Annotated in this window: 44 protein-coding genes; 22 read left to right on the forward strand and 22 right to left on the reverse strand. The window is 66.4% G+C overall.

What is annotated here, in order from left to right:
• Positions 1–92: 92 nt before the first annotated feature.
• Positions 93–587, reverse strand: a complete 495-nt coding sequence (gene greA, locus AC5RWA_RS20770) for a transcription elongation factor GreA (protein ID WP_079595698.1) — start codon at positions 585–587, stop codon at positions 93–95.
• A 151-nt stretch (positions 588–738) separates the two neighbouring features.
• Complete coding sequence (locus AC5RWA_RS20775; RefSeq protein WP_115524374.1) at positions 739–1,197, reverse strand: DUF4307 domain-containing protein; 459 nt, start codon at positions 1,195–1,197, stop codon at positions 739–741.
• 119 nt (positions 1,198–1,316) lie between these two features.
• On the opposite strand from AC5RWA_RS20775, the gene mca reads away from it, so the two are divergent.
• Both mca and AC5RWA_RS20785 read left to right on the forward strand, forming a co-directional pair.
• Complete coding sequence (gene mca, locus AC5RWA_RS20780) at positions 1,317–2,222, forward strand: mycothiol conjugate amidase Mca (protein ID WP_115524373.1); 906 nt, start codon at positions 1,317–1,319, stop codon at positions 2,220–2,222.
• A gap of 99 nt (positions 2,223–2,321) precedes the next feature.
• Entirely contained in the window at positions 2,322–2,660 is a 339-nt protein-coding gene (locus AC5RWA_RS20785; protein WP_079595695.1) for a hypothetical protein, read from the forward strand.
• Positions 2,661–2,695: 35 nt separating this feature from the next.
• On the opposite strand, the gene trhA is transcribed toward AC5RWA_RS20785, so the two are convergent.
• A complete protein-coding gene (gene trhA, locus AC5RWA_RS20790) occupies positions 2,696–3,439 on the reverse strand; it encodes a PAQR family membrane homeostasis protein TrhA (RefSeq protein WP_494058896.1) in 744 nt (247 codons plus the stop codon).
• A 151-nt stretch (positions 3,440–3,590) separates the two neighbouring features.
• Between trhA and AC5RWA_RS20795 the strand changes: the two genes are divergently transcribed.
• Positions 3,591–4,352 (forward strand): isoprenyl transferase, encoded by a 762-nt coding sequence (locus AC5RWA_RS20795; protein WP_079595694.1) that lies wholly within the window; start codon positions 3,591–3,593, stop codon positions 4,350–4,352.
• Positions 4,353–4,591: 239 nt separating this feature from the next.
• Positions 4,592–6,010 carry an RNA 5'-3' helicase PhoH2 gene (phoH2, locus tag AC5RWA_RS20800; RefSeq protein WP_275724940.1) on the forward strand — a complete coding sequence of 473 codons (1,419 nt, stop codon included), beginning with the start codon at positions 4,592–4,594 and terminating at the stop codon, positions 6,008–6,010.
• A gap of 474 nt (positions 6,011–6,484) precedes the next feature.
• Here phoH2 and AC5RWA_RS20805 read toward each other — a convergent pair whose 3' ends face one another.
• Both AC5RWA_RS20805 and AC5RWA_RS20810 read right to left on the reverse strand, forming a co-directional pair.
• On the reverse strand, positions 6,485–7,132 hold the full coding sequence (locus AC5RWA_RS20805; RefSeq protein WP_494058897.1) for a GNAT family N-acetyltransferase: 648 nt from the start codon (positions 7,130–7,132) through the stop codon (positions 6,485–6,487).
• Positions 7,133–7,163: 31 nt separating this feature from the next.
• Positions 7,164–7,958 carry a hypothetical protein gene (locus AC5RWA_RS20810; protein ID WP_494058898.1) on the reverse strand — a complete coding sequence of 265 codons (795 nt, stop codon included), beginning with the start codon at positions 7,956–7,958 and terminating at the stop codon, positions 7,164–7,166.
• A gap of 59 nt (positions 7,959–8,017) precedes the next feature.
• Between AC5RWA_RS20810 and AC5RWA_RS20815 the strand changes: the two genes are divergently transcribed.
• Positions 8,018–8,554, forward strand: a complete 537-nt coding sequence (locus AC5RWA_RS20815) for a prepilin peptidase (RefSeq protein WP_494058899.1) — start codon at positions 8,018–8,020, stop codon at positions 8,552–8,554.
• Between the two features lie 26 nt (positions 8,555–8,580).
• On the forward strand, positions 8,581–9,045 hold the full coding sequence (locus AC5RWA_RS20820; protein ID WP_494058900.1) for an NUDIX hydrolase: 465 nt from the start codon (positions 8,581–8,583) through the stop codon (positions 9,043–9,045).
• Between the two features lie 104 nt (positions 9,046–9,149).
• Here the strand turns inward: AC5RWA_RS20820 and AC5RWA_RS20825 are convergent, their stop codons facing one another.
• The 5 genes from AC5RWA_RS20825 to AC5RWA_RS20845 form a co-directional block, all read right to left on the reverse strand.
• A complete protein-coding gene (locus AC5RWA_RS20825) occupies positions 9,150–10,805 on the reverse strand; it encodes an MDR family MFS transporter (protein ID WP_494058901.1) in 1,656 nt (551 codons plus the stop codon).
• Complete coding sequence (locus tag AC5RWA_RS20830; RefSeq protein ID WP_494058902.1) at positions 10,802–11,473, reverse strand: TetR/AcrR family transcriptional regulator; 672 nt, start codon at positions 11,471–11,473, stop codon at positions 10,802–10,804. Before AC5RWA_RS20830 ends, AC5RWA_RS20825 begins: the two co-directional genes overlap by 4 nt.
• 159 nt (positions 11,474–11,632) lie before the next feature.
• Entirely contained in the window at positions 11,633–13,060 is a 1,428-nt protein-coding gene (locus AC5RWA_RS20835; RefSeq protein ID WP_079595687.1) for a class II fumarate hydratase, read from the reverse strand.
• An 86-nt stretch (positions 13,061–13,146) separates the two neighbouring features.
• The gene (locus AC5RWA_RS20840; RefSeq protein WP_494058903.1) at positions 13,147–13,761 is read right to left on the reverse strand and encodes a carbonic anhydrase; all 615 of its coding nucleotides are present in this window, start codon (positions 13,759–13,761) and stop codon (positions 13,147–13,149) included.
• A 10-nt stretch (positions 13,762–13,771) separates the two neighbouring features.
• Positions 13,772–14,452 (reverse strand): DUF4245 domain-containing protein, encoded by a 681-nt coding sequence (locus tag AC5RWA_RS20845; RefSeq protein ID WP_494058919.1) that lies wholly within the window; start codon positions 14,450–14,452, stop codon positions 13,772–13,774.
• Between the two features lie 226 nt (positions 14,453–14,678).
• Between AC5RWA_RS20845 and glpX the strand changes: the two genes are divergently transcribed.
• A complete protein-coding gene (gene glpX / locus AC5RWA_RS20850) occupies positions 14,679–15,701 on the forward strand; it encodes a class II fructose-bisphosphatase (protein ID WP_176156781.1) in 1,023 nt (340 codons plus the stop codon).
• Between the two features lie 87 nt (positions 15,702–15,788).
• Positions 15,789–16,832, forward strand: coding sequence for a lipid II:glycine glycyltransferase FemX (locus AC5RWA_RS20855; RefSeq protein WP_494058904.1), 1,044 nt, complete (start codon positions 15,789–15,791; stop codon positions 16,830–16,832).
• On the opposite strand, the gene manA is transcribed toward AC5RWA_RS20855, so the two are convergent.
• The 4 genes from manA to AC5RWA_RS20875 are packed head-to-tail and all read right to left on the reverse strand — an operon-like array spanning position 16,829 to position 21,543.
• Positions 16,829–18,076 (reverse strand): mannose-6-phosphate isomerase, class I, encoded by a 1,248-nt coding sequence (gene manA / locus AC5RWA_RS20860; RefSeq protein ID WP_494058905.1) that lies wholly within the window; start codon positions 18,074–18,076, stop codon positions 16,829–16,831. The genes AC5RWA_RS20855 and manA overlap by 4 nt on opposite strands.
• A gap of 32 nt (positions 18,077–18,108) precedes the next feature.
• On the reverse strand, positions 18,109–19,755 hold the full coding sequence (locus AC5RWA_RS20865; RefSeq protein WP_275724718.1) for an LCP family protein: 1,647 nt from the start codon (positions 19,753–19,755) through the stop codon (positions 18,109–18,111).
• A gap of 10 nt (positions 19,756–19,765) precedes the next feature.
• Positions 19,766–20,350, reverse strand: coding sequence for a 5-(carboxyamino)imidazole ribonucleotide mutase (gene purE, locus AC5RWA_RS20870; RefSeq protein ID WP_079595681.1), 585 nt, complete (start codon positions 20,348–20,350; stop codon positions 19,766–19,768).
• Positions 20,347–21,543 carry a 5-(carboxyamino)imidazole ribonucleotide synthase gene (locus tag AC5RWA_RS20875; protein ID WP_079595680.1) on the reverse strand — a complete coding sequence of 399 codons (1,197 nt, stop codon included), beginning with the start codon at positions 21,541–21,543 and terminating at the stop codon, positions 20,347–20,349. Before AC5RWA_RS20875 ends, purE begins: the two co-directional genes overlap by 4 nt.
• Before the next feature lie 174 nt (positions 21,544–21,717).
• Here AC5RWA_RS20875 and AC5RWA_RS20880 point away from each other — a divergent pair, with 174 nt between their 5' ends.
• Positions 21,718–22,278, forward strand: a complete 561-nt coding sequence (locus tag AC5RWA_RS20880; RefSeq protein WP_494058906.1) for a GtrA family protein — start codon at positions 21,718–21,720, stop codon at positions 22,276–22,278.
• A 51-nt stretch (positions 22,279–22,329) separates the two neighbouring features.
• Here the strand turns inward: AC5RWA_RS20880 and AC5RWA_RS20885 are convergent, their stop codons facing one another.
• Complete coding sequence (locus tag AC5RWA_RS20885) at positions 22,330–23,028, reverse strand: TIGR03089 family protein (protein WP_494058907.1); 699 nt, start codon at positions 23,026–23,028, stop codon at positions 22,330–22,332.
• A gap of 390 nt (positions 23,029–23,418) precedes the next feature.
• On the opposite strand from AC5RWA_RS20885, the gene AC5RWA_RS20890 reads away from it, so the two are divergent.
• From AC5RWA_RS20890 to AC5RWA_RS20900, 3 genes are read left to right on the forward strand one after another with little or no spacing between them, the layout of a single operon-like run.
• The gene (locus AC5RWA_RS20890; RefSeq protein ID WP_079595677.1) at positions 23,419–23,952 is read left to right on the forward strand and encodes a WhiB family transcriptional regulator; all 534 of its coding nucleotides are present in this window, start codon (positions 23,419–23,421) and stop codon (positions 23,950–23,952) included.
• A 29-nt stretch (positions 23,953–23,981) separates the two neighbouring features.
• Positions 23,982–27,332, forward strand: coding sequence for a glycosyltransferase (locus AC5RWA_RS20895; protein ID WP_494058908.1), 3,351 nt, complete (start codon positions 23,982–23,984; stop codon positions 27,330–27,332).
• Entirely contained in the window at positions 27,325–28,986 is a 1,662-nt protein-coding gene (locus AC5RWA_RS20900; RefSeq protein WP_494058909.1) for a DUF5719 family protein, read from the forward strand. Before AC5RWA_RS20895 ends, AC5RWA_RS20900 begins: the two co-directional genes overlap by 8 nt.
• Before the next feature lie 48 nt (positions 28,987–29,034).
• Here the strand turns inward: AC5RWA_RS20900 and AC5RWA_RS20905 are convergent, their stop codons facing one another.
• Positions 29,035–29,547 carry a metallopeptidase family protein gene (locus AC5RWA_RS20905; protein WP_079595674.1) on the reverse strand — a complete coding sequence of 171 codons (513 nt, stop codon included), beginning with the start codon at positions 29,545–29,547 and terminating at the stop codon, positions 29,035–29,037.
• A gap of 119 nt (positions 29,548–29,666) precedes the next feature.
• On the opposite strand from AC5RWA_RS20905, the gene AC5RWA_RS20910 reads away from it, so the two are divergent.
• From AC5RWA_RS20910 to AC5RWA_RS20925, 4 genes are all read left to right on the forward strand, one after another.
• Positions 29,667–30,056, forward strand: coding sequence for a DUF3499 domain-containing protein (locus tag AC5RWA_RS20910; protein WP_275724706.1), 390 nt, complete (start codon positions 29,667–29,669; stop codon positions 30,054–30,056).
• A 79-nt stretch (positions 30,057–30,135) separates the two neighbouring features.
• Positions 30,136–30,372, forward strand: a complete 237-nt coding sequence (locus tag AC5RWA_RS20915) for a Trm112 family protein (protein WP_494058920.1) — start codon at positions 30,136–30,138, stop codon at positions 30,370–30,372.
• 99 nt (positions 30,373–30,471) lie between these two features.
• A complete protein-coding gene (gene ahcY / locus AC5RWA_RS20920) occupies positions 30,472–31,950 on the forward strand; it encodes an adenosylhomocysteinase (RefSeq protein ID WP_494058910.1) in 1,479 nt (492 codons plus the stop codon).
• Positions 31,951–32,013: 63 nt separating this feature from the next.
• On the forward strand, positions 32,014–33,249 hold the full coding sequence (locus tag AC5RWA_RS20925) for a L,D-transpeptidase (RefSeq protein ID WP_494058911.1): 1,236 nt from the start codon (positions 32,014–32,016) through the stop codon (positions 33,247–33,249).
• 2 nt (positions 33,250–33,251) lie between these two features.
• On the opposite strand, the gene AC5RWA_RS20930 is transcribed toward AC5RWA_RS20925, so the two are convergent.
• Positions 33,252–34,052, reverse strand: a complete 801-nt coding sequence (locus tag AC5RWA_RS20930; RefSeq protein WP_494058912.1) for an RDD family protein — start codon at positions 34,050–34,052, stop codon at positions 33,252–33,254.
• Positions 34,053–34,122: 70 nt separating this feature from the next.
• On the opposite strand from AC5RWA_RS20930, the gene AC5RWA_RS20935 reads away from it, so the two are divergent.
• Positions 34,123–35,115 (forward strand): stage II sporulation protein M, encoded by a 993-nt coding sequence (locus tag AC5RWA_RS20935; protein ID WP_494058913.1) that lies wholly within the window; start codon positions 34,123–34,125, stop codon positions 35,113–35,115.
• 129 nt (positions 35,116–35,244) lie between these two features.
• Positions 35,245–36,420, forward strand: coding sequence for a TIGR01906 family membrane protein (locus AC5RWA_RS20940; RefSeq protein ID WP_494058914.1), 1,176 nt, complete (start codon positions 35,245–35,247; stop codon positions 36,418–36,420).
• On the opposite strand, the gene AC5RWA_RS20945 is transcribed toward AC5RWA_RS20940, so the two are convergent.
• Positions 36,411–38,240 (reverse strand): AMP-dependent synthetase/ligase, encoded by a 1,830-nt coding sequence (locus AC5RWA_RS20945; RefSeq protein ID WP_494058915.1) that lies wholly within the window; start codon positions 38,238–38,240, stop codon positions 36,411–36,413. The genes AC5RWA_RS20940 and AC5RWA_RS20945 overlap by 10 nt on opposite strands.
• Before the next feature lie 67 nt (positions 38,241–38,307).
• A complete protein-coding gene (locus AC5RWA_RS20950) occupies positions 38,308–40,050 on the reverse strand; it encodes a dolichyl-phosphate-mannose--protein mannosyltransferase (RefSeq protein WP_494058916.1) in 1,743 nt (580 codons plus the stop codon).
• Between the two features lie 45 nt (positions 40,051–40,095).
• Between AC5RWA_RS20950 and rsmI the strand changes: the two genes are divergently transcribed.
• Entirely contained in the window at positions 40,096–40,971 is an 876-nt protein-coding gene (gene rsmI, locus AC5RWA_RS20955) for a 16S rRNA (cytidine(1402)-2'-O)-methyltransferase (protein ID WP_079595664.1), read from the forward strand.
• 182 nt (positions 40,972–41,153) lie between these two features.
• On the forward strand, positions 41,154–42,653 hold the full coding sequence (locus AC5RWA_RS20960; RefSeq protein WP_079595663.1) for an NAD-dependent succinate-semialdehyde dehydrogenase: 1,500 nt from the start codon (positions 41,154–41,156) through the stop codon (positions 42,651–42,653).
• Between the two features lie 35 nt (positions 42,654–42,688).
• Here AC5RWA_RS20960 and AC5RWA_RS20965 read toward each other — a convergent pair whose 3' ends face one another.
• From AC5RWA_RS20965 to AC5RWA_RS20975, 3 genes are read right to left on the reverse strand one after another with little or no spacing between them, the layout of a single operon-like run.
• Entirely contained in the window at positions 42,689–45,169 is a 2,481-nt protein-coding gene (locus tag AC5RWA_RS20965; RefSeq protein WP_494058917.1) for a transglutaminase TgpA family protein, read from the reverse strand.
• Positions 45,166–46,629, reverse strand: coding sequence for a DUF58 domain-containing protein (locus AC5RWA_RS20970; protein ID WP_115524351.1), 1,464 nt, complete (start codon positions 46,627–46,629; stop codon positions 45,166–45,168). Before AC5RWA_RS20970 ends, AC5RWA_RS20965 begins: the two co-directional genes overlap by 4 nt.
• Before the next feature lie 8 nt (positions 46,630–46,637).
• Positions 46,638–47,762, reverse strand: coding sequence for an AAA family ATPase (locus AC5RWA_RS20975; RefSeq protein WP_494058918.1), 1,125 nt, complete (start codon positions 47,760–47,762; stop codon positions 46,638–46,640).
• Positions 47,763–47,927: 165 nt separating this feature from the next.
• On the opposite strand from AC5RWA_RS20975, the gene AC5RWA_RS20980 reads away from it, so the two are divergent.
• On the forward strand, positions 47,928–48,833 hold the full coding sequence (locus tag AC5RWA_RS20980; RefSeq protein WP_079595659.1) for a TatD family hydrolase: 906 nt from the start codon (positions 47,928–47,930) through the stop codon (positions 48,831–48,833).
• A 256-nt stretch (positions 48,834–49,089) separates the two neighbouring features.
• Positions 49,090–50,283 carry a resuscitation-promoting factor gene (locus AC5RWA_RS20985; RefSeq protein WP_176156748.1) on the forward strand — a complete coding sequence of 398 codons (1,194 nt, stop codon included), beginning with the start codon at positions 49,090–49,092 and terminating at the stop codon, positions 50,281–50,283.
• Positions 50,284–50,343: the final 60 nt, after the last annotated feature.

Here is a 50,343-nt window from a genome sequence, read left to right on the forward strand (position 1 = left end):
GGACGCCGGAGGGGGCCGCCCCAAGATGACCCCAAAAAAAAAAACTTCCTCCCGTCCCCAGGGGACGGCCGGCGCTTTTGGTGCGCGGGAAACTAGCCTGCGTACGGCTTGGCGGACAGGATCTCCACCTTGATGTCCTTGCCGTTCGGAGCAACGTAGCTCAGCGTGTCGCCTTCCTTGTGGCCGAGGATGGCCGCACCCAGCGGTGACTTTTCGCTGAAGACGTCCAGGTCCGAGTCGCCGGCGATTTCACGCGAGCCCAGGAGGAAGGTCTCTTCGTCGCCTGCGATCCTCGCGACGACGATCATGCCTGGCTCAACGATTCCGTCGTCTGCAGGAGCCTCGCCCACGTGGGCGTCGCGGAGCAGCGCCGTGAGCTGGCGGATGCGGGCTTCGATCTTGCCCTGTTCCTCCTTGGCCGCGTGGTAGCCGCCGTTCTCCTTAAGGTCACCCTCCTGCCGGGCTGCTTCAATCTTCTGGACGATCTCCGCCCGGCCAGCGCCGGAAAGGTGGTCCAGCTCTGCCTTCAGGCGGTCAAAAGCTTCCTGGGTGAGCCAGGCTGCAGCTGCGCTGTTGGTGGTAGACACGGACTTCTCCTCTAATGGTCCTACATGCAAAAGACCCCGCCACGGTGGCCACTTGTGGAACAGCAACCAGCTCAGCGGGGTAAAGGTATTGCTCCATTGTAGTCAATCCCGCGGACTTAACCCAACAATGGAGCGGCGCACATCACATGTCTTACGCTGTTCCGTCAGCTATCCAGCAGCTGTCCACCACGCCGGACACAGAAAGCGACTCGGTGCGCACGGCCACCCGCTGCGAAACTGTCCTGCCGCCGTCGGCCGTTCCTTCAGCTGCGTCCGAGGGGATATCCACCACTTTCCAGCCGACCACCGCGTACTTTGAATCGAGCGCCTTGATGGCGCACTTGACGGCGGTCCCCGGCTCGCGGGTCACCTGGAAGTCCACCTCAGCAAGGGTGGCATCGGGAGTGGTGTATCCCACGTCCTTGAACGTGACGTCCGTCAGCGAGTTGGACGTGGAAACCCACGCCATGAAGCCGATTCCTCCGGCCAGGGCCACACCCGCAATGGTGCGCTTGGCGGCGGGCGTCAAGCCGCGCTTTTTAGCACCATAGCGATTGGCTAGGCTAGTGTCTGCGGGCGCGGTTGGAGCCGGCTGGTCCGGGGAAGTCACCAGACCAGTTTAGTGCCCTTTCCGCCGGGGCCGGTTGCAGCGGCGACCGGCAGCAGTCCACCCCCGTTCCCCGTCCACCAGCAGCACTTGGCAAAAGATGAATTAGGAGCCGTCCTTCCATGACAGCGTCCAGCAACTCCCCGGCACCGCTACGGCTGCTCGCAGTCCACGCCCACCCGGATGATGAATCCAGCAAGGGCGCTGCGACCATGGCCATGTATGCCGCTTCTGGCGTGGATGTCATGGTTGCCACGTGCACGGACGGTTCCCGCGGGGACATCCAAAACCCTGCGGTGGAGGGCGAACCGCACCCGAAGCGGGACATGGCAGGGGCCAGGCGGCTGGAAATGGACCGGGCCGCCGCCATATTGGGCATCAGGCAACGCTGGCTGGGTTTTGTTGATTCCGGGCTCCCTGAGGGCGACCCGCTGCCTCCGCTGCCTGCGGGTTCCTTCGCCACCCTGCCCCTGCACCATGCTGCAGCACCGCTGGTGAGGCTGGTGCGGTCCTTCAAGCCCCACGTCATCCTCAGCTACGACGAGAACGGCGGGTACCCCCACCCGGACCACATCATGGCGCACCGGGTTGCCGTTGAAGCCTTCGATTCCGCCGGCGACCCCGCCCGCTACCCGGAGGCGGGGGAGCCATGGGAACCCAGCAAGCTCTACTATGACCGGGCCTTCAGCCCCGAGCGTTTCCGTGCGCTGCACTTCGCGCTGGAAGAGGCCGGCCTGCAGTCCCCGTACGCAGAGCGCCTGGCCGCGTGGCTGGAGTCCGACGCCGAGGGGCACACCCCGCCGCCGGCTCCGCACCCCACCACCACGCAGGTGGACTGCGGGGATTTCTTCGAAGTGCGCGACGACGCCCTCCGGGCCCACCGGACGCAGGTGGATCCGCTGGGGTTCTTCTTTGCCGTCTCCGCTGAAATGCAGCGGCGCGCCTGGCCGTGGGAGGACTACTCGCTGATCCGCTCCCGGGTACCCTCGGAGCTCCCGGAAAAGGATCTGTTCGCGGGGCTAAGATAGAACGGCAGGCAATTTCTATGCCGCGTAGAAGATAGGTTCAGGCCCTGTGGCCGTGCTGTCCGCCGCCTGCTGCAACCCGTTCCACAGAAGGTATTAAACGTGCATCGTCTGCTCCTCAGCCTGGCCACAACCCCCACACCGCTGCCCACCCCTACTCTGCGGGAAGGCATCTCGGAGGATCAGGTGACGCCGGGCCTCCTGGGCTTCATCATGACTGCCTTCTTCGTGGTGGCCACCGCACTGCTGATCGTCGACATGGTGCGGCGGATCCGCAGGGTGCGGTACCGTGCCCAGGTGGAGGAGGACCGCCTTGCGGCCGCTGCCGCCGCCGACGTGCAGGCGTCCGACGCCCAGGACGGGCTCAATGCCCCCGAACCCGGCCGGTCCGACGGCGACGGGAACGGCATTGCCCCCGGCCAGTCCCGGCCGCGGGAGTAAGACGACCGGACTCTCCGCTTTCCGCCTGCCGCAGCTCAGCCCAGCACTGCCAGGGTGATGGCCGTGAAGTGGGCCGCGAAGGCAAAAACGGTGAAAGCGTGGAAGAGCTCGTGGAAGCCGAAGTGGTGGTAGCTGATGTTCGGTTTCTTCAGGGCGTAGAAGATTGCGCCGGCAATGTAGAGGGCGCCGCCGACGCAGATCAGCACGGCTGCCGGAACGCTGGCCTGGAAGAACTGCGGAAGGTAAAACAAGGCTCCGCAACCCAGTGCAATGTAGATGGGAACGTACAGCCAGCGCGGCGCGTCCGTCCACAGGAGCCGGAACAGCACGCCCAGGATGGCTCCGGACCAGATGACCCACAGCAGCAGGACCGCCTGCGGACGGTCCAGGAGGGTCCAGGCCAGCGGGGTATAGCTGCCCGCGATCACCAGCATGATGTTGGTGTGGTCCAGCCGCTTGAGGACCATTTTTACGCCGGGGGACCAGTTGCCGCGGTGGTAAACGGCGCTGATCCCGAAGAGCAGCACGCCGGTGGCGGCGTAGATGGCTGATGTGATCTTGCGGTCCGGCGTCGGAGCCAGTGCCACCAGGACAATCCCGGCGATGAGGGCCAGCGGTGCTGTGACGGTATGGATCCAGCCGCGCCACTTTGGCTTGATCATCAGCAGCTCAGCGAGCCTGACTGCAGCGTCGTCCACCGCACCGGTTTCAGGGTTTGCTTCCGCCGGATGTCTCTTCGGCTCCGGCGCGTGCGGGGTATCCGGAGAGTCGCTCTTCATCGCTCCAGAATAACTTACGTCCCGGTAAGTTACTGGCGGGTAATGTCTCATCCTCCGGCCGCCGGTGCCCGGTGGGACTGCCACTGCCCAGGCTGGCGGTAGCCTAGGATGTGGCAAGTACGTACAGCAAGGAAGTCAGGTGAGTGGACGCGTGGAGTTGCCCGGGTTCCTCTACGGCTTTTACGAGCGCAGGCTCCTCAAAGACCTATCCCGGGACCGGATCCCGCGCCACATCGGGGTCATGGTGGACGGCAACAGGCGGTGGGCCAAGCAGTTCAACGCCCCCACCAGCCAGGGCCACCAGGCCGGCGCGGACAAGATCCATGAGTTCCTGGGCTGGTGCCAGGAGCTCGGCGTCAAGGTGGTCACGCTCTACATGCTGTCCACGGACAACATGAACCGCTCCAGCGAAGAGCTGGACCTCCTGATGGGCATCATCGCCAACACCCTGGACCGCCTGGACGAGGACTCCAACATCTCCGTCCACGCGATGGGGGCGCCCGAACTGCTTCCCGAATACCTCGCCGAGCGCCTGAACAAGCTGACTGCGCGCACGCCGGTCCGCGAGAAGATCCACGTCAACGTTGCGGTGGGCTATGGCGGGCGCCGGGAAATCGTGGACGCCGTGCGCGAACTCCTGCGCGACGCCATGGCCAAAGGCAAGGACATCCCGCAGCTTGCCGACGAACTGAGCGTGGACGACATTTCCCGCTTCCTCTACACCCGCGGGCAGCCAGACCCTGACCTGGTGATACGGACTTCCGGCGAGCAACGGCTCTCGGGTTTCCTCATGTGGCAAAGCGCCTACAGCGAGTTCTACTTCTGCGAGGCGCTCTGGCCCGCCTTCCGCAAGGTGGACTTCCTGCGTGCCCTCCGCGACTACGCGGGCAGGCAGCGGCGCTTCGGCTCCTGACATCCGCCATTCACTGCGAGTTCACGCAAGCGCAACAGGAATCGCCGCGTAATGGTTGCGGAAATTACTTGGGGTGGAATTACGTTATATCCATCAGCAGGCAAAACCGCCGGCTGATCGGGGAGGCCAGTACATGGAGCGAAACATCGCACCGGTTGTATGGGAGGCCGGACCCGGCCTCGTGGCCGAGCCGCCTCACCAATAACAAATCCGGGCTGGCGCCCGGGGCTGGAGTCGATGTGGCTACTTCTGAACAACTGCCCGAGGTCGTTTTTGACCAGGGAGGGAAAGCTACCTCTCGCGCCATGCGAGCCACCACACAAACCGGCGCAGCAACGGATGCTGCGGCCGGTTTTGCCGTCTCCGGAAAGGAAGCCGACATCCACACCTTCGTGATCGACACCTCGGTCCTGCTGTCCGACCCCCGCGCACTGCTTCGCTTCGCCGAACACGAAGTCATCGTCCCGGTGGTGGTTATCACCGAGCTTGAGGCCAAGCGGCATGATCCCGAACTCGGCTACTTCGCACGCAAGGCACTCCGGCTCCTCGACGACCTCCGGGTCAAACATGGCGGCCTCAACCAGCCCATCCCCATCGGGGACGACGGCGGCACCCTCATGGTGGAGCTGAATCACATTTCCGCAGAGGTGCTGCCCCTGGGCTTCCGCAGCGGCGACAACGACAGCCGCATCCTCGCCGTAGCCAAGAACCTCTCCAACGAGGGCCGGGACGTCACGGTAGTGTCCAAGGACCTGCCGATGCGGGTCAAGGCCTCCGCCATGGGGCTCACCGCCGACGAATACCGCAACGAGCTGGTCAAGGATTCAGGCTGGACAGGCGTTGCCGAGGTTGAAGCCAACGAACAGGAGATCTCCACCCTGTACGGCCATGAGCCGGTCTTCATCCCCGCAGCAGCCGAGATGCCGGTCAACACCGGACTCGTCCTGCTTTCCAACAGGGGCTCCGCCCTGGGCCGGGTCGGCCCCGACAAGCAGGTCCGCCTGGTGAAGGGCGACCGGGACGTCTTCGGCCTCCATGGCCGGTCCGCCGAACAGCGCCTGGCCATCGACATGCTGATGGATCCCGCCGTCGGAATCGTATCCATCGGTGGCAGGGCCGGCACCGGCAAGTCAGCCCTGGCACTCTGCGCTGGCCTGGAAGCCGTACTGGAACGCCGCGAGCACCGCAAGGTGATCGTCTTCCGTCCCCTGTACGCGGTGGGCGGGCAGGAACTGGGCTACCTGCCCGGCTCCGAGTCCGAAAAGATGAATCCCTGGGCCCAGGCCGTTTTCGACACCCTCGGCGCGCTGGTCAGCCAGGAAGTAGTGGAGGAGGTCATGGACCGCGGCATGCTCGAGGTCATGCCCCTCACGCACATCCGCGGCCGCTCCCTCCATGACGCCTTCGTCATCGTGGACGAGGCCCAGTCCCTCGAAAAGAACGTCCTCCTCACCGTCATGAGCCGCATCGGCCAGAACTCCAAGATCGTCCTGACCCACGACGTCGCCCAGCGCGACAACCTCCGCGTCGGACGCCACGACGGCATCGCCGCCGTCGTCGAAACCCTGAAAGGACACCCGCTCTTCGGCCACGTCACCCTGACCCGCTCCGAACGCTCGCCAATAGCAGCCCTGGTCACAGAACTGCTCGAAGGCTAAGTCTCCTGGAGGAAGGGCCGCGACCGCGTTTGGGCTGGTCGCGGCCCTTTCGTGTGTGGCAGTAGCCGGGTCCGTGGGTCCCCAGCACTTCGCCGTCGCTTAGACACCTCCCGCCGCGCCGCTCCGGTCGCGGACGACCTGCGCAGCGCTCTGGTCGGCGATGCGCTCCTACGCGAAGCGCTGGCGACCCACGTGTGCCTTGCCTCACCGCGCGAGACTAACGTGCTCACAAGCCTGGTTACGGGCCTTCTCGTAGGAGCGCATCGCGGCGCATCGGCTGCCGGAGGTCGCCCAGCGACCGCAGGTGGCCCTATGCGTCGTGTCTAAGCGACGGAGAAGGACCGTGGCCTGGCGAACCCAGCCACGGCGCCGCACTCAACCTGACGGCGAAGTGTTAGCGACGGACCCAGCCACGGGCACCGCGCTCAACCCGACGGCGAAGTGTTGGCGACGGACGGACGCAGCCACCGGGCACTAACTGACCTTGAGGAACGCTGCTGCTGCTTCGTGGCCCTCTACGTGGAGGGTCCAGTCGGGGCGTTTGAAGGTCTCGGGGGTGAGGCGGACGTGCTGGACTGTTTCGACCTTGGTGCCCCAGGCCTCGCGGGTGGTTCCGTTGAGCTCGTAGCCGAGGGAGCGGGAGACACCCAGGGAGGCTTTGTTCCAGGCTGCTGCCTCTGATTCGGCGGCGTCGGCGCCGAGCCAGTCGAAGGCGTACAGCGCGACGGCGGCGCGCATCTCCTTGCCCAGTCCCTGCCCCTGGGCGGACTGCTTGAGCCAGGAGCCGGTGGAAACTGTGCGAAGGGTGGCGAAGTTTTTCGCGCCCACGTCCTGGCAGCCGAGGAATTCCCCGCCGCGCCAGATGCCCAGGAGCAGGGTCCAGCTTTCGGGGGTACATTCCGCGCGGCACTTCCAGTACCAGCGGGCCATGTTGGGGCCGAGCTCCTCTGCGGGAAGCTCGGCCCAAGGGGTGCTGAACGGGTTCCTGCCGGCCTGGTGGATGCCGCTGCGGGCCGCGGCCACGGCGCTGGGGATCTCGTCGTCCGTGATCGGGCGGAGTTCGAGCCGTGGGGTGGCCAGCCTGAGGTCGAAGAGTGGCCAGACGGAGCTCAGCGTAGTCATCAGCGAAGCCTAGCTGATGGCGCGGAAAGGGTCAGGCCGGGATGTCCCAGCTGATGTGCCGCCGCACGTCCGTAAGGTTCATCGATTCGGCCAGGAACAGGTCATCGAGCATGTACTCGTCCACGGCGATGATCCGGAGCCAGTGGCCGTATTCTTCGTTCCCGGGTTCCAAGGACTGGCTGGCCACGCAGACCCCGGTGCCCAGGTCCACCCGGATGCGGGACGGCCCCGGAAGGCAGAGGGGCGCTGCGGGGTCACCGGGATGGTAGGCCGCCGTGGGCGTCACAAGTGCCTCGAACGCCGGCCTGCCCTCGTGGTCGACGGTGTGCAGTTCCTGTACCTGGACTGCGTTGCTGCCCGGGAACTCCAGGGGAACCGGTGCGTTGCCGGCGAGTTCCACCGGATCCAGTGCTGCCGAGAAACGGCCGTTCCCGAATCCGGGCTCCCCGTAAGCTGCCTCGGGCCGGCGCTTGACCAGGCCCGCGTCATCGTAGACGGGGGTGACCAGATGCGGCGGCAGCAGCCAGGATTTCCGGGTGGAACTGACGTAGAAGCCGTCCCGCGAGTCGTTGATGCCGGTGGTGCTGTGGAGGACCAGTCCCTCCGGGCTTTCCAGACGGAGTGCTCCCGGCCGGCGAAGCCACGCCCTGACCAGGGGTGCGCCGGGAGAAGGTGCCTCGGCGAAAGGTTCGTCCCAGTATTCAAAGCGCAGGGACTGCCACTTCCACGGCGAGGACCGGCACAGGTTGCGGAACGTGGTGATCGGATCTGCGGGGGATGCGCCGCCGTTCGGATCCGGGCGGTGCCGGCTATCCCATGTCGCCATATCCACAGTTTACGCGGGCGCGGTAGGGCGGTCAGGGGAATTCCAGTAGCATCCGGAGGGTGATCGGACGACTCGGCGAACTGTGGCAGCACAATCCGGTGGCCTTTTGGCTGGTGCTTGCGGCGTGCCTGTACTTTGCCGTGATGGCTGTCCGGCTGACGGTGATCGATGTCCGTCACCATCTCCTGCCCAACCGGATCGTATTCCCGTCCTATGCCGTGGCCGGAGTGCTGCTGCTGATGGCAGCTGCTGTGGCGGGTGCCGCCGAGCCGGAGGGTCCGCTGCCCGCCCTGCTCGCCGTTCCGGTGCGCGTGATGGCCGGAGCGGGGCTGCTGTGGCTCTTCTACTTCGTCCTTCGGCTTGTTTATCCGCCGGGCATGGGGTTTGGTGACGTCAAGCTGGCCGGGGTGCTGGGGATGTACCTGGGCTACCTGGGCTGGGGGCACCTTTTTGCCGGTACTTTCCTGGCGTTCCTGCTGGGTGGCCTGTGGTCCATTGCCCTGCTTGCGGCGCGGCGGGGAACACTGAAGTCCTCCATCCCGTTTGGCCCCTTCATGCTGGCCGGGGCGGCCGCCGCCATGCTGCTGCCTGCCTGAGAAGCAGCACTGGGTAGGCTGGCCGTATGCCTGCGCCTGACTACATCCTGAGTTTACGGAAGAAGATTGGTAATGCCCCGCTGTGGGTCCCCGCGGTCAGGGGAGCAGGACGCTGCGGGCCGCATCCTGCTCCCCAGCGGGCAGACAACCGGCAGTGGGCGCTGATCAGCGGAATACTGGATCCGGGGGAGCAGCCGGCCCGCGGCCTGGTGCGGGAAATCTTTGAGGAAACCGCCGTGGTGGCAGAAGCCGAGCGTGTGGTGTCCGTGGGGGCCGTGGGCCCTTTCACTTACCCGAACGGTGACGTCTGCGAGTTCCTCGACGTCGTTTTTTTGTGCCGGTACATCAGCGGTACTGCAAGGGTCAACGACGACGAATCCCTGGCGGTCGGCTGGTTCACCATGGATGAACTTCCCGACCTTATGCCGGGGCACCTGACCAGCATCCGGCACGCCCTGAAACCTGCCGAGGCGGCGCACTTCGAACCCTGACGGGCTACTAAAACAGGGACGCCGCAATCCACAGGATTGCGGCGTCCCTGTTTCCCGTGCAGTGGCACCCGGCCCAGCTACGGCTGAAGGGAGTACGACGGCGGTCAGCGGCCTTGGGAGACCAGCCCGCCGTCGTCGTCCCTCACGCTGTTTCCGGCCTGGCCGGCAAGCCCGGCGGCAAGAAGCTCGGCTTCCTCCCCGCCGACCGCCTCACCGCGCGCCACCATCCCGGCGGTGTCCGAGAGCGGGATCTGCTTGAGCGTGATGGCCAGCAGCAGGGCCACGGCGATAAAGGGCAGCAGGTACCAGAACACCGGGGCAAGGGAGTTTGCGTAGGCGTTGACCACGGCATCACGCAGCTGCTCCGGGAGCTGGGTCAGCGCATGTGGGTCCAGGGTGCTGGTGGACTGTGCCGCCTGTTCAGCAGATGCGCCGGCGCCGGTGAAAGCACTGGTGAGGGACTCGGACAACCTGTTGGTGAAAATCGCGCCGAACACCGCCACGCCCATGGCGGCTCCTACCTCGCGGAAGTAGTTGTTGGTGCTGGTGGCGGTGCCGATCTGATCGGCCGGGACGGAGTTCTGCACCACCAGGACTGTCACCTGCATGATCAGGCCGAGCCCTGCCCCGAAGAAGAACAGCTGGACGCAGATGACCCAGATGGGGGTGGCAGCGGCAAGGGTGGTCATCCACAGCATGGCCGCCATGGTGAGTGCTGCACCCAGGATGGGGTACATCCTGTACTTGCCGGTCTTGGAGATCCGAATGCCCGAGTAGATGGAGGTGCCCATCAGGCCCGCCATCATCGGCAGCATCAGCAGGCCCGATTCCGCTGCCGAAGTACCGGAGGACATCTGGAGGAAGGTGGGCACGAAGGCCAGCGCCGAAAACATGCCCAGGCCCAGGGTGAAGCCGATGGCCGTGGCGTTGACGAAGATGCGGTTCCGGAAGAGGCTCAGCGGAATGATGGGGTCCTCGGCGCGGCGCTCGACCATAACAAAGGCGGCAGCCGAAACCAGCAGCCCGGCACCAAAGGCCCAGGTCAACGGGGAATCCCAGCCTTCGTCCTTCTTGCCGCCGAAGTCGGTGAAGAAGATGAGGCACGTGGTGGCGGCGGAGAGCAAAACAACGCCCAGGATGTCGATCCGCTTTTCGGCCTTCTTGTTGGGAAGCGTCAGGGTGAACCAGGCGATGGCGAAAGCGGCGATGCCGATGGGAATGTTGATGTAGAAGGCCCATTCCCAGGTCATGTGGTCCACAAAGAAGCCGCCCAGCAGGGGACCGGCCACGGCGGAGAGGCCGAAGATGGCGCCGAGCGGGCCCATGTACTTGCCGCGGTCCTTGGCGGGCACGATGTCGGCAATGATCGCCTGCGAGAGGATCATCAGTCCGCCGCCGCCCAGGCCCTGGATGGCGCGGAAGATCACAAAGCCCCAGAAATCGGTGGCGAGGGCGCAGCCAACCGAGGCGAGCGTGAATAACGCGATGGCTATCAGGAAAAGGTTGCGCCGGCCCAGGACGTCGCCGAACTTGCCATAGATGGGCATCACGATGGTGGTGGCCAGCAGGTATGCGGTCGTAATCCAGGCCTGGTGTTCCACCCCGCCGAGCTTGCCCACGATGGTGGGCATGGCCGTGGAGACAATGGTCTGGTCGAGGCTGGACAGCAGCATCCCGGCGATCAGCGCCGAGAAGATGATCCAGATGCGATTCTGCGTCAGCAGCAGGGGGCCCGCTGGCGGCTTGGTGGCGATACTCATGGTTGTCCTTCTGCGGCAGGGGTTTCAGGGTGTCCGAGGGGCTGGGAGAAGAGCGTTCTGGCGGCCGTGATGTTTGCCATCAGCAGGTCGGCGTAGGGGCGGGTGTTGCCGTCGGAGAAGTAGGCCATGCTGCTCTTGCGGGCGATGGTGCCCAGCAACACCACGGCCATCTGCACCACGGGATGGTCCGCGGCCACGCCTTCCCGGCGGGCGACGTCGCGGGCGAACTGCGCCTCGCGCTGCTCGGTGATGCCGATGATCCTCAGGATCAGCTGGGGCTCTTTTTTGATCACGCCGATCAGCTGCCGGGTGTCCTCCTCGGAGCCGGCCATGCCCTCGGAAAGCCGCAGGGAGAGCCGCACCAGGTCCTGGAACAGGGTGGGGGAGATTTCACCGGGCGGAGACGAGGCGCCGCCCTCAATGAATTCCTCGATGACGTCCGCGGGGATGTCATCGTCCGCGTGGCCAATGATCGCGTCTTCCTTGGTGGGGAAGTAGTTGAAGAAGGTGCGGCGGGAGATGTCGGCGCGCTCGCATACTTCCTCCACGGTATAGCCGTTGAGGCCATGTTCTGCGGTCAGTGCCCGTGCGGCGGCAGTGATGGCTGCACGTGTGGCGGCGCGCTTCCGTTCGCGGAGCCCGCCCTCAATAACTGCACTTTCTTCCATGGAGTATATTTTTGCACTCAGACAGTAATAGTGCAAAGTTACGTGCCTACGACGGCGGGACGGCCCTGAGGCCGAAGGTGCGCCAACCTGCCTTAAACGACGGCGGCCGCCCGCCTTCGCTGGGAAGGTGGGCGGCCGCCGTCGTACTTGCTGCGGGTGTCAGGCCTTGTGGGCCGGGGACGTCATGGTGGTGACATCCAGGGCCTTGTCGAGGTCGGCTTCGGAGACCTTGCCTTCGCCGTCACCGACGAAGCCGAGCTTCTCGGTGGCCTGGCGGACGGTGAGGCCTTCGGCCACGGCCGTCTTGGCAATCTTGGCGGCGTTCTCGTAGCCGATGTACTTGTTCAGCGGGGTGACGATGGACGGCGAAGCCTCTGCCAGGAAGCGGGCGCGCTCCACGTTGGCCGTAATGCCGTCGATCATCTTGTCGGCCATGACCCGGCTGGTGTTGGCCAGCAGGCGGATGGATTCAAGCAGGTTGGAGGCCATGACCGGGATGCCGACGTTCAATTCGAAGGCGCCGTTCGTGCCGGACCAGGCAATGGCGGTGTCGTTGCCGATGACCTGGGCGGCAACCATGATGGAGGCCTCGCAGATGACCGGGTTGACCTTGCCGGGCATGATCGAGGAGCCGGGCTGCAGGTCCGGGATGGCGATTTCGCCGAGGCCGGTGTTGGGGCCGGAGCCCATCCAGCGCAGGTCATTGTTGATCTTCATGAAGGAGATGGCGATGTTGCGCAGCTGGCTGGACGCTTCGATGAGGCCGTCGCGGTTGGCCTGTGCCTCGAAGTGGTCGCGGGCCTCGGTCAGCGGCAGGCCCGTGTCCGTGGCGAGGAGCTCGATCACACGCTCCGGGAAGCCTGCCGGGGTGTTGATGCCGGTTCCGACAGCGGTGCCGCCGAGCGGAACTTCGGCAACGCGGGGGAGCGAGGCGTTGATCCGCTCGATGCCGTAGCGCACCTGTGCTGCGTAGCCGCCGAATTCCTGGCCCAGCGTGACCGGGGTGGCGTCCATCAGGTGGGTGCGGCCGGACTTGACGACGTCCTTGAACTCCACGGCCTTGCGCTCCAGGGATTCGGCCAGGTAGCCGAGGGCCGGGATGAGGTCGTTGATCAGGGCCGAGGTTGCGGCCACGTGCACGGACGTGGGGAACACGTCGTTGGACGACTGGGAGGCGTTGACGTGGTCGTTCGGGTGGACAACCTTGTCGCTTCCGGCAGCCTTGAGGGACCGGGTTGCCAGTTCGGCGATGACCTCGTTGGTGTTCATGTTCGAGGACGTGCCGGAACCGGTCTGGAAGACGTCGATGGGGAAGTCGCCGTCGTACTTGCCGGTGGCCACCTCATCGGCAGCCTCCGCGATCGCCTTGGCCAGCTCGCCGTCGAGCACTCCAAGTTCAGCGTTGGCCTGGGCGGCTGCCTTCTTGACCCGGGCGAGGGCCTCGATGTGGGCGCGTTCGAGGGTCTTGCCGGAGATGGGGAAGTTTTCAACTGCACGCTGCGTCTGTGCACGGTACAGTGCGTTCACGGGGACGCGGACTTCGCCCATCGTGTCGTGTTCAATGCGGAATTCTTCAGTGGAAGTCATGGGGTTAGCTTAGGGCGATCAGCCGCGCCACCGAAAACCGTGAAGAGCATGCTACGGGTCCCGGCAGCGCGGCTTTTCGGCGCCTTCTAGAGCTCGCCGATTCCCGAAACAAGGTTCGCGCGGCCCTCCGCAAGGCTGTAGGACAGGCCGATGACGGCAGTCCGCCCTTCCTGGATTGCGTCGGAAATCACACGTGAGCTGTCCACCAGACGCTGCGAGGTCTGCTTCACGTGTTCCACCACCATGTCGTTGACCTCGGTTTCGTTGTTGCGCAGCGAGGTGAGGACGGACGGGGTGATCCGCTCCACAAGGTCCCTGATGAACCCGGTGGGCATCTGTCCGGTCTCCACGGCAGACTTGGTGGCGGAGACGGCACCGCAGCTGTCGTGGCCCAGGACAACGATCAAGGGGACCCCGAGCACACCGACGCTGTACTCAAGCGAGCCAAGGACGGCGTCGTCAATCACCTGGCCTGCGGTCCGCACCACAAATACGTCACCCAGTCCGACGTCGAAGATGATCTCGGCGGCCAGGCGCGAATCCGAGCAGCCGAAAATTACGGCGAAGGGGTGCTGGTTCTCCACCAATGAGGACCGGCGGGATGCGTCCTGGTTGGGGTGGGAAGTTTCACCGTTGACAAAGCGTTCATTTCCTTCGCGCAGGCGGCGCCAGGCAAGTGCGGGAGTCAGGTAGGTAGTCACCCTGCTTACCTTAAGGGGCAGTGGTGGCCGCAGGTGAAACTGTGACGGCGGGATTGCTGTCGATGGACTTCACGACGGCGTCAGCGAGGGTGGCGAACTCGTCCAGTTCGGCGGCGCCGGACAGGATGACGGTAGTTCCGCGGTAGTCGAGGACCAGGGATTTCTCGCCTTTGCCGGTGTCCCGGAGCTCCCACTCCTGGCCGCCTGCGTTGCGCGAGCCGGTGACCGGCGCGTTGCGGGTCTGCTGCAGCAGCCAGGTGGGGTTGGCCTTGGTGGTCTGCACCAGGGCGATGAACGAATCCTTGGGTGTCAGGAAGCCGACCTCCCACGTGGGCACCCCGCTGCCGGTTCCCGCTTCCCACCGTGCGTAGTTCGGCCTGAAAGCGCCGCCCGTGTCGGGGGCCGCCGGTGTGAATCCCGCCACATCCGCGGCATTCCTGGAGACCGCCGCGACGTCGATGTCCGGACGGTAGCCGTCGCTTTTGGGCAGCGGGTTCATCAGGATGATCGGCAGGAACGCGGCGATGCTCACCACGAGGGCGATGATCATGCCGATCACCGAGGCGTTGGCACGTTTGGCCGCTGCGGCCGGAATGACAGGCTTAACCGGGGCATCCGCGCCCGTTCCACCTGCGCCCTGGCTGCCTGCGGATCCGGCCGGCTCGGGGCTGGGACTGGTCTTTTCCTGCATGTCATTCACCCCTCTATAGTCGCCCATCCGGGGACGCAAGTTCTATTTGGCGCCCTCGGGTGCCCGGCCGCTCCGTTCCTGCACATTGCGCACCCGCGTCATCCGCCGTCCCGGGAGCTATAAGCGCGACTATGATCGGAAGTAGAGGAATCACCGACCGGCTGTTCCGGCTGGGCGGGTTCAATGATCGCCACTCGAAGAAGAGGTTCACGTGTCACCAGCGTCCATGACCCAGAAGTACTCCACGATCTCACCGTCCCTGGCTGTGGGCAACGATGAGCCGGACCGCAACCTTGCCCTCGAGCTTGTCCGGGTTACCGAAGCTGCGGCAATCGCCGGCGGCCACTGGGTGGGTTTCGGCGACAAGAACACGGCGGACGGCGCTGCCGTGGACGCCATGCGCTCCTTCCTGCAGACGGTCCACTTCAACGGCGTCGTGGTCATCGGTGAAGGCGAAAAAGACGAAGCCCCCATGCTGTTCAACGGCGAACGCGTCGGTGACGGCACCGGCCCCGAATGCGATGTGGCCGTCGATCCCATCGACGGAACGCGGCTCACCGCGCTGGGCATCAACAACGCGCTGGCGGTCCTGGCCGTGGCAGAACGCGGTTCCATGTTCGACCCCTCCGCGGTGTTCTACATGGAGAAGCTCGTCACCGGCCCGGAAGCCGCCGACATGGTGGACCTCCGCCTGCCGGTGAAGCAGAACCTCCACCTGATCGCCAAGGCAAAGGGCGTGAAGGTCAACCAGCTCAACGTCATGATCCTGGACCGCGACCGCCACCGCCCGCTGGTCGAGGAAATCCGTGAGGCCGGCGCCCGCACCAAGTTCATCATGGACGGAGACGTTGCCGGTGCCATCGCCGCCGCCCGCTCCGGAACCGGCGTCGACGCCCTGATGGGCATCGGCGGAACCCCCGAAGGAATCGTCGCGGCCTGTGCCATCAAGTCCCTTGGCGGCGTGATCCAGGGCCGGCTGTGGCCCACCAGCGACGAAGAAAAGCAGAAGGCAATCGACGCCGGCCACGACCTGGAACGCGTCCTGTCCACCAACGACCTCGTCTCCAGCGACAACTGCTACTTCGCTGCCACCGGCATCACCGACGGTGACCTCCTGAAGGGCGTCCGCTACTCCAAGGACAAGGTCCTGACCCAGTCCATCGTGATGCGTTCCAAGTCCGGGACCATCCGCTTCGTGGACGGCGAGCACCAGGCCAGCAAGTGGGAAGGCTACGCCCGCAAGAGCTGATCCACGGCCACGCATTCCACCCGGAGCCCCGGAACGCCCAGCGCGTTCCGGGGCTCCGGCGCTAAGCCTTGGTATAGGGTTTAAGCCATGATTCCAGCTGTTGTGCCCTGTACTGACCGCGCCCTTTGGGACGAATACGTCGACCGGTTCCAGGGGCACCCCCAACAGCTCTGGGGCTGGGGCGAGACCAAGGCAATGCATGGCTGGTCCGTGGACCGCGTGCTCCTGAACGACGGCGACAACACGATCGGCTGTGCCCAGCTGCTGATCCGGCGGCTTCCTGTCCCGTTCCGGGCATTGGTCTACATCCCCAGGGGGCCGATGTGTTCGGTGGAGGACGCTCCCGCCGTCCTCAGCAGCCTTGCGGACCATGCCGCCGCCCGCCACCGCGGCGTTGCCCTGAGCATTGAACCGGACTGGGACCAGGATTCGCCCTACGCGGCCGCCGTGTCCGAAGCCGGTTTCCGGGAGTCCACCAACACAGTCCTGATCCCGCGGACGCTCATCCTGGACCTGCGCAGGTCCGATGACGAACTGATGGCGGAGATGTCCAAGTCCACCCGCGCCAATATCCGCAAGGCAATGCGCAGCGACGTGGAGTTCCGGAAGGTCAAGAACGAATCCGAGCTGGAGCAGGTGCTCGCCATCTACCACGAAACGGCGGAACGCGCCGGTTTCGGTATCCACGAGGACCAGTACTACCGGGACATTTTCCTGAACATGGGAGACGGTTCACCCATCATCGGAGCATTCGACGGCGAGCAGATGCTGGCGTTCGTCTGGCTGGCCCGCAGCGGCTCCACCGCCTTCGAGCTCTACGGCGGCGTCTCCGCCGAAGGGCAGAAGCAGCGCGTGAACTACGGGGTCAAATGGGCGGCGCTGCAGTCCATGCGGGAAGACGGATGCTCCCGGTACGACTTCAACGGCCTGCTCAACGACGGTATTTCGGACTTCAAGAAGCAGTTCGCCAAGCACGAAAACATGCTCCTGGGAACGTGGGAAAAGCCGCTGTCCCCGTTCTACCCGGCGTACTCAAAGGCCATGCCGCTGGCACGGAAGGGCCTCCAGACGGCGCGCCGGCTCGTCAAAACTGCGGCCGGGCGCGCGCGTCTGGTGCTTCGGCGCGGCTAAAGGCCGGTAGTCACCGCAAACGCCAGTGCCGGCTCCGTGCTCCCGGCGACAGGGTGGACGTTGACGGGGGCCTCGGCGGCGGCGAGGAATGCGCTGCCGCCCCGTGAAAGCTGCAGGTCGCCCTTGGGTGAGTCCAGGTAGACGTCGCCCGCCACGACGATGACCACGGCGGCCCCGGACTGCGCCAGCGGGACGGGGCCATCATTCGGCCCGAGCTCGATCCGCTGCAGCTGGAATTCCTCGAACGGCGGCCGGTAGAGCTCCTGGTCCAGTACGGTCTTTTCGGCATTGAGCATCGGCACGGCCACGGGGTGGAAGTCGATGGTGCGCAGCAGTTCGGGGACATCCACGAACTTGGGCGTCAGCCCGCCGCGCAGGACGTTGTCCGAGGACGCCATGACCTCCACGCCCAGCCCGTGCAGGTAGGCGTGGACGTTTCCCGCGGGCAGGTAGACGGACTCGCCCGGCTGCAGCGAGATCCGGTTCAAGAGCAGGGAGATGAGCACACCGGGATCGCCCGGGTACTTCTCGTTCAGGCTGATGGCCGTTCCCAGCTCTGCTTCGTAGGGTGCCAGCGATCCCCGGGACAGCAGCGCCGCCACCACCTGGGTGGTGGCTTCCGCCACGGCTTCTCCGCCCGTGATGAGGCGTTCAAACGCCTTCCGCAGGCCGGCACCTTCGTCGCCGTCGTCGAGGTCCTCCAGCAGGGCCGTGATAACGGCAGGCGGCTGCGCTTGCACTGATTCAAAAGCTGAGGCGACGTGCAGCAGGAGCTCCCGGGTTTCCGCCGTCGGGCGGAACCCGCACAGGGCTTCGAACGGGGTCAGCGCGAAGATCATTTCCGGCTTGTGGTTATCATCGCGGTAGTTCCGGTGTGGTGCATCCGCCGCCACACCTTCCGCGTTCTCCCGGGCAAACCCGGCACGTGCCTGCTCCAGGCTGGGATGCACCTGGAGGGACAGCGGCTGGGCTGCGGCCAGGATTTTCGCCAGGAACGGCAGCCGCGGCCCAAAGCGGGCTACTGATTCGGTGCCGAGGAAATGCTCCGGATCGCTGGCGATCAAGGCATCGAGGGGAGTGGCGGTGCCGTCTTCCGGGACATGCGCCACGGATGGCGAATCAGTGTGCGCCCCGATCCACAGTTCGGCTTCGGGCCCACCGGATTCCGGGCGTCCCAGGAGCGATGCAATCGCCGTTGTCGAACCCCAGGCGTAATCCCGGAGGACGTTTTCAATCTCGTACAAAACCGGTTCCGTTTCTTTCGTATGTAGCGGGGCTAGAGCGCGGCGCACTGGCCATTGGTGGCCACGAGCCCGGCGATGGCCTGCTCGTTACCCTCGCGCTTGAGCTGGTTCAGCAGTTCTTCGGTGATCGGCTCGCCGTCGGGTGTGGTGGTCACTGGGATGAAGTCCGACGGCGTGGGCTGCTGCGGCAGGCTTCCGCCGGCCAGCAGGGAGGCAGTAGGAGCGTAGGCTCCTGCAGCCTGCACCGGTCCGCCGCCGGCGGCGGGCACAGCAATTGCATCGTCAGGGGTTCCCAGCGACTGCGCGGATGATGCAGAAGCCAGAAGTTCGTCCACGCGCACGTGGATCTGGTCAAAGTCCGGGACCGTGGAGAATGATGCGTCGAAGTCCGGCGGGCCGATGGTCAGCCGCTTGACGTCCTGGCCTCTCGCCTTGATGGCGAGGTCCACGAAGCTGCCCAACTGCGTTGAGGAAATGTTGGATTCCACCACCTGGGTCCCCGCGTTGACGATGTCCTCGAACTTCGACAGGAGCGTGGCAGGGTCCAGCTGCTTCAGCATGGCCTGCTGCACGCATTGCTGGCGCTGGATGCGGGCGTAGTCGTCAACGTACTCGCGGGACCGGCCGTACCAGAGTGCCTGGTTGCCGTTGAGTGTTTGCTCACCGGCGGGGATCCATCCCAGCGGCATCCCGTAGGTCCTGCTGAATTCGTCGAAATAACCGCTCATGGGAACCCAGCCGCCCGCCTTGATCCTGATGCCTCCCATGGCGTCGATGAGCGTGGAGAAGCCCTCCATGTCCACCAGGACGTATGCCTGGACGGTGAGCCCCAGCGTTCCGGACACGGCCTCCAAAGTCGCCTGGGCGCCTGGATCGGCCACTCCGGGGTAAAGGTCTGCGTACTCGTTGGTTACCTCGGTGTTGATGGCGTTGATCAAGCACTCGTCGCCGCAGTCGTAGCCCTCCGGGTAAATGGCCCGCATGGGGGAGCCCTCACTGAACTGCGCGTTCTGCAGGTTGCGGGGTACCGAGATGATGGCCGTCTGGCCGGTTTCGGCGTCGACGCTCAGCACGGAGAGGCTGTCCGGCCGCCGGCCGGTGCGGTCGTCACCGGCGTCGCCTCCCATCATCAGGAAGTTGTAGCGTCCGTCCACCGGGTCGATCGCCGGTCCCGAGGAGAAGATACTGCCGATGGCGTTGCGGCTGACGTTGAGCAGGTATGCCGCGTAGCCGAGCGACCCGCTGCCCAGCACCAGTGCCACCACCAAGGCAATGCCGACGGCGGGCCGCGCCGGCGGCGCCAGCAGCACCGGGCGGATGAGCCGCAGGGTGTTGATGAACAGGACAGCCCAGCCGGCCGCGAGAGCCACCAGCACGATGACGATGGCCAGCGATGCGAAGGGGTTGGTGATGATGCTGACCAGCGCGGTCCGGTTGACGATGAGCAGAAGCAAGGCCAGCACCAGGAGTGCCCAGACGCAGAGCGTCACGCGCAGTGCTGCCCGGCCCAGCCTGCGGTCGCCCGCCACGAGTTGCGCGCTGCCGGGGACGAGGAGGGTCAGCAGGACCAGCACGAAGGCACGTTTTGTGCGGACGGGAGGGGAAGCGCTGACCGGGTAACGTACCGGGTCCGTCAGGGCCGTGTCCGAGGCGGACTGCGGAACTTTGCTGCTGGACATGCCGGCGGTCCTAACGGCTGCCCCGGAAGGAGCTGTTGCCGTCGGCGAAGACCTCGCTGACTTTCTGCCGGAGGTTTGCCCCCTTGCGGGAGGCTACAGCGTTGAGGTCGGCGGCAAAGTCGAGAAGGTCGGTGCGCAGCGAAGCTGCGAGCTCATCGGTTCCCGCGGCCAGCATGCGGACAGCCAGAAGTCCGGCGTTGCGCGCGCCGGCGATGGAAACCGTCGCAACGGGGACGCCGGCCGGCATCTGGACGATCGACAGCAGGGAGTCCATGCCGTCCAGTGTCTTCAGCGGCACAGGCACGCCGATCACCGGCAGGGGAGTGACGCTCGCCAGCATGCCCGGCAGGTGCGCGGCGCCGCCGGCCCCGGCGATGATCACGCGGAGTCCGCGTTCGTGGGCCGTTTGCCCGTAGCGGATCATCTCGGTGGGCATCCTGTGCGCGGAGACCACGTCTGCTTCAAACGGAATCCCGAATTCGGCCAGGGCGTCCGCTGCGGCTTCCATGACCGGCCAGTCGGAGTCGGAGCCCATGACCAGGCCCACCAGGGGGTTCGCCGCTGGACCCGCGGCAGGCGTTGCTGGGGCGCTCATGCGTTCTCCTCGAAAGTTTGTGGCGTCTCTTCCGCCGCTGCCCGCCCGTCGCGGATGATGCTTGCCACCCTCGTGGCACGGCGCCGGACCGAATCAACGTCCGCCGTGGACGTGCCCACCAGGTTCACGTGGCCAATTTTCCGGCCCGGACGGACGGATTTGCCGTAGCAGTGGACTTTGGCCGCGGGCTCACTCGCGAGTGCCAGCGGAAATGCTGAGTACAGGTCCTGGTTTTCTCCGCCGAGGAAGTTCTTCATGACGGTCACGGGGGCCAGGGCATCAGTGGCACCGAGGGGCAGGTTCAGGACAGCGCGAAGGTGCTGCTCGAACTGGCTCGTCACGGCTCCGTCCTGGGTCCAGTGCCCGGTGTTGTGCGGGCGCATGGCGAGTTCATTGATGAGAAACCCTGCCCCCACGCCGGGAGTCTCGAAAAGTTCCACGGCCAGGACGCCGGTGACTCCCAGTTCGCCGGCTATCCGGAGGGCGGCATCTTCTGCTGCCGCCGCAACCTCAACGGGGATGTCCAGGGCCGGAGCGATCACTTCGTCACACACACCGTCCACCTGGATCGTATGCACCACGGGCCAGGCGCGGGCCTCCCCGTCGGGCGTCCTCGCCACGAGTGCGGACAGCTCCCGCGTGAAGTCAACCTTTGCCTCGGCCAGGAGCGGACTCATGGCCGCAAACCACTCTTCCGTCCCGGCGGCCTCTTCGGCGGACCCTACGACCCGTACGCCCTTGCCGTCGTAACCGCCGCGCGGCATCTTCAGTATCACTGGCCAGCCCGTTTTGTCACCGAAACTGACCAGGGCGGCAACGTCGTCCACGGACGCCCAGGCGGGGTTGGGAAGTTCGAGCCGGTCTACGGCGGCGCGCATCACAAGCTTGTCCTGCGCATTCACCAGCGCGTCCGGACCGGGCTGGACGTTGACGCCGGCCGCCTGCAGGGCCCGCAGGTGTTCAGTGGGCACGTGCTCGTGATCAAAGGTCATCACGTCCAGGCCTTCTGAGAAGTCAAGCAGCGTCTGCAGATCCTTATAGTCGCCAACGGGCGACGTGGACACGGCCGAAACCGCCGAAACGTCGTCGCCTTCAACAAGGACACGGAGTTCGAAACCGAGTGCTGTTGCGGCTGGGGCCATCATTCGCGCAAGCTGGCCGCCGCCAACCACACCTATTACTGGAAAAGTCACATGGGCCAGCCTACCGAAGACCGTCCGGTATCCCGGCTTTCGGCCGCTCCGAAGGAGGCAAATTAAGGTGAAGGGGGCATCCCGGGACGGTCCAAGGGAGGCTGGGGCAGAGTTTTGGGGGCTAAAATAGGCCTTTGGCCACGTGGCCCACAGATCATACGGCCATGGAGGGTCATGTTTAGCACACTTGCAGATCGTATTCGGGGACTGGCCTCGCTTTTTTGGCGTGAAGTGGCCAAATTCGGAGCTGTCGGCGGTGTGGCGTTCGTCATCGACTCCGCGGTTTACATCTGGCTCTTCACGGGGCCGATGCACGGCAGCGAGGTCTGGGCCAAGGCCGTTGCCACCATCGTGGCCAGCATCTTCTCCTGGGTAGCCAACCGCTACTGGACGTTCAGGCACCGCAAGCAGGCCAACGTGGTGCGCGAAGCCGTGCTCTTCGCCGTGATGAACCTGGTGGGGCTTCTGATTGCCTCCGGGTGCGTCTGGTTTGCGAAGTACGTGCTGGACCTCAACGACAAGCCGTCACTCTTCATTGCGGGAAGCGTTGTGGGACTCGTCCTGGGAACCATTTTCCGGTTCTTTGCCTACCGCTTCTGGGTCTTTAACGAAGAACTGGACCAGGAACCCGAGTTCTCGCACGACCATGAACTTATCGAGCTCCACCACCAGCCCAGGGAGCACGTGGCGGCGGCGGAACGCGAAGCCTCCTCCGAGGGTCCCGCCCAGCCATAGCCGGCCTCTCCGGCTCAGGCAGGCCGGTGGCGTAAAGCCAGGACGGGAAAACTAGTTGCCGTGGATACGCTCGGCGGCCAGCAGCTTGTCCGTCAGCTCCACGTCAGGATGCGTGAGGACCACGGAGCCGCCCTGCTTCCACGCTCCCAGGGCGTTCGCCAGTGCTGCCTCAAGACCGGTGCCGGCAGGTATATGGAGCCGCACGCCCTCATCGTGGCCAACGGCGAAACCGTCGAGCAGATCCCGGTGCAGGTGCCCGCGGCCCTCCCGGTCCACGAGTGCTGATACAGCCGGGTCCGCGTCTGCATGCGCCATGAAGACGTCACCGTGGGAGCGCACTTCCGCAGCGTAGTCGATGCAACCCGCAGGAAGCTCCCCCGGCCAGCGCATGGCGAGAGCGGGAAGCGCGACGGCGATGACGGCGTCGTACCTGCCGTCCACTGATTCCGGATCTGCCGTGACCAGGAAGTCAGCCGGGCCTTCCTCCAGCACGGTTTCAAGGCCGAGTTGCCAGCTGGCAAGTGCCCACACCATTGCCTTCCAATGTGCAGGCAGCTCGAGACGAAGCCGCATTCCGGGGGCTGCGTCCAGTTCGTCCTGCAGCAGATTGCTGGTCTTGGCCACCCAGTTGTCCAGGACCCGTCCGGAGAGCTCCACCCGTTCCGCGTCCGGGCCGTACCAGGTAAGGCGCGGCGACGTTGAGTTCCCTGAACGAAGGCTGGCCATCAGATCGAGCGCAGGAGTAGTCATGGCACCATCCTGCCACCGGCCCGGCGGCGGGTCATCCGGTTTCTCCGCAGGCTATGAAGCACCGCGCCGAAAGTGATGTTTATCACATGCGATGCTAAGCGTGCTTGCTATTTATGCTGAATCCGGGTAACTTCCCGCCAGTGGCGCGGGTTTTTCGGGCAAATTTGCCGCCCAGGCCTATGGTGCCCGCCGCTTGGCGGCCTGCGGAGGAAAATTCCCGGGCGTGGCGTACGCGGCGTTGGGGAACTTCAGTGATTATTATCCCGGCCGCGGCTTGACTCGCCCTAGTTACACACGTGTAATTAGGTATCTAAAGCGACTGCGCAAATACCGGCACACAACCGAGTGCCCACGTATCCAGGCAGAGGCTGCAACATCAGGAGGGTCGCCGTGGGGCAAGCAGAGCGTATCCAGGAAGATGCCGTCGTGGCCGGCCAGGCAACGGCAAAATACCGTGCACGGGGGGTGCCGAGCGATTGGTACGTGGATCCTGCTGATCCTGAAGCTGCGGAGCGGTACAACCGGAATGCCAGCGGCATCCTGGAGGACCAGGCCACAGCATTCCTTGCCGCGCATGAGGCCCTCCTGGACGGCGGTGGGGACCTTGAAGACGACCTCGACCCGCCCATGGAGCTGGCTGCGCCCGGCACGGCCCAGCCTGTGTGGATCGGACTGCCCTTCCAACAGGACTTCGACGACGAAGGCGAACTCGGCTGGCAAACTGACGCTTTGTGCGCCCAGACGGACCCCGAGGCCTTCTTCCCGGAGAAGGGCGGCTCCACCCGCGATGCCAAAAAGGTGTGCGGTGCCTGCAACGTGCGGTCGCAATGCCTTGAATACGCGCTGGCCAATGACGAACGGTTCGGCATTTGGGGAGGCCTGTCCGAGCGTGAGCGCCGGCGGCTGAGGAAGCGAGCAATCTAATTCACCAGGATGTTTATGTCACTGCCGTTGTGGTTGCCCACAACGGCAGTGCCTATCTCCCCAGGACCCTCTCGGCTTTGGCGGACCAGACCCGGTCCGTGGACCGTGCCATCGGCGTCGATACCGGTTCCCGCGATCACTCGCTGGCCCTCCTTGAGCGGGCCTTTGGTGCACATAGCGTCCTGAGCCATGAACGCGGGAAAGGCGGGATGGGGGCCGCGGTTTCCGCGGGCCTCGGAGGACTCGCGCCCCGGGTGGCCGGCGGGGCGGACGCCATGCCGGAGTGGATCTGGCTGCTGCATGACGATGCCGCCCCTGCACCGGAAGCCCTTGCTGAACTGCTCGCCGCCGTGGAGCGCGCGCCCTCCGTGACCGTCGCCGGCTGCAAGCAGCTGGACTGGCACGAGGAACGGAAGCTGATCGATGTCGGCCTCTCCACCAGCCGCTGGGCCGAGCGGCTCACCCTGATCGACGCCGATGAGCTCGACCAGGGGCAGTACGACGGCCGCAGCGATACGTTCGCCGTGAATTCGGCCGGAATGCTGGTTCGCCGTGACGTCTGGGAGCAGCTGGGCGGCTTCGATCCCGCACTTCCGGGCAGCGGAGACGACGTCGACTTCTGCTGGCGCAACCGCCTCGCGGGCCACCGGGTTGTGGTTGTCCCTGCCGCCCGCATGTTCCACGTGGCCCACCGGCCCCATGCATTGGGCAATCCCGCAGCGGCCCGAAAAGCACAGGTTCACCTGCGGCTCAAGCACTCGCCGCTCTGGATGGTGCCGGTCCATGCTGCCGGCGCGCTGCTGGGCAGTCTCTTCAAGCTGGTCCTTAGCATTGCAGTCAAGGACCCGGGGCACGGAATTTCCCAGCTGGCTGCCACCGTTGCCGCACTGGGCAGGCCCAGGGCAGTGGCGCGGGCCCGCCGGGCAGCCCGGCAGTCGCGGCGGATCCGCCGCTCTGTCATCCGCAAGCTGCAGACACCCCGGCGGGAGGTGTGGAGCCACAGGCGGTCGCTCATGGAGGCCATCGGTTCGGACAACAGCCCGGCTGACGACCTCGAACATGACCCGCTGGCGCACCAGCCCAGCGGCGACTCCTCCGACGATTTCGCTGCCCTGGCGACCAGCAAACGCGGGTGGGTAGGCAATGGGGCCCTCGCGGCGGTCATCATCGCATCCGTCGCTTCACTTCTCGGACTCGCCGGGCTGTTCCGCGCCGACGCCGTTGCCGGCGGGGCACTCATACCGGTTTCTGCGGGTCTCGGTGACATCTGGCACCATGCCTCCAGCTGGTGGATCAGCCTGGGCGCCGGACTCCCGGGAAGGGGCGACCCCTTCGGCTACGTCCTGTGGATCCTCGGCGTCCTCGGCGGCGGGGATGCCAATGCAGCCATGGCCTGGCTCCTCCTGCTCAGCACCCCGTTGTCCGCTCTCACCGCCTGGTTTGCTGCGGGCGGATTGACGGTCCGACGCCGCCTGCGCCTCGCTGCCGCTATCTGCTGGGCCGCTTCCCCCGCTCTCCAGGTGGCCCTGAACCAAGGCCGCGCCGGCGCCCTGATTGCGCATCTCATGATCCCCCTGCTGGTCCTTGCCCTGCTGCGCGCCACCGGCTCGGCGGTGGGACACGGACGGTTCACTCTGCCTGCCGGGGACGGGCGCCGCGGGGACCGGCCTCCTGTCCGGCCCGGGATCAACGGCACACCGTCATGGACGGCGGCGGCAGCAGCAGGACTGGCTCTGGCGGTCGTCGCTGCATCTGCGCCCTCCCTCCTGATTCCCGCAACCGCCGTGATCGTGCTCTGCGGGCTCCTGCTGGGCCGTCGCGGCCGCACCGTGTGGTGGGCCCTGCTGCCAAGCGCCGCGCTCTTCATTCCATTCGGCCTGACCGTGCTCGACAAACCGAGGGCACTGCTCGCGGATCCGGGCCTGCCCCTCGGCTTCACCGCCGCCCCGCTCTGGCAGCAGCTCCTGGGCCAGCCGATGGCCTTCGGCCCCGACGGGGGACTGGACGGCCTACCCTACTTCCAGGACGCCGCCTTTCCCTGGGCCCTGCTGCTGGCACTCCTCGTGGGTGCGCCAGTCCTGGTCCTGGCCGTGGCGGGACTTTTCACCACGGGCCGCCGCGCCAGGACGGCCAGGTCACTGTGGGTGGCCGGAGCGATCGCCTTGGCCGGCGGCTGGCTGGCCTCCCACGTGGCAACGGCGATGAACGCCGACACGCTCGTAACGCCCTTCACCGGGCCCGCTGTTTCCGCCGCTGCCTTCGCCTTCCTGGGCGCGGGCCTGCTGGGAGCAGAGCACTTCCTCAACGTGGCGGACAAGGCTGTTACAGGCACCGCGAAGCAGCGGACCGCGGCACGTTCCGCCATGGCCTTCGGGATGGTGCTGCTGCTCGTCGGCCCCCTGGCAGGAATGGCCGCATGGTCTGCCCGCAACCTGCTCCGTCCCGCAGCTGTTTCCGCCGCTGGCGCCGTTGGAGCTGCCGACACTGAAGGTCCGGCAGCCCCCGGATTCGGCGCCGCCCGGCTGGTGGAGGCCACCAGCCCGCGGACGTTGCCGGCCACAGCCATCGACCGCGGAACAGGCCCCGAGCAGACGCGCACCCTCATGATCAGCACGCGGGACAACGGCTCCTTTGACGCCTCCCTGATCAGGGGCGCGGGCACCACCTTGGACAGCCTCTCGGCAGTCGCTTCCGCACGGAACATCATTGGCGCTCCGGGCGCTGAGACGGTCCGGGACGACGACGACGTCACAGCGGCCGTCCGCCGCGTTGTGGCAACCCTCGTGGCTGGCCAGGGCGTCGACCCGCGCAGCGACCTGGAACAGCTGGGAGTCGGCTTTGTTGTGCTCCGCTCCGCAGATACAGCGGCGCAGCTTACCGCCAGCAGGATGGACGCGGTGCCGGGCCTCGTAGCCGTGGGACAGACCGACGTGGGATGGCTCTGGCGGATCACCCCGCTGAACCAGCCCGTCCTGCAGCCCGCGGATATCGCCCACCGGGTCCGGATCGTGGACGCGGACGGATCAACGGTCTCGCTGGTGCCGTCGGCCTACAACGACGTCGATGCCCAGGTGCCCGAGGGGCCCGAGGGGCGGCTGGCAGTTCTTGCCGAACGCGCCGATCCCGGTTGGAGTGCCTGGCTCGACGGCCGGAAACTGACATCAACCACCTCCGGATGGTCCCAGGCGTTCACGCTTCCCGCTTCCGGCGGCCACCTGACAATCCGCTACGAAAGCCCCTGGGCAGCATGGGCAGGAATAGCCCAGGCCACGGTGATTGGCCTGACTGTCATGCTGGCCATCCCCATGCCGGCACGAAGGCCGCGGACCGGCCTCTCCCGGGATGAGGGCTCCCTGCGTAAGGAACAGCAGAATGCATGAGCACACCATGTCCGGCCAGGCGCCGGACGCCCCGGCAACGGATGCCGGAGAAGCGCCCGGCGGGGCCGGCAACCAGGGGTCCGAAGGCAAGCGCCGGAAGGGGACCCTGGCGGGTTTCGCCACCGCTGCACTCGTCCTGACGGGTGCCGGGGCCGTGGTGGCCGCGGGATCCTTGCTCCCTGCGCCGGAATCGAGCCGCAACCTGCCGGCGGCCGTTGCCGCCGTCCCCGCAGGAGAAAGCCTGGGCGTATGTCCGGGCCCCGCCCGGCTGCTGGAAGGCACCCAGGCAGGCACTGATCCACAATTCAGCCCGGAATCCGCCACGGCCGCCAGTACGGTGACCGCGGCCATCCTCGGCGCCGCAGGCGTGCTCCCGTCCAGCCGGCTGTCCCTGCTGGACGGGACCACCGCCGTCGAGATCGCCAAGGATTCCGGCGAAGTTCCCGCCGAGGGTGCGCGCCAGGAACTCATCGCGGGCGTCCTGGCTAACCGCCAAGTGGACCAGGCAACAGTCGTTAGCGCCGATGCTTTGGCAAACCAGCAGGCGTCGGCTGCGGCAGCGATGAAATTCACGGCAACGGACGGTGACCTACAGGGAACAGCGGCCGCCAACTGCCAGCGGCCGTCCAACGACCAGTGGCTGGCCGGCGCCAGTACCACTGTGGGCCGTACATCGGTGCTGGTCCTGACGAACGCTTCCACCACCCCGGCCACGGTCAGCCTTGAGTTGTTCGGCCGCAACGGTCAGATCCAGGCGCCCGGCAGCCGTGGCCTGCTCGTGGCACCCGGCACCACACGCTCGGTGGTACTCGCCGGTCTGGCTCCGGGGGAGCCGCAGCTGAGCGTCCGTGTCCGCAGCGCGGGGGGACCCGTTGCGGCGGCTATCCAGCAAAGCGTCCTGCGCGGCCTGACACCCGGCGGAGTGGACTTCATCGCACCCGGGGCGGCCCCCGCGGTCCGCCAGGTCATGACCGGCGTGGACATCCAGGATCCGGCCGGAGTTGCCGCCTTGACCGGAAGATCCGGGTACGAGGATGCCGCTCCTGCCCTGCAGATCACTGTTCCGGGTCCGTCGGATGCAGTGGTGGAGGTCAAAGTGTATGGCCGCGACGGTCAGAAATCCCTGCCGTCCGGCGGTGTGATCACCGCCAAAGCCGGTTCCATCACGGAGGTTTCGCTTGTGGGCGTTCCGGCCGGGCACTACACCGTTTCTGCGGCATCCGATGTCTCCTTTGTTGCCGCCACACGCATTAGCCGGGGGACCCAGGAGGGGCAGCCGTCCGATGTCGCCTGGGCGTCCTCCGGGGTGCGGCTTGGCAGCCAGCACGTGGTTCCTGTTCCACGGGGCGGGACCCGGCAGCTGGTCTTTGGTGCCCTGGACGCCAGGGCCACCATCACCTACGCGGCAATCACCGCCGACGGGAAGGTCCGGGCACCGTCCACGGCCGACATCGCGGGCGGAACCACTGCGTCCATCGCCGTTCCGGACAAGGCCGAGGACGCCGACGTGGTTGGCTACGTCGTCTCTGCATCCGGGGATGCCGCCTACGGCGCTGTCCTTGTGGAACAGGACGGCCGGAACGACGTCTCATCCCTTGCCTTCCAGCCCGCTGCGGCCGGGCAGGAAACGGTACCCGTCACCATCAGCTATTGAAACCGGGGTGCCGCCCGGAGAGTCTCGGGGCGGTTGGGGCTGGGTGCGTCAGTAGCGGCGCCGGTACACCGGGTCCAGGGTTTCAGGGGCAACGCCCAGCATCTCCGCGGTGTGCTCCACCACCACGTCGTGGACCAGGTCCTGAAGTTCCTCGACGCCGGGGCAGGCCTGCTCCACGACGCGCCGGTACACCGTGATCATGGGCCCGTCTTCACCGGAAGCAGGCGTGTAGGAGCCCATGGGGATAGGTGCGGAGTCAGCGGCCAGCTGCTCGAGGTCCGGCGGAATCTCGTCCACGCCAAACCGGACGCCGTCCAGGGTCTTGCCCCAGATATCGTGCAGCCGCTGGGCCGAATCCAGGACCATGTCATCAAACCGGTCAGACCGTGTCCGGTAGCCGGGATGGGTGGGAAGCATAACCTCGCCGCGCAGCCCGCGGCCGTGGCGGTTCCGGCGGCGCTGCATGAAGCTCCTGCCCGTGGAGTCCCCGCCCGTCTGCTGTGGGGCGTCCGGGTCAGCCAACCGGACCGTAAAGCCTGATTCATGGTTCGATGACTGCATATATTGACTGTAAACCCGGGAAATGATTTACGCGATAGATTCCCCCTGCAGCGAAGGCGCGTCACGCCCGCGGCGCCAATGCACGGTTTTGCCGAGTACAGAGAGTAGTCTGTGATGTCGTGGGAGCTATCCGTCAGTGTTCAAGATCTGCCTGCCGCCAGTCGGCGGTAGCTACCCTGACGTACGTCTATGCGGACTCCACGGCTGTTCTCGGCCCCTTGGCTACTTACGCCGAGCCGCATTGTTACGACCTTTGTGAACAGCACGCCGATTCGTTGACGGTCCCCAGGGGCTGGGAAGTCCTGCGGCTGGCCATGCCGTCCACGCCGCAGCAGCCCGGCCCTGATGACCTGCTCGCACTCGCCAACGCAGTCAGGGACGCCGCGGCCCTGCCCGCCCAGGCGCCGCAGCTGCCGGCCCAGCGCGGTCCCCATTCGGCGCTCGAAGCTCCTGCGGGCACCGAAGGTACCCGCAGGGGGCACCTGCGCGTCCTGCGCGAGCCGTCCTGAATCGGATCTAACGGTACGCTGGAACCTGCACACCAGTCCGCTACCGGCGCGAGCGCGCCCGCCAGGGAGCATGAACCAAATGCCAAAGATCAGTCCCGAACTGCTGTCCGTCCTGCGTTGTCCCGTGACGGGTTCACCCCTGGTCCAGGACGGCGAGGAACTGATAGCTACCACCGCCGGGGAAACAGGCGTGAAGCCCCGCTACGCGATAGAGGACGGCATCCCCCTTCTCCTGCCCCCGGAACTGCTGGCCGCAGCAACATCGGCGGGCTCCGACCAGCACGACTCTGCCCCCGGGACTGCCCGGGCCATATAGCCCCCGCTTACCCGCAGACCAGACCCTGGCGCCCCGAGCGCCGATGAATACGCCGTCCTTCACGGACGAAGCAGTACCGGACACAGCAAAGGACCACCCATGACTTTCGATTACAAGGTTGCCGATATTTCCCTGGCGGAAGCAGGCCGGCACCAGATCCGCCTGGCCGAGCACGAGATGCCCGGCCTCATGTCGCTGCGCGAGGAGTTCGGCCCCAGCCAGCCGCTCAAAGGCGCCAGGATTGCAGGATCGCTGCACATGACCGTGCAGACCGCCGTGCTCATCGAAACCCTGACCGCGCTTGGCGCAGAGCTCCGTTGGGCCTCCTGTAACATCTTCTCCACCCAGGACGAGGCCGCCGCGGCCGTTGTGGTGGGCAAAGGCACGGTTGAGGACCCGCAGGGCGTCCCGGTGTTCGCCTGGAAGGGCGAAACCCTCGAGGAATACTGGTGGACCGCAGAACAGATCCTGACCTGGCCGGGTGCGGAGTCCAACCCCGAACTGGGACCCAACATGATCCTGGACGACGGCGGCGACGCCACCATGCTGGTGCACAAGGGCGCCGAATTCGAGGCCGTGGGCAACGTCCCGTCCGCCGGCCCCGGCGATTCCGAAGAGTACGGCATCTTCCTTGACGTGATCCGGCGCTCCATCGCCGCCGACCCGCAGAAGTGGACGCGCACGGCCTCCACCATCAAGGGCGTCAGTGAAGAAACCACCACGGGCGTGCACCGCCTCTACCAGCTGGCAGAGCAGGGCAAGCTGCTGTTTCCCGCCATCAACGTCAACGACTCCGTGACCAAGAGCAAGTTCGACAACAAGTACGGGATCCGGCACTCCCTGCCCGACGGCATCAACCGTGCCACGGATGTGCTCATGGGCGGCAAGGTCGCCGTCGTCTGCGGCTACGGTGACGTCGGAAAGGGCGCCGCGGAAGCACTGCGGGGCCAGGGATCGCGTGTGATCGTGACCGAGATCGACCCCATCTGCGCCCTGCAGGCTGCCATGGACGGCTACCAGGTGGCAAAGCTCGAATCGGTCCTGGCGCAGGGGGACATCTTCATCACCACCACGGGCAACAAGGATGTCATCATGGCCGAGCACATGGCCGGCATGAAGAACAAGGCCATCGTCGGCAACATCGGCCACTTCGACAACGAGATCGACATGGCAGGCCTTGCCAGGATCGCCGGCATCAAGAAGGTGGAGATCAAGCCGCAGGTCCACGAGTGGGTGTTCGACGCAGGAACAGCCTCCGAGCGTTCCATCATCGTCCTGTCCGAGGGCCGCCTGCTGAACCTGGGCAACGCCACGGGACACCCGTCCTTCGTGATGAGCAACTCCTTCGCCAACCAGACCATCGCGCAGATTGAGCTGTGGACCAAGAAGGACCAGCCCGAAGGCGAACGCGAATACGAAAACCAGGTGTACGTCCTGCCCAAGGTCCTGGACGAAAAGGTGGCCCGCCTGCACCTCGACGCCCTGGGCGTGGAGCTGACGGAGCTGACGAAGGACCAGGCCGAGTACCTGGACATCGACGTCGCCGGCCCCTACAAGCCCGAACATTATCGTTACTAAGAAGTAAAGTGCCCGGGTGCCAAGCGCACCCGGGTTGTTACTTCCAGCATTTAGGATCGGAATATGGAGCCCGAAGCCCCCCGCCGCCCGCGGACCTTGAAGAAAATTCTCATCGTCGCCGTGGTGTGCCTCCTCGCAGCAGCCGGCGGTGTTTTCGCCGCCGTCGCGCCGGGACTCGCGGGCGGCGCCCTGGAATCCGAAGCCGGCTCCGCCGTCCGGTCGTCTCCGGGCATCGCCTCGCCCGTGATCGCCCCGGTGAAGCTCGATGCGGTACCCGCGAACGGTGCCAAACAGGTCAATCCTGCCGCCCCCGTTTCACTCAAGGTCAGCAACGGGACCATCGAGCGCGTCACCCTCACCAGTACCTCCGGCGAAACGGTGGAAGGCCGCATCGACCCGGAGGGCACCGGCTGGTCCGCGTCCGGGCCGCTGGAATTCAATACCGATTACAGCTACACCTGGGTGGTCAAGGACGGCGCGGGGCGCGAAACGAGCACAACGCAGTCCTTCAGCACCGTCTCAAGCTCGCATGAGGCTGACGCGGCCATCTACCCCCTGGACGGGATGAAGGTGGGGGTGGGGCAGCCGCTGCAGATCATCTTCAGTGAACCTGTGCTGAACCGCGACGCAGTTGAGAAGGCCATTAAGATCACCAGCAGCGCAGGCCAGGTGGGAGCCTTCCACTGGCACAGCGACACTATGGTCCGGTACCGGGCGGAGGGCTTCTGGGCCGCCAATTCCACCATTGCCATGGACATGCAGCTCTTCGGCGTGGACCTGGGCAACGGGCAGATTGCCAACTTCAACAAGAAGGTGAACGTGGCCATCGGGGACAAGAAGGTGGCTGTCGCCGACGCCGCTGCCCACACCTTCACCCTCAGCATCAACGACCAGCCGGTCAAGACGCTGCCGGTCAGCATGGGGGACAAGCGCTTCCCGTCCGCCCGCGGTTACGGCGTGCTGATGGAGAAGAAGCGCTACGACCACTTCCGGGCTTCCAGCATCGGGTTGAAGCCCGACGACCCGGCCTACTACGGCGACGTGGACGTCGAGTACACCATCAGGCTGACGCTGAGCGGAGCCTATATCCACCAGGCCCTCGAGTCCGCCTACCCCTTCATCGGCAACACCAACGTCTCGCACGGCTGCATCGGTTTTGCCCCCGACGGCGCCGCCTGGGTCTTCGAGAACATGGGTACCGGCGACGTGGTGCAGATCGTGAACACGGAAGGCGATTACGCCGCGCACGACGATGGGTTCGGCGACTGGAACATTCCCTGGAGCGAGTACGACAACTGACGTCAACTATTGAAAGGCAGCCGCTGGAGCCGCTCGCCCACCTCGGTGTTGCGCCGCCGCTGCTGCGTCAGCCTGGTGAGTTCCCGGTTCCGGCGTTCAGCGACGACGGCGGCAAGGTAGTCATCCGGGCTGGTTCCGGCGGGCGGGGCGGGAGCCACGTGGGCTGACAGTTCCGTGGCGATTGACGCGGCCATTCCGGCACGTGACAGCGGGGCCATCCTGGCCGCCTGGCGGATGAACTGGGAGGCCCTGCGCGCCGTCGCATCGGGGATCCTTCCGATATCCGCCGCGGCCGCCCAGGCACGCAGCTTCGGCGGTACAAAGACCGGCACGGCCTGCTCCACGGGAACCCGGCGGCGGATGGCATAGGTTCCGGCCAGCAGGTCGCCGAGGCGGCGGGACCTGTCATTGAACAGGGCTACGCACAGCGCCAGCCCGCCGAAGGTCAGGTAAATCTCGAGGAACCCCGTGAGCCCGCGGATCACGGCATGGCGGAAGCGGATTGCGCCCCCGTCGTCCCGCACCACGCGCAGGCCGGTCGCCAGCTTGCCCAGAGACAGGCCACGGCTCAGTGTCTCCACCGCCACCGGAACGATCACCAGGCAAAAGACCACGCTGGAAAGGACCAGGGCGCGCATTGCTGCCTCATCAAGGTCCGCACCGGCCGCGGCCAGGCCAATCAGGATTCCCACCAGCAGAACGACATTGAAGAGGACATCAAGGACCAGGCCCAGCGCACGGGCCGCGAAGGATGCGGGCCGCAGTTCCAGGACTACTGCCTCGCCGGTGACTATCGAACTCACAGTGCGTACCCATTCCTCGCGGCTCGTGGTGCAGACGGTCAAAGTCTAGTGGTGGCACTAGGCTGGGCCCGTGGATATGGACGCCTTCTCCGCCGTGAACGCGGACAAATGGTCACGGCTGCACCACCTTGCCACAAAGGGCAGGCTCAGCGGACGTGAGGCCGATGAACTGCTGGCGCTGTACCAGTCGACGTCCTCGCATCTGTCCCTGATCCGCTCCGTCGCCCCCGAAAGCGGCCTTTCCGCCTCACTGTCGGCCACGCTGGCCCAGGCCAGGACCCGCTTCACCGGCGCACGGTCCAACCCCATGGCGGACCTCGCACGGTTCTTCGTGGTGGCACTTCCGGCCGCGTTCTACCGGCTTACCTGGCTGACATTGGCCTGCGGGGCCGCGTTCATCCTCATCGGTGCCGCCTATGCCCTCTGGATCGGCACGTCGCCCGAGGCGCTGCGGGCAGTAGCCTCCGAGGCCGCCGCCCAACAGTATGTCGAGGAAGACTTCATCGACTATTACTCGGAGAACCCGGCGGCGTCCTTCGCGGGCGCGGTATGGACGAACAACGCCTGGATCAGCGCGCAGGCCGTGGCCCTCGGCATCACGGGGGTCTGGGTCCCGATGATCCTGTTCAGCAACGCACAGGGGGTGGGCATTGCAGCCGGGGTCTTCGCTGCCGCGGGCAAGTCCGACGTGTTCTTCAGCTACATCCTGCCGCACGGCCTGATGGAACTGACCGCAGTGTTTGTGGCCTGCGCTGCAGGGCTGCGGGTTTTTTGGGCCATGGTGTCGCCGGGCCCGCGGACCAGGAGCCGGGCGGTGGCGGAGGAAGGCAGGTCGCTGATAACGGTGGCACTCGGCCTGGTGCTGGTGCTTTTCGTGTCCGGACTGGTGGAGGGGTTTATCACGCCCAGCCCGTTGCCGGTGTGGGCGAAGATCAGCATCGGCGCCGGAGTGCTGGCCTCTTACTGGGTTTACGTCCTGGTCTGGGGCCGGCGGGCCTACCTCGCAGGGGAACGTGGTGACCTTCGCCCCGGGGATGCCGGCTACACGGAAATCGCTGCCTGAATCGTTGTAATACCGCCGGGGTGGTTCCTCGCCCACGCCAAGGCCCGGACTGTAGGCTCGTCAACAGATAGAGCGCCGCGCCGGCGGACCCTCGCGCGGCACGGAAAACCCAACGGAAGTGACGCTGCTGTGAAAGACGAAACACCGGCCCGCGCCAAGAGCGCCGCGCCGCAGCCGGAACCTTTCCTGGATACGTCCGGGGACTCCGAGGAGCCCGCTTTTTCCTGGCTGACGCCCGCTGGAAAGGGCGACGCCGGGACCGAAGCCGAAGGCACTTCCACTGGAGAAGGCCCGTCCGTGGGGTCTTCCCGGGTGTCATCGCAAGCCGACACCCCTGGACCCGGCTCGACCACTAATCCCCAGGCGGAGAGCAGGGCTGGCCGTAAAGCCGCGGAGGCTGCCGCCGAACCCTCCGGCGGGGCAGCACCAACGGAGGCCGCCGCCGCATCGGGGACGGTCCCGCCGTCGGACTCCGACGGGTCGACCGGCCACGGCAGTTCGCCCGTCTTCAAGGAACCCCTTCCCACGTCCGCGCTGCACGTACGTCCGCCGGAGGAGGAGGTGGCGCGCCGCAACGCAGAGCGGGAGAGCGCCGCCAACGCCAAGCCGGTTGCCCCGCGGGTGATGCAGGTCCTCCTTGCCATTTTCTTCCCGGTGGTCCTCCTGGTCCTTGCCGTGCGCGCAGTGACCAGTCCCTTGTTCCTGTGGGTGGAATACAACCGCCCCGGCTTCCCCGGCGACGGCTACGGCTTCAGCACGGACGACCGCATGACCTATGGCTCCTACGCGGTGGACTACCTGACAAACTGGGCAGGTCCGCGGTACCTGGGGGACCTGGTGCACCGCAGCGGCGACAAACTGTTCAAGGACGGCGAAGTCAGCCACATGGCCGACGTCAAGGCGGTGATCCTGTCGACCTTTGGTGCCGGCGCGCTGCTGCTTCTCCTGGGCCTCATCGCCGTCCTGTACCTGCGGAAGCGGAGCAGGGGCGGTGTCCGCAGGGGCCTGTTCGCGGGTTCCATCGTCACCCTGGTCCTCATCCTCGGCCTCGGCACGTTGGCTGTCCTGGGCTGGCAGCAGTTCTTCACCGAGTTCCACCGCATATTCTTCGCCGACGGGTCCTGGACCTTCAGCCTCGACGACACGCTGATCCGCCTGTTCCCCGGCCAGTTCTGGATTGACGCCGGCCTGGTGATCGCAGGCCTGGTGCTCCTGACGGCGCTGGTGACGCTGGTCCTCACCTGGCCCACACGCCGCCGCCGCGGGCTGCTGCGCGAGGAGCCGGCCGCGGAGGGTCAGGCGTAAAGCCTGGCGACGTCCGCCTGGAAGTCCTGCACGACGGCGGCCCGCTTCAGTTTGAGCGACGGCGTCAGGTGTCCGGACTCCACGGTGAATTCTGTATCGAGGAGCGAGAAGGAGCGGATGGATTCGGCCTTGGACACGAGCAGGTTGGCCTGATCCACCGCTTCCTGCACCGCCTTGACCACCTCGGGATCCGCGACGGCTTCGCGGCGGGGGAGCGGCGGCAGGCCGCGCTCGGAGCGCCAGTTGTCCAGGCCCTCCGGGTCCAGGGTCACCAGGGCTGACACGAACGGTTTGCCGTCGCCCACCACCACCGCGTGGCCCACCAGCGGGTGGGAACGGATGGTTTCCTCGAGTGGCCCCGGTGCCACGTTCTTGCCGCCTGCGGTCACCAGCAGGTCCTTCTTCCGGCCGGTAACGGTGAGGTAGCCATCCCGGTCCAGTTTGCCGAGGTCACCGGTGCGGAAGAAGCCGTCCACGAAGGCTTCGGCGTTCGCTGCCGGGTTGTTGTGGTAACCCTTGAAGACGCCGATGCCCTTGACCAGGATCTCCCCGTCCTCGGCCACCCGGATGGTGGTGCCGGGAATGGGGATGCCCACAGTCCCCACCCGCGTGCGCGATGGAGTGTTGACCGTGCACGGAGCCGTGGTTTCGGTCAGGCCATACCCCTCCAGTACGGGAATGCCTGCCCCGCGGAAGAAGTGCGCGTCCTCAAGCGCCAGCGGGCTCGCGCCGGAGACGGTGTACCCTACCTGGCCGCCCAGCGCCTGGCGGAGCCGGGGATACAGCAACCGGTCAAACAGCCCGTGCCGGACTTTCAGCAGCAGGCCGGGGCCGGTGCCGTCGCCGCGGCTTTGGCTGTCCAGGTCCCGCGAGTAGGCGATGGCAGCAGCCGAGGCAGCCTTGAACAGGCGGCCCTTCCCTGCCACTGCTGCCTTGTGGGCGGCGGTGGCCCGGACTTTTTCGAAGATCCGCGGGACCACCAGGAGGAACGTGGGCCGGAATGTCCCCAGGTCATCCAGGAGCTGCGCCGCCCCCGGGGTGTGCCCCAGGGTGGCCCCCGCCGCGAGGCAGACCACCTGGACGGCCCGCGCCAGGACGTGGGCCAGCGGCAGGAACATCAGCGTGCGCGCCTGGTCCTTCAGGAGCAGTTCCGGAAGGAACGCGACGATGTTCCTGGCCACCAGGGCAAAATTGCCGTGCGTGATCTCGCAGCCCTTGGGGTTGCCTGTGGTGCCCGAGGTATAGACGAGGGACGCGACGTCGTCCAGCCCCGCCCGGCTCCGGTGCCGCTCAAGCTCGGTGTCGCTGACTCCGGCCCCCGCGGCGGCGAGGCTGGCCAGGTTCGGTGCCGCGCCGTCGTCGTCCATCCTGACCACGTTCACCAGGCGGTCCCGGAGCGGGGGCGAGCCGGCAACAACGCCGGAAACCAGCTCCACCGTCGCCTGGTCCTGCGCAAACACCCGCCGCACCCCGGCGTCGCGGATGATCCACTCCACCTGGCGTGCGGAGGACGTCTCGTAGATGGGGACCGTCACCCCGCCAGCGAACCAGATGGCGAAATCCACCAAGGTCCATTCATAGGAGGTGGCGGACATAACGGCCACGGTGTCACCGGGTTCCAGTCCACCTGCAATGAGTCCCTTGGCCAGCGCACTGACGTCCTGCAGGAATTTTCCGGTGGGGACATCCACCCAGCCGTTGGGGCCCTTGCGACGGTAGAGGGCATGGGCCGGGTTGGCGGCGTGCTGTTCCAACAGCAGGTCCGTGACGTTGCTGTCAGCATCCAGCTCAACCAGCAGTTTGATGCTTGCTTCCCTCACAGATGGTCTCCGTTCCGCTGCCAGGCCGCGGCAGCGGCTTCGATCGGGGCTCTGATGCAATCCTGCCCTAGATCCAGGACGGCATCCACATCCTGACTTTCCAGTCCACGTAGGGGATGGTCTCTGCTGCCCAGATTGGGTAGAAGAAGGCTGAGAGCAGGACGGCGGCCGCCACGAACAGCACCACGAGGTACAGCCCGGAGCGCCGGCGCCACGGCGGATCCGAAGCCCTGCCCAGAACGAGGCCCAGGCAATACACCAGCGCCAGGATGAGGAAGGGCTCAAATGACACGGCGTAGAAGTAGAACATGGTCCGTTCCGGGTAGAGGAACCACGGAAGGTATCCGGCGCCCACGCCCAGGAGGACCGCGCCGGCCCGCCAGTCCCGCCGCCCGGCCCACCAGAACAGCAGGACCACCAGCGAGATGGCGGCACCCCACCAGATCAGGGGGTTGCCCACGGACAGGATGGCCGAGGTGCATTTGGCCACGTCGCACCCCGGCGTGCCTTGCTCAGGGGATTCGTAAAAGAACGACGTCGGCCGGCCAAGGACCAGCCAGCTCCAGGCGCTTGCCTCGTACGGGTGGTCGGATCCCAGGCCCTGGTGGAAGGTGTACGCTTCCCGGTGGTAGTGGGCCAGGGACCTGATGGAGTCCGGCAGCCAGCCCCATTCAGGGGAGGGATTGCCCGCAGCCCAGTTGCGGAAGTAGGCATCTTCCGAGCGGAACCAGCCTGTCCACGCCGCCGCGTACATCAGGCCGGCAACGGGGACCATGCTGAGGAAAGCGGGGATTCCGTCCTTGATGACGCCGCCGCTGATCCAGCCGCGGATTCCCGCCACCCGCCGGGCGCTGAGGTCCCAGAAGACCGTCAGGAGGCCAAACCCGGCGAGGAAAAACAGTCCGGACCATTTGGTGCCGACGGCCAGGCCCAGGCAGAGGCCCGCGGCCACCCGCCACCAGCGGACACCCAGCCAGGGCCCGGACAGCAGCAGGGCAGCCGGCGGCAGTCCGCCGTTCCCGGTCGCGGCCTGTGCCAGCCGGGCAGCGAGCCGGCGCCGGCCGTCATCGCGGTCCAGCAGCAGTGCGCCGAAGGCGGCGAGGATCCAGAACATCAGGAAGATGTCCAGCAGGGAGGTGCGTGACATCACCAGGTGGTGACCGTCCACGGCCAGGAGCAGGCCCGCGGCACCGGCCAGCGGCAGCGACCGGAACAGCTTCAGGGCGATCAGGGACACGAGGAGGATGGAGAGGGTTCCGGTCAGGGCTGCCGCGAAGCGCCAGCCGAAGGCGTTGTCCGCACCGAAAATCCACATCCCGGCGGCGATCATCCATTTGCCCACCGGCGGATGGACCACGTACTCGGGGGAGCTGAGCAGGACCGTGGGGTCACCTGCATTGAAGGAATCGTTCGCCTTGTCCGGCCAGTTGCGTTCGTAGCCGCTGATGAGGAAGGAGTACGCGTCCTTGACGTAGTACGTCTCATCGAAGACCAGCTTTTGCGGAGTCTCCAGCCGGACAAACCGGAGGATGCCTCCGGCCACTGCCGTCAGGACCGGGACGAGCAGGAGCCAGAGGCGCAGCGACGGCGGATAGTCCCGCCAGGACCGGACCCCTCCCAGGAGCCGCTCCTGCAGCGCTTCACGGGTGAACGCCTCTTCCGGGGGCCTGATCCAGGTACGGGATCCGCGGCCGCCTGATCCTGCGCCCCGGCCATCCGCCGCAGCCTCCGTAGCTGCCGTACCGGATGCGGCGGGAGCGGCGTGTCCGGCTCCGGGCGGCCGCGTCGAGGTCTGCGTCACGAGCCCCATGCTACCTTTTGCGGCCGCAGTCCCCCTCAGCAGTAGGCTGGTGGCGTGGACCCTAACCCCAGCACCCCTCCAGAATCCGGCCCGGCAGCGCCAGGACGCATTGTCCTGGCCGCCACTCCGATCGGAAACACGGGTGACGCTTCGGCCCGGCTCGTGGAGCTGCTGGGAACGGCGGACATCGTCGCGGCAGAGGACACCCGCCGCCTGCACCGGCTGGTCCAGAGCCTGGGGGTCACAGTGGCCGGCCGGGTCATCAGTTACCACGAGCACAACGAGGCGACGAAGACGGCGGAGCTTTTGGACCAGGTGCGGACCGGCAGCACCCTTGTGATGGTCACGGACGCCGGCATGCCCTCCGTGTCCGATCCGGGCTTCCGGCTGGTGGAAGGTGCCGTTGCGGCGGGGTTGACCGTTACCGCCGTGCCGGGCCCTTCGGCTGTGCTGACTGCCCTGGCATTGTCCGGCCTGCCCACCGACCGGTTCTGCTTCGAAGGGTTCCTCCCACGGAAATCCGGGGAACGCGCCTCCCGGCTGGCAGACCTCGCCGGGGAACGCCGGACCATGGTGTTCTTCGAGGCGCCGCACCGCCTCGAAGCCATGCTGCGGGCACTGCGGGAACGGTTCGGGCCTGAGCGGCCCATCGCCGTGTGCCGGGAACTGACAAAGACCTACGAAGAAGTCATCCGCGGGTCCCTCGGCGAGCTTTTGCAGTGGGCTGAGGATACGGAGGTCCGGGGCGAGATCGCCGTTGTGCTTGGCGGGGCGCCCGAACAGGCTGCCGGCACGCCCGAGGACCACGTGGCCGCGGTCAACGAACTGGTGGCCCAGGGCATCCGGCTCAAGGAAGCGGTGGCTGCTGTTGCGGACGACGTCCGGGTGAGCAAAAGGGAGCTCTATTCGGCCGTGTTGGCGGCCCGCTGACGGTAGCCGACGGGCCGGGTTGCTGCTGTGCAGATGCACAGGAGAACGGCGTTGGGGCAGTGCGCCGCGGCGTAGACCGGGGCGGTGGCCCGCAGTAGTCTGACAGTTAATCAGCCTGATGAGCCCGGTCACTCCGGCCGCCGCCGCAGGGCTGCAACAACCCTACTGACGAGGGAGTCATCGTGACTGTCACTGCACAGCCAGCCGTTACCGCGGACCGCGAAAGCCGGCTTCTGGCCTCTGTCCCCACCGGACTGCTGATTAATGGTGAGTGGCGCGCCGCCGCCTCCGGCAAGACCTTCGACGTCGAGGATCCCGCCACCGGGAACGTCCTGCTCAGCATTGCCGACGCCGGCGCCGAGGATGGCGCCGCGGCGCTGGACGCCGCCGCTGCCGCGCAGGAGTCCTGGGCGAAGGTCCCGCCGCGTGAACGCGGCGAAATCCTGCGCCGGGCTTTTGACCTGGTGACCGAACGCGCCGAGGACTTCGCACTCCTGATGACCATGGAAATGGGCAAGCCGCTCGCCGAAGCCCGCGGTGAGGTGACCTATGGTGCCGAATTCCTGCGCTGGTTCTCCGAGGAAGCCGTCCGTGCTTTTGGCCGCTACTCGGTGTCCCCGGACGGCAAGTCCCGGCTCCTGGTCACCAAGAAGCCCGTTGGCCCCTGCCTGCTGATCACCCCGTGGAACTTCCCGCTGGCCATGGCCACCCGCAAGATCGCCCCGGCCGTCGCGGCCGGCTGCACCATGGTCCTGAAGTCAGCGAACCTCACCCCGCTGACCTCCCAGCTGTTCGCCGCCGTGATGCAGGAGGCCGGCCTGCCCGCCGGTGTCCTGAACGTCATCCCCACCTCCACCGCCGGCGCCACAACGGGCCCGCTGATCAAGGACGCCCGGCTCCGGAAGCTGTCCTTCACCGGTTCCACAGAGGTGGGCCGCCGCCTGCTGGCTGACGCGTCCGAGACCGTGCTGCGCACTTCCATGGAACTGGGCGGCAACGCCCCCTTCGTCGTCTTCGAGGACGCCGACCTGGATGCCGCCGTCGCCGGCGCCATGCTCGCGAAGCTGCGGAACATGGGCGAGGCCTGCACCGCGGCCAACCGCTTCATCGTCCACGAATCCGTGGCAGCCGAGTTCGCGGAGAAGTTCGCCGCGAAGATGAAGGAGATGACCACCGCCCGGGGCACCGAGCCGGAGTCCAAGGTGGGCCCGCTGATCGACGCCAAGAGCCGGGACAAGGTCCATGAGCTGGTCTCCGACGCCGTTGCCTCCGGCGCGAAGGCCGTCCTGGGCGGCGGACCGGTGGAGGGCCCGGGCTACTTCTACCAGCCCACCATCCTCTCGGGCGTTACCGAAGGCACCCGCATCCTGTCCGAGGAGATCTTCGGGCCGGTGGCACCGATCATCACCTTCAGCAGCGAGGACGACGCCGTGCGCCTGGCCAACAACACAGAATACGGGCTGGTGGCCTACGTCTTCACGAAGGACCTCAACCGTGGCATCCGGATGGGCGAAAAGCTCGAAACCGGCATGCTCGGCCTGAACGCCGGCGTCATCTCCAACGCCGCCGCACCCTTTGGCGGCGTCAAGCAGTCCGGCCTGGGACGCGAAGGCGGCCTCGAAGGCATCGAGGAATACCTGTACACCCAGTACATCGGCATCGCCGATCCCTACGCCGGGTAATCCCCGGACGGCACCAACTGGAGCCGCCGCCCGCCCTACCGTGAACGCACGGGCCAGGAGCGTGCGGCGGCTTTTGCCGTTACAGCCAACGCCCGGCCGGCGGCCCTGAAGGGGGCGCCAATGATCCGCCCCAGCCGTCCCATCACGGACGGTGGAAGCCACGCGGCCCGAAGCCTCTGCGGCAAGGTGGCATTGGCGCGCAACGCAAGCTCCAAGGCAGCCAGCTGCCCGGACGCGGCGCCGCCTTTTGCGCCTGTCCCGGTCCGTCCGCCGTCGTCCGCATCCTGTCCGCCGGCTGACGGCGGGGGCGGGCCGAACCTGTTCCGCTCGAAGCCTGCGGTGAGTGCAACCGCGGCGCGGTGGGCCGCCTCGTCCATCCCGCCGGGTTCCCCCAGATGCCCACGCAGCCGCGTGGAATAGGCCCGCGGGGTCTCGCTGGAGCCCGGGGCTACGCCGTAGTCGGTGCCCAGGTCCAGCATTTCAGTCCAGGCCAGGGGGACGGCGTCCCCGGGATCCCTCGGGCGGAGGCGCCGGGCACGGATGGCGGTCCGGACCAGATGCGGCGAGGCGGCCAGGAGTGCAACGCCCAGGACTCCGCCGGCCCCGAACAGCCATGGCAGGAGCTGCAGGCCATCGTCGCTGCCGCCGCCTGTCCCCGGGGCCGGAAGCGGCGTGGCGCTGGGGGCCGGGGCGGGGGCCGGAGTGGCGTCGGGAATCAGGTCGTCATTGTTGTCAAGCGACCCGGGGGCAGTCGGGGCGGACGACTCCGTGGCATATTCGGGGACGACGCCGCGGGAGGGTGTGGGCTCGAAAGGCACCCAGCCCAGGCCCTGGAAGTACAGCTCCGGCCACGCATGGGCATCGCGGGCGTCCACCTCGAACTCGGGCAGCGTACCCTGGCCTGCCACCGTCACCGTGGCACCTGTCAGCCGTCCCGGGGCATAACCCACGGCGATGCGGCTGGGGATCCCTTCCAGCCGTGCCATGACCGCCATTGCCGACGCGTAGTGGATGCAGTAGCCGCTCTTTTGGTCCAGGAAGTCGGCCAGGACGGAGAGCCCGTTCCCGTCGTAGCCGTTTTGCACCGGTGACTGCAGCGAGTAGGTGAACTCCGCCGACCGGAGGTACCGCTGGATGGCCATCGCTTTTTCGTAAGGTGAGCTGGCGGACCCGGCCACCGTTCCGGCCGTGGTCCTGACAATCTCCGGAACGTTGCCGGGGACCCTGGTGAAATCATCGGGGATGTCCCGCACCCCGCTGGATGATTGGGCCAGCAGCCCTGCCGACAGTTTGGGCACTGAGGACGTTACAACGTACTCCTGCCGCCGGGAGCTGACGTCTGTCCCCTTGATGCTCAAGGTGGCGGGATCCCAGGTCCAGCGTCCGTCCAGCCCGCGCACCGTTTCGGGGGCGTAGGGCACAGGCAGGTAGGGGCTGGTGAAGGTCCCGGTATCGATCGCGGTCACCTGCTGCAGCTGTTCGTCGGCCAGGACTGCATAGCCGGGATCGATCCGTCCGCCCAGGGGAAGCCGCGATGCGTTCCGGTCGTCCGGGCCCCAGGATTCGCCGTCGAAGTGGTCCACGGTGACAGACCGCAGGTACAGCGGGACGGAGGCATTGGTGGCGTACGTGATCCGCCCGCTTCCGTCCGGCGTCCGCAGGCTGTTCCCGAGGGTAATCATCGGGTTCAGGCCCGTGGAGGTGCCCCAAGGGTTAAGCCGGGAACCCTGCGGGAAGGTGCCCTGGTCGAATCCCGGGATGGCCAGCGGAACCAGCAGGGTGGCAGCAAGCGCAGCGGACCCCGTCAACACCGCCCGCCGGACCTGCCCCGGGTTCCGCGCCGAGTCCGCCTGGGTGCGGGCATCCGGTGCGAACCACTGGCTGCAGGCAAGGATCATCAGGTACCCGGCGACAGCGACGGTAAAACCAAAGAAGCCCACGCTCTGCGGCTTGATCATGGCCGGCACCACCAGGATGGCCAGCAGGCCCACACCGGTGGCTGCCGGCATGCCGAGGGGTACTGCCAGCGCGTCCACCAGGATGACCGCCAAACCCAACACCGCGCAGATCACCATCACGATCCCCACGTTGGGTGCCACGGGTGCGGTTTCGGCCAGCACGGTTTCGCTGGCACGGCGGACCAGCCGCTGCAGTTCGGTGAAGGTGGCGCCGGTGGGGATCAGCCCCAGGAGGCTGGATCCGCGGAAGAACGTAAGGGTGAGGATGGCGCCCAGGGACAGGAAGCCGCCTGCGGTCACCAGCAGTGGTTGGGCCCGGACGGCGCGCAGCGCGGCGAGGGTGAAACTTACCACCAGCACTGTGGTGAGCACCGGCCAGTACCAGGCCCAGCCCCTCAGCACCCCGTTCAGGGACAGGGCGGCACCGCAGACTGCGACGGCAATGGAGGCGGCCATGGCCCACGGAAAGGCGCCAACCCTTGGCCGCCCCGCGGATGTTCCCGCCGGGGAAGCAGGCTGTTTGCCGGTGCCGGGGGTCCGGGCCGGGGCCATGGTCATCGCGCCACTCCCGCTCCGCGCCGGACTTCCGCTGTTGGCGCCGGCAATTCAACGTCCTGGTCAAACTGGCCCCAGGCGGCGGTCACCGGGACCGACGGCGGAACGGCCACCGCCCGCCAGCCACCCTGCCGGAGGGCCTCGAGGACAACGGAGTACTCGGCGGGCTTCTCCACAACAACGATGGCAAAGGCGTTGGTTCCGTAGCCGGCGGCAGGGGCCAGGGCCAGCGCCTCCTCCGGAGAAATCCTCCCGAGCACGGCAATCAGGGGGCCGCGCATGCGGTGCGCGGACAGCTTGTCCATCAGTTGGTCGTCAAAGGAAGGGGGCCCGGCGTCCTGGCTGCTGGTGTGCCGGGAGCCAAAAAGCTCTGGACCAGGTGCTTCGCGCCCCACGATTTCCCGAAGCCTGGCATCGCGCCGCTGATGATGTGGCCCGGTGAGCTGGATGGCCGCGAGGCTCTCGGCAATGGACTGGAGTCCGGAGGCCCCGCTGTACTCCTCGGCCTCGGGATCCGGTGACGAGGGCGAATGAAGGAAGGCCGGTTCCCCGCGCGTGTCCAGCAGGCGCAGGCCGTAGTTGCGTTCTGCAAGGTGGGCGCTGATGGACATGGCCGCTACTACAGACCATTCAAAGGTTTCGCTGGTGACCATGGAATGGCCGTCCTGCGCGGTCAGTCCCGCCAAAGTGGGCGGCGACCCGCCGGAGAAGGCCATGAAGCGGTGGTCCAGGACGATCGTTGCCTCGGGCGTCGTGACGGATTCCTCCTGGCGGACCATCAGGGCACCGTGGCGGGCGGTGGCTGCCCAGTGGACGCGGCGCATGGGGTCGCCGTGGCGGTATTCACGGGTCATCACGTCGTCGTCGCTGGGGTTTGCGCGGATTCTGGTGGCGGTAACGCCGTCGTTTCCCCGGGCTCCGGCGAGCCCTGTCAGGGGAAGGACGACGGCGGCAGGCGTCACCGTGAGCGTGTCGCCGTCGTCAATGGCCTGGCGGTGCAGTGAGAGCCCGAACGGGTCCGTGAACTCGGCCGTGACAGGGCCGATCCTGAACTGGCCACGCTGGGCGGATCGCAGGTGGTATTCGTAGCGGCTTGTTCCGCCGGTGGCTGAGCGGGAGGGGAACCGGAACACGGGAGACTCGCCGAAGCGGGGCGGCAGCCGTTCCTCCATGGTCGCCCGGCCGCTTGCGGTTCCCGTCCGGGCCACCGCCAGCCGCACGGTGGTGGGGGAAGACGTCTCCACCGGGGACGGATTGAACTCGCGGTACACGCGGAAGCGGGGCTTCACCAGGCGGATGCCGGCCAGCGAAACCACGGGGAGGACCAGCAACAGGACACTGAGCGTCAGGAGATCCCGCCGCCCCATGACGTGGGCGGCCGCGAGGGCGGCAGCGCCGGCCCCCAGCATTCCCCAGCCGCGCTGGGTGAAGAGGTGCCGTGGCAGTCTGTCGAGCAGCGCCATGGGTCCGCCTAGTGGTTCCTGCCCACGCCGGCCACCGGGGCAGGGCTCCTGCCGGTGGTCCTGGGCTGCCGGGCGGGCTCGGCCGGCGTGTGCGGAACGGGCAGGCGCGACAGGATGCCCCGCAGGACGGTGTGCGGAGTCTCGCCCGCTCCGGCCGCCTTCCGGTCCAGGATGATGCGGTGCGCCAGGACGGCCTCTGCCACCTGGAGCACGTCATCGGGCAAAACGAAGTCCCGGCCGTCAAGGGCGGCAGTGGCCTTCGCCGCGCGCAACAGCTGCAGCATGGAACGGGGGCTCGCGCCCAGCCGGAGGAGGGGGCTTTCCCGGGTGGCCCTGCCCACCGAAACCGTGTACTCCTTGACCGCCTGCGAAACATAGACCTGCTGGACGCTGGCGATCATGGCGGCCACGTCGGCCGTGGTAACCACAGCGGCGACCTTGGCCAGCGGAGAGGTGGCCTGATGTGTTTCGAGCATCTCGATCTCGGCGTCCTTGTCCGGGTAGCCCATGGAGATCCGTGCCATGAACCGGTCCCGCTGCGCCTCCGGCAGAGGATAGGTTCCTTCCATCTCAATGGGATTCTGGGTGGCAACCACCATGAACGGCTCGTCGAGCCGGTAGGAGTTGCCGTCCACGGTGACCTGGTGCTCCTCCATGCACTCGAGGAGGGCGGACTGGGTTTTGGCGGACGCGCGGTTGATTTCGTCGCCGATGACGATGTTCGCGAAAACCGCGCCGGGCCGGAACTCGAACAGCCTTGACGCCTGGTTGTAGATGGACACCCCGGTGACGTCGGAGGGCAGCAGGTCAGGGGTGAACTGGATGCGGTTGACGGTGCAGTCGATGGTCCGGGCCAGCGTCTTGGCCAGGAGGGTCTTCCCGACGCCGGGTACGTCCTCGAGCAGCAGGTGGCCCTGCGCCAGCAGGACAGTCAGTGCCAGCTTTGCAGCATCCGATTTCCCATCGATTACCGTGTTCACCGTTGTCAGGATGCGCTGGCTTGCTGCGTGGAAAGACTCACCGTCCATCGCCGCCGGACGGTGCCCGTTCAGGCGGCTGACGGGGTCCGGGACGCCGGCCAGGTTGCCAGTAGCAGCGCTCACATCGTTGGCAGTACGTCGGTGGGATTCCATCGGCAACCTTTCAGCCCGGGGTCTCGCCTGGACGGGACAAGTAAGCCTGCCTTCGCCCGTCGGTGGGCGTTCGCATCTGTCCGTACCAGACTACTAACACAACTGCCGCAGCTGACAGAGAGTTCCGGCAAAAATGGGGCCAACCTCCGCAGTTAGGCTGGAGGGATGTGCAACACGCTGATCCCCGACGCTTACCGCAGCCCCGTTGCCGGGGACGCACCCGATCCTGAGAACGGCAGGAAGCGCGAGTTCCCGCCCGCCCCGGAACCCCTGCCGGTGCCGGTCATGGACAACCACACCCACCTCGATTTTCCCGACGGGAAGGCGCCCGTGGGCATTAAGGCCGCCCTGGATGCAGCCGCCGCGGTGGGTGTCCAGGGTGCGGTGCAGGTGGGCTGCGACCTCGAGTCCTCCCGTTTCACCGTGCAGGCGGTGGACCAGGACGAACGGCTCCTCGGGGCTGTTGCCCTGCACCCCAACGACGCCCCCCGCTACGCGGCCCGCGGCGGGCTGGAAGAGGCGCTCGCTGAAATCGAGCAGCTGGCAGCCCACCCGCGCATCAGGGCCATCGGGGAGACCGGCCTGGACTTCTTCCGTACCGAAGGCGAAGGCCTGGTCCACCAGAAATACTCCTTCCGCCGCCATATCGACATTGCCAAGCGCCTGGGCCTCACACTGCAGATCCACGACCGTGACGCGCACAGTGACGTGGTGCAGGTCCTGCGGGAGGAAGGCGCACCGGAGCGGGTCGTGTTCCACTGCTTCTCGGGTGATGAGGAGCTGGCCGCAGTCTGCAACCAGGAGGGCTGGTGGATGTCCTTCGCGGGAACACTCACCTTCCGGAACGCCACAAACCTGCGTGCCGCGCTGGCCGTCGCCGATCCTGCGTTGGTCCTGGTGGAAACCGATGCTCCCTTCCTCACACCCCACCCGCACCGGGGCCGGCCGAACGCGAGCTACATGGTGCCCTACACGGTGCGTGCCATGGCTGAATTGACAAATACCGACCTGGCCTCGCTGTGCGCCGGTATCAGCGAAAATACCGTGCGGGCGTACGGATCCTGGGTGTAACGAAACAGCTTTGTTGCTCACCCCAAGGAATACCTGGTATGCAAAATTGTTGGTCCCTTTATAACGCTACGGTTACAGTGAAGAACTATTAGCCGGGGTCGGGGAAGGCCAGCGGGTAATTCACTTCTTTCTGCAGCACGATGTGCCGGACCTTGTTCCGGCCTGACCGTTGCGCGAAGTGTGGCGGCGCAACGGTGCCCGGACTGCCTCATGCAAGGCGGTGCCGGGCATTTTATTGCGCGATCCCCGTGCCCGGATGGACCTAAAGTTATGGGCAATCGTGGTCAAGTTCTTCACAACGGACGGCAAGTTCAGCTTTATCAAAGTTGGCGCCCAGTTGCTGGTGCTCTGCGCGCTGGTGGTGGGGCTCGTAGCCTTCGTCGGCAATAACAAAACCGTCACGCTCAACGTCGACGGCAAAGTCACATCCGTGCAGACCTTCGGCGGTACCGTGGGCCAGGTGGTCAAGAGTGCCAACCTTGAGCTCAAGCCCACCGACCGGGTCTCCCCGGCCATCGACGCCTCGGTCCGGAACGGCACCGTCATCAACGTCAACCAGGCCAAAGAGGTCAAGGTGAGCCTCGACGGGGCAGAGAAGACCGTCAACACCAACGCCCAGGACGTGGCAGGCCTGGTGACCGAGCTTGGCGTTGCCAGCGCATCGTCCGTTTCGGTTCCCAAGGATGCGCAGCTCGCCGTCGCGGGATCCTTCGTCTCGATCTCCACTCCCAAGACCGTCAGCATCGTCGCCGACGGCAAGGTGGATACCGCCACCACCACCGCAGCCACGGTCGGCAAGGTACTCGAAGACGCCGGCCTGACCCTGGGCGCCAACGACCGCACTTCCCAGCCCGCCAACGCCCACGTGGTCAACAACATGGTGATCAAGGTCTCCCGCGTGGATAACGCCCAGACCGCCGTGACCACCGACGAGGTTCCTTTCGAAAAGGTCACCACGGAGAGCGCCGAGCTTCTGAAGGGCGAACAGGAAGTCACCCAGGCAGGTTCTGCCGGAAAGATCGAAAAGACCTACAAACTGGTTCTGGTGGATGGCCGCGAAGCGTCGCGCACCCTGGTTTCGGAGACGGTATCCGTCCAGCCTGTTGCTGAGAAGATTACGGTCGGCACCAAGCCGAAGCCGGTGGCCCAGGCAGCTCCGGCCCCCGCGGCCGGCACCAACACCGGCGCAGCAGCCCCCGCCATCATGAACGAAGCCATGTGGGACAAGATTGCCCAGTGCGAATCCGGCGGAAACTGGAGCATCAACACCGGCAACGGCTACTACGGCGGCCTGCAGTTCGATATCCAGACCTGGATTGGATCCGGCGGCGGAGCCTATGCGCCGAACGCCAGCCTTGCGACGAAAGCCCAGCAGATCGACATCGCCAACCGCGTCTACGCACAGCGCGGCCTGCAGCCCTGGGGCTGCGGCTGGGCAGCCACCAGCTGACCAGGAGCGGGCACCAGCCCGCTCACGCACAGCGGCCGGGCCCGGACTTTCCGGGCCCGG

This window comes from Arthrobacter sp. 210 2 (assembly GCF_059093025.1).

Excerpts from the sequence above, each read along its gene's own strand:
- mca (WP_115524373.1), top strand. The coding sequence starts at position 1,317 with ATGACAGCGTCCAGCAACTCCCCGGCACCGCTACGGCTGCTCGCAGTC.
- trhA (WP_494058896.1), bottom strand. The coding sequence starts at position 3,439 with ATGAAGAGCGACTCTCCGGATACCCCGCACGCGCCGGAGCCGAAGAGA.
- AC5RWA_RS20805 (WP_494058897.1), bottom strand. The coding sequence starts at position 7,132 with ATGACTACGCTGAGCTCCGTCTGGCCACTCTTCGACCTCAGGCTGGCC.
- AC5RWA_RS20810 (WP_494058898.1), bottom strand. The coding sequence starts at position 7,958 with ATGGCGACATGGGATAGCCGGCACCGCCCGGATCCGAACGGCGGCGCA.
- AC5RWA_RS20820 (WP_494058900.1), top strand. The coding sequence starts at position 8,581 with ATGCCTGCGCCTGACTACATCCTGAGTTTACGGAAGAAGATTGGTAAT.
- AC5RWA_RS20825 (WP_494058901.1), bottom strand. The coding sequence starts at position 10,805 with ATGAGTATCGCCACCAAGCCGCCAGCGGGCCCCCTGCTGCTGACGCAG.
- AC5RWA_RS20830 (WP_494058902.1), bottom strand. The coding sequence starts at position 11,473 with ATGGAAGAAAGTGCAGTTATTGAGGGCGGGCTCCGCGAACGGAAGCGC.
- AC5RWA_RS20835 (WP_079595687.1), bottom strand. The coding sequence starts at position 13,060 with ATGACTTCCACTGAAGAATTCCGCATTGAACACGACACGATGGGCGAA.
- AC5RWA_RS20845 (WP_494058919.1), bottom strand. The coding sequence starts at position 14,452 with ATGCAGGAAAAGACCAGTCCCAGCCCCGAGCCGGCCGGATCCGCAGGC.
- glpX (WP_176156781.1), top strand. The coding sequence starts at position 14,679 with ATGACCCAGAAGTACTCCACGATCTCACCGTCCCTGGCTGTGGGCAAC.
- AC5RWA_RS20855 (WP_494058904.1), top strand. The coding sequence starts at position 15,789 with ATGATTCCAGCTGTTGTGCCCTGTACTGACCGCGCCCTTTGGGACGAA.
- AC5RWA_RS20865 (WP_275724718.1), bottom strand. The coding sequence starts at position 19,755 with ATGTCCAGCAGCAAAGTTCCGCAGTCCGCCTCGGACACGGCCCTGACG.
- purE (WP_079595681.1), bottom strand. The coding sequence starts at position 20,350 with ATGAGCGCCCCAGCAACGCCTGCCGCGGGTCCAGCGGCGAACCCCCTG.
- AC5RWA_RS20880 (WP_494058906.1), top strand. The coding sequence starts at position 21,718 with ATGTTTAGCACACTTGCAGATCGTATTCGGGGACTGGCCTCGCTTTTT.
- AC5RWA_RS20885 (WP_494058907.1), bottom strand. The coding sequence starts at position 23,028 with ATGACTACTCCTGCGCTCGATCTGATGGCCAGCCTTCGTTCAGGGAAC.
- AC5RWA_RS20900 (WP_494058909.1), top strand. The coding sequence starts at position 27,325 with ATGCATGAGCACACCATGTCCGGCCAGGCGCCGGACGCCCCGGCAACG.
- AC5RWA_RS20905 (WP_079595674.1), bottom strand. The coding sequence starts at position 29,547 with ATGCAGTCATCGAACCATGAATCAGGCTTTACGGTCCGGTTGGCTGAC.
- AC5RWA_RS20915 (WP_494058920.1), top strand. The coding sequence starts at position 30,136 with ATGCCAAAGATCAGTCCCGAACTGCTGTCCGTCCTGCGTTGTCCCGTG.
- ahcY (WP_494058910.1), top strand. The coding sequence starts at position 30,472 with ATGACTTTCGATTACAAGGTTGCCGATATTTCCCTGGCGGAAGCAGGC.
- AC5RWA_RS20925 (WP_494058911.1), top strand. The coding sequence starts at position 32,014 with ATGGAGCCCGAAGCCCCCCGCCGCCCGCGGACCTTGAAGAAAATTCTC.
- AC5RWA_RS20950 (WP_494058916.1), bottom strand. The coding sequence starts at position 40,050 with ATGGGGCTCGTGACGCAGACCTCGACGCGGCCGCCCGGAGCCGGACAC.
- AC5RWA_RS20965 (WP_494058917.1), bottom strand. The coding sequence starts at position 45,169 with ATGACCATGGCCCCGGCCCGGACCCCCGGCACCGGCAAACAGCCTGCT.
- AC5RWA_RS20970 (WP_115524351.1), bottom strand. The coding sequence starts at position 46,629 with ATGGCGCTGCTCGACAGACTGCCACGGCACCTCTTCACCCAGCGCGGC.
- AC5RWA_RS20975 (WP_494058918.1), bottom strand. The coding sequence starts at position 47,762 with ATGGAATCCCACCGACGTACTGCCAACGATGTGAGCGCTGCTACTGGC.
- AC5RWA_RS20980 (WP_079595659.1), top strand. The coding sequence starts at position 47,928 with ATGTGCAACACGCTGATCCCCGACGCTTACCGCAGCCCCGTTGCCGGG.
- AC5RWA_RS20985 (WP_176156748.1), top strand. The coding sequence starts at position 49,090 with ATGGACCTAAAGTTATGGGCAATCGTGGTCAAGTTCTTCACAACGGAC.